The following is a 45783-nucleotide window of genomic DNA, read 5'->3' on the forward strand; positions in this document are numbered from 1 at the left end:
AATGGGTCTCCTACGGCAAGGGCTATTCCGAGCAGCGCTTCTCGCCGATCAACCAGATCAACACCGGCAACGTCGGCCAGTTGGGGCTCGCCTGGTACGCCCAGTTCGACACCGACCGCGGCCAGGAGGCGACGCCGCTGGTGGTCGACGGCGTGCTCTACACCACCACCGCCTGGTCCAAGGTCTACGCCTTCGACGCCGCGACCGGGAAGCTGCTGTGGGGCTACGACCCGAAGGTCGACGGCCGCAAGGGCTTCGACGCCTGCTGCGACGTGGTCAACCGCGGCGTCGCGGTCTGGAAGGGCAAGGTCTACGTCGGCACCATGGACGCCCGGCTGGTCGCGCTCGACGCAAAGGACGGCCACGTGGTCTGGCAGACCCAGGTGGGCGATCCGGCCAAGCCCTTCACCATCACCCAGGCGCCGCGCGTGGTGAAGGACAAGGTGCTGATCGGCGAATCCGGGGCCGAGTACGGCGTGCGCGGCTACATCACGGCCTATGACGCGGCGACCGGCAAGAAGGTCTGGCGCTTCTACACGCTTCCGAACCCCACGGGCGCACCCGACGGCGAAGCCTCGGACAAGGCGCTGAAGGAGAAGGCGCTCGCCACCTGGCCGAACGGGGCCTGGAAACAGGTGGGCGGCGGGGGCACGGTGTGGGACGCCGTCGTCTACGATCCGCAGCTCGACCTCATCTACTTCGGCGTCGACAACGGCACGCCCTGGGACCAGGAGCAGCGCTCCGGCGGCCGCGGCGACAACCTTTTCCTCTCCTCGATCATCGCGGTGAAGGCCGATACCGGCGAGTACGTCTGGCACTACCAGGTGAACCCCGGCGAGAGCTGGGACTATTCCGCCGTGCAGCCGATGATCCTGGCCGACCTCACGATCGGCGGGCAGGTCCGCAAGGTGCTGATGCAGGCGCCGAAGAACGGCTTCTTCTATGTGCTCGACCGCACCAACGGGAAGCTGCTCTCGGCCAAGAACTACGTGCCGGTGACCTGGGCCAAGGGCATCGACCTGGCCACCGGCCGGCCGATCGAGAATCCCCAGGCGCGCTACAAGCAGAACGTCGACCTGCAGCAGCCGGGGCCCCTGGGCGGCCACAACTGGCATCCCATGTCCTTCGACCCGCAGACCGGCCTCGTCTACATCCCCGCCCAGGCCGATCCCTTCGCCTACCAGGGGGCGACGAACTTCGGCTACAAGCCCGGCGGCTGGAACCTCGGCATCAATCTCCTGGCCAACGCCGGGCCGATGACCGCCGAACAGGCGAAGGCCGTCGCGGCCTCCTACAAGGGCTATCTGGTCGCCTGGGATCCGGTGACCCAGAAGGCGGCCTGGACCGTCGAGCACCCCTACTTCTGGAACGCCGGCGTGCTCTCCACCGGCGGCGGTCTGGTCTTCCAGGGCGCGGCAGAGGGCCAGTTCTACGCCTACGACGCGAAGACCGGGAAACAGCTCTGGTCCTACCCGACCGGCAACGGCGTGATCGCCCCGCCGATGAGCTATGAGCTGAACGGAGTGCAGTACGTGGCCCTGATGGTGGGCGCAGGCGGCGGCGGCCAGGTCTCCGCGCCCTCGCTGCTGCCGACCCGGCCCCGGCTCCCCGGGCGGCTGCTGGTCTTCAAGCTCGGCGGCAAGGCGAGCGTCCCGCCGTTCACGATCGTCCAGCCGCCGCCGCTCGACCTCTCCAAGGTCACCACCACCGGCGACAAGACCCACGGCTATGTGGTGTTCAACGACAACTGCCAGGTCTGCCACGGCGCCAACGCCACCGGCTCCTGGCTGCCGGACCTGAAGCGTTCGATCATGATCACCACGCCGGACGACTTCAATTCGGTCGTGCTGCAGGGGGTCAAGGCCCACAACGGCATGGTCAGCTTCGCCAAGTTCCTCTCGCCCAAGGACGTCGAGGACGTGCGCGCCTTCCTGATCAGCCAGGCCAAGGGCGAGCCGCTGCCGACCCCGGCCGCGCAGGCCAAGACCGCCGCCGGGGCGCGGTAGCCGGGCGCATGCGGCGGCGCGATCTTCTGGCGGGACTGGCCGGCTCGGCGGCGAGCCTCCGCGCCCGGGCTGCGCCGGACCGCGCCGCGGCCCTGCAGCCCGCGCTCGACTACGCCCAGGGCCAGAAGACCACCGGCTTCCTGGTGATTCGCGATCGCCAGGTGCTGGCGGAGCGCAACTGGCCAGCCCCCTCTGATCCCCGGTTCCAGGCGATGCTCTATGGCCGCGACGCCCGCGGCGCGCTCCTGGAGGATGTCGCCTCGCAGCAGAAAAGCTTCGTCTCGGTGCTCGTGGCGGTGGCGGTCGACAAGGGCCTTATCGACGTGGCGCGGACGGTGACCTCCTACATCGGCCCCGGCTGGTCGAAGGCGTCGCCGGAACAGGAGTCGGCGATCCGCCTGATCGACGTGCTCACCATGAGCACCGGCCTGACACCGAGGTTCGCCTACGCCGCCCCGCCAGGAACGGTCTTTCTCTACAACACGCCCGTCTACGCAGTGACCAAGACGGTGCTCGCCGCCGCGGCCCGCATGTCCCTCGAGGCGCTCACCCGGGACTGGTTGACGGCTCCGCTCGGCATGGCCGACACCGCGTGGCGTCAGCGGCCGGCCTCGATGGCCGCGGTGGGCAATCCGACCGGCCTCGTCACCACGCCGCGCGACGTCGCCAGGTTCGGCCAGCTGATCCTCGACGGCGGCCGCTCGGCAAGCGGCCGGCGGGTGGTCTCCGAGGCTGGCCTGAAGGCGATGTTCGCCCGCTCGGCGACCAATCCGGCCTATGGCCGGCTCTGGTGGCTGAACGGCAGCCGCTACACGATCCGCCCGCCGGCCCGGCGGATAGACGGGTCGCTCATCCCCGCCGCGCCCGCTGACCTGGTCGCGGCGCTCGGCGCGCTCGACCGCAAGCTCTACGTCGTGCCGAGCCGCCGGCTCATCGTCGTGCGCATGGGCGAAGCCGCGCCGGACAAAGATTTCGACCAGCAGCTCTGGCTCCGGCTCGCGCCCGCCCTGGGCTAAGCCAGCACCGCCTCGAACTGCTCGGCGATCCAGTCGGCCTGGGCCTCGGTGAGGATCAGCGGCGGGGCGATGCGGATGGTGTGCTCGTGGGTCTCCTTGGCGAGCAGGCCGCGGCCCTGCAGCGCCTCGCAGATGCGCCGCGCGCCGCCGGCGTTGGGGTGGAGCTCGAGGGCGATCATCAGGCCGCGGCCTCGGACCTCCTTCACCGCGGGCGCAGCGACCGCCGCCAGGCTGGCCTGCAGCCTTGCCCCAACGCAGGCGGCGTTCTCGATCATGCCCTCCTCGGTGAGCGCCTTCAGCGCCGCCCGCGCCACCGCGCAGGCCAGGGGATTGCCGCCGAACGTCGAGCCGTGCTCGCCGGGCCTCAACACGCTCATCACCTGCGAGTTCGAGAGCACCGCCGAGACCGGATAGAAGCCGCCTGACAACGCCTTGCCGATCAGCGTCAGGTCGGCCTCGATCCCTTCGTGCTCCTCGGCGAGCAACCTGCCAGTGCGGCCTAGCCCGGTCTGGATCTCGTCCAGGATCAGGATCACGTCGTGCTGGGTGCAGAGCTCGCGGGCGCGTTTCAGGTAGCCGGCCGGCGGGATGATCACGCCGGCCTCGCCCTGGATCGGCTCGACCAGGAACGCCACGGTGTTGGGCGTGATCGCCGCCTCCAGCGCGGCGGCGTCGCCGAACGGGACCACCTTGAACCCCGGCGCGAAGGGGCCGAATCCGTCGCGCGAGGCGGGATCGGTGGAGAAGCCCACGATGGCGATCGTGCGGCCGTGGAAGTTGCCGTCGCAGACGATGATCTCCGCCTGGCCGTGCGGCACGCCCTTCACCTGATAGCCCCACTTGCGCGCCACCTTGAGGGCGGTCTCCACCGCCTCGGCGCCGGAGTTCATCGGCAGCACCTTGTGGCTGCGCGTGAGCGCGCAGAGCTCCTCGTAGAAGGCCGCCAGCTGGTCGTTGCGGAAGGCCCGCGAGGTGAGCGTGAGCCGCCCCGCCTGCTCGACCATGGCGGCCAGGATCCTGGGATGACAGTGACCCTGGTTCACCGCCGAATAGGCCGAGAGGCAGTCGAGGTAGCGGCGGCCCTCCACGTCCCAGACATAGACGCCCTCGCCCCGGGTCAGCACGACGTCGAGGGGCTTGTAGTTCTTGGCGCCGTACTCGGCTTCCAGGGCGATGTAGCTGGCGCTGAGCGAGCGCTCGAAGGCGATGTCGTTCATCGGTTCACTCCGCGGCGAGGATGGCGCGCTCCGGCCGGCTTTTCCGGTCGAGGCGCAGGGTCATGCAGTAGGCGGCGCCCCCCGACAGGATGAAGGGCGCAAGATCGACCTCGCGCAGGCCGTAGCCGCGGCCCGTGAGCTTCGCCGCCAGGCTCGTCGGCGCGCGGGCCATGACGATCTGGCGATCCAGGTTGACGGCGTTGACGCAGAAGGCCCCGGCCTCCTCGTCGGCAGCTTCGATGCGGGCGGCCTCCGGGACGCGTGCGTGGATCGCAGCGAGCGCATCGGAGGTGAACGCCGGCGGGTAGTAGAGCACCTCGCCGCCGGCGAGCGGGCAGAAGCAGGTGTCGAGGTGGTAGTAGCGGTCGGACGCCAACTCGAGGCCGACGACCTCATGGCCGAATGTCCGCTCGATCGCCACGAGCGAGCTCTCGGACGAGCGCGGCCCGAAGCCGGCCCAGAACAGTCCGCGCTCGGCGTCCCAGATCGCATCGCCCGCGCCTTCCTGGAAAATGCCCTCCGGCAGGTCGATCACCGCGCGCAGCACCCCGCGGCGCTTGAGCCGGCAGAACACCTCGCGGAACACGGCCTCCTCGCCCTGCCGCTCGGGATGGCGGAAGCGGGCGAGCAGCGCCCGGCCGTCCAGCACCACCGCCGCATTGGCCGGGAACACCAGGTCCGGCAGGCCGCGCACGGCGCCAACGGTCTCGACCTGGCCGCCGAGCTCGACGAGCGCCCGGCGCAGAGCGGAGGAGGCGGCCCTGGCTTCGGCGAGGCGCTCGCCGGCATGCGCCTTCCAAGCTTCTGGGCGCATCCATGGATTGATCCGGTAGCTGACCTCGAAGGCGGCCGGATCGGTCATCAGGAACAGCGGCCGATCGGACATGGCCAATCCTCAATCGCGAAGCATCTGCGCTTAGAATCGCGCTCGCCAGCGCTAGCGAAAAGGACTCAAGCTGCTAAGTTATGTGCATTGGTCTGGCATTTCGTCATAAGTCCCTGGCGTTTCGATGGATGATCTCGACCGCAAGCTCCTGGCCCGCCTGCGCGCCAACGCTCGTGAGCCGGCCGTCGCGCTGGCCAAGGCGCTGAGCGTCTCCCGCGGCACCGTCCAGAACCGCATCGCCCGCATGCAGGCCGACGGCGTCATCCAGGGCTTCACGGTGCGCACCCGGCCGGACGTGGAGGCGAACCGCATCCGGGCGATCATGACCATCGCCATCGAGGGCGAACGCTCGCGGGCCGTGGTCAGGGCTCTGCAAGGGCTTCCGGAGGTGACGGCGATCCATACCACCAACGGACGCTGGGACCTGATCGCCGAGCTGGACTGCGGCGCGCTCGGCGAGTTCAGCCGCACGCTCGATCAGATCCGCACCATCGACGGCATCGCCTCGACCGAGACGTCGCTGCTGCTGGCCAGCGTCTAGCGCTTGGCCTGCCACTCGCGCATGGCGGCGAGGTCGCGGCGGCCGCCCGCCAGATAGCGCATGTCGGAGCCGACGGTGACCAGGTCGAAGCCGCGCGCCAGCATGGTCTGGGAATAGGCCGCGCTGTTGGTGTGCACGCCGGCCCGGATTCCGGCCTTGCGGCAGGCGGCGAGGATCCTGTCGAACGCCTCCAGCCGCATCGGATCGTCGGAATCCTGCGTCGGCAGGCCGCCCAGCGCGAGCGACAGGTCCGCGGGGCCGATATAGATGCCCGAGAGTCCCGGGGTCGCGGCGATCTCCTCGACATTCGCGAGGCCGCGCCCCGTCTCGATCATCGCGAAGGCCAACATCTCGGCGTTGGCGTGCTCGGCGTAGTCGACGCCGCCGTAGAGCGAGGCCCGCGCCGGCCCGAAGCTGCGGTAGCCGTCCGGCGGATAACGGCAGGCCCCGACGAAGGCCTCGGCCTCGGCGCGGTCGTTGATCATCGGGCAGATGATCCCGTAGGCGCCGGCGTCCAGCGCCCTCATGATCTCGCCCGGCACGTTCCAGGCGACGCGCACGATCGGCACGGCCTCGGTGTTGCCGATGGCCTGCAGCATGGCCATCATCTCGGCGTAGCCGATCAGGCCGTGCTGGGTGTCGATGGTGACGGCGTCCCAGCCCTGACGGGCCATGATCTCGGCGGTGAAGGCGTCGCCGATCGAGCACCAGCCGTTCAGCGCGCCGCGGCCCTCGCTCCAGATCTGCTTCAGCCGGTTTGCGCGCATCGCCTGATCCTCCTCCGCCGCTGAGGCATAGCCGCATCGGACGGGTTATGCCTTGCCATTTTTCAAACGCTTGTTAGTCACGTGCCCCGACGACAGGCGGACGCGAGCGAGGACGAGCTTAGATGGCCGACGACCGAGTTTCAGTAGAGGCCAAGGCCGCCCAACGCGAGACCTACGACGACCGGCCGATCCACGCCGAGCCGGGCGAGTTGCCGCCCGAGGTGCAGGCGCCGCTCGCCCCGTTCAAGGGCGCCGAGCCGCCGGCCCCGCAGTGGTTCAGGGACGCCATCGCCCACGCCCCCGAGCGCCGGTTCGTGGAGAGCCTGGGCAGTCGGCTCGAGGTGCTGACCTGGGGCGAGGCGGGAAATCCGGGGCTGCTGTTCGTGCACGGCAATTCGGCGCACGCCGACTGGTGGAGCTTCATCGCGCCGTTCTTCATGGAGGACTATCGCGTCGCCTCCATGTCGCTGGCCGGCATGGGCGCCTCCGACTGGCGCGAGCGCTATTCGTTCGCCGATTTCGCCGAGGACGCCGAGAACGTCGCCCGCGCGACCGGTCTCTACGAGGGCGGCGACAAGCCGATCTACATCGGCCACTCCTTCGGCGGCGGCCAGGTGTTCCATACCGCGGTGCAGTTCCCCGAGCGGATGCGCGCCGCGATCCTGGTCGACACCGGCTTCGGGGGCCCGCCCCCCGAGGAGATCGCCCGGCGTCAGAAGGAGGCTCAGCGGGTCGCCAACATCCCGACGCCCGACCGCGGCGGACGGGCCTATCCGAGCCTGGAGGCCGCGCTCGCCCGCTTCCGCCTGATGCCGCCGCAGCCGGCCGGCAACCTGTTCATCGCCGACTACATCGCCCGCCGCTCGCTGAAGCCGACGCCGATGCCCGACGGCTCCGGCGAGGGCTGGACCTGGCGATTCGATCCGCACATGTGGGCCAAGCTCGACCGCAGCGCCATGAGCCCGCCGAGCAGCGACGGGCCCAAGATCACCACGCCCATGGCGCATATCCACGGCGACTCCTCGCGGGTCATGGAGCGCAAGAAGGCGGGCCAGCCCTCGCCGTTCCCGCCCGGCATGATCGAGGTCGAGATCCCCAACTCGCACCACCACATCATGATCGACCAGCCGCTGGCGCTGGTGGCCGCGATCCGCGCGCTTTTGGCCGCATGGCCGCACTGACCCGCGGCCCTTGAGCGGCGGGGCGACCTCGTGTAAGGGCCCCCTGCCTCCCGAGTTATTGCACTGCAGCAGAGAGTAGGATTCCCATGGCCGGAGCGGCTTCCGAACAGCATCAGTCCCACGGCGCGATGGACATCGCCGAGCAGGCGGCGACCTTCGCCATGTTCAACAGCATGACCAAATGGGGCTCGCTGTTCGTCGCCACGCTGCTGCTCTTCCTGACGCTCTGGTTCTGCACCGGCGCGGGCTTCGGCGGCGCCGCGGTCACCGCCATCATCGTGGTCGCGCTCGGCGTCGCCCTGCTGCGGTCCCGGCGGCAAGCCGAAGCGGCGCACTGACCGCGTTCGCCTTCTCCCCGTTCGGGAGAAGGTGGCCTGCGATGCAGGCCGGTTGAGGGTCTCTCCGGCCTGACTGCGAAGCAGCACTTCCATCATCCGATTCTCGCGTCGGCAGCGTCAGCTTACGTGCGACCCCTCATCCGTCGGGCTCCGCCCGACACCTTCCGCCGCAAGGGGAGAAGGATGCTGCGTGGGGGCTTCAGCGGTTTGCTTGCCAGACCCTGAGTCGCCCCCCTATGGTCCGCCCGCCTCAAGCCTGCGTCGGGGGATTCGCGTACCGTGCCCGTCATCGCCGTCACCAAGGAGCGCCGGCCGGGCGAGAGCCGCGTGGCCGCGGTCCCGGAGACGGTGAAGAAGCTGATCGGAGCGGGGTTCTCGGTGATCGTGGAGGCGGGCGCCGGCGCCTCGGCCTCCTATCCGGACGCGGACTACAAAGCGGCCGGCGCAACCCTCGCCAAGACCGCCAAGGAGGCGCTCGCCAAGTCGGACATCCTGCTCAAGGTCCGCGCGCCGGAGGCCACGGAAATCGCGGCCCTGAAGGCGGGCGCGATCGTCGTGGCCCTGCTCGATCCCCATCAGGACCGGCGGCGCCTCGAGGCGCTGGCCAAGGCGGGCGCGACGGCGTTCGCCATGGAGTTCGTGCCTCGCATCACCCGCGCCCAGGTGATGGACGCGCTCTCCTCGCAGGCCAACCTCGCCGGCTACCGTGCGGTGGTCGAGGCGGCCGAGGCCTACGGCAAGGCCTTCCCGATGATGATGACCGCGGCCGGCACCATTCCGCCCGCCAAGGTCTTCGTGATGGGCGCGGGCGTGGCCGGCCTACAGGCGATCGCCACCGCGCGCCGGCTGGGCGCCGTGGTCACCGCCACCGACGTCCGCCCCGCCGCCAAGGAGCAGGTGGAAAGCCTGGGCGCGAAGTTCGTCGCCGTCGAGGACGAGGAGTTCAAGGAAGCCGAGACCGCCGCCGGCTACGCGAAGGAGATGAGCAAGGAATACCAGGCCAAGCAGGCCGCGCTCGTCTCCGACCACATCAAGAAGCAGGACATCGTGGTCACCACCGCCCTGATCCCGGGCCGACCCGCGCCGAAGCTGGTCTCCGCCGAGCAGGTCGCCTCGATGAAGCCGGGCTCGGTGATCGTCGACATCGCCGTCGAGCAGGGCGGCAACGTGCAAGGCTCCAAACCCGATCACATCGTCGATGCGAAGGGCGTCAAGATCGTGGGCTACGCCAACCTGCCGGCCCGCATCGCCTATGACGCTTCGGCGCTCTACGCCCGCAACGTGGCCGCCTTCGCGGGCCTGCTGCTCGACAAGGACGGCAAGCTCGCGCCCGACTTCGATGACGAGATCCTCAAGGCCGCGCTCGTGACCCGCGGCGGCAAGATCGCCCACCCCGCATTGCAGAGCTGACTGATGGACGTCGATCCCACCGTCTTCCGCCTGGCGATCTTCGTCCTGGCGATCTTCGTCGGCTACTACGTGGTCTGGAGCGTGACGCCGGCGCTGCACACGCCGCTGATGGCGGTCACCAACGCCATCTCCTCGGTGATCATCGTGGGCGCGCTGGTGGCCGCCGCGGCGCACGGCTCGGGCGGGGAGCTCACCCGCAACGTGCTGATCTCCAAGGGTGCGGGAGCGGTCGCGGCGGGTTTCGCCGCCGTCAACATCTTCGGCGGCTTCCTGGTCACCCAGCGGATGCTGGCCATGTACCGCAGGAAGACGCCCGCGCCGAACGCCGAGGCGGCGAAGTGAACGCCAACCTCGCGGCCATTCTCTACCTCGTCTCCGGCGTCCTCTTCATCCTGGCGCTCCGCGGGCTATCCAGCCCGGAGTCCAGCCGCGCGGGCAACCGCAACGGCATGATCGGCATGGCGATCGCCGTCGGCGTCACGCTGGCGACGCTGTGGGGGCAGGGCACGCTGGACGCGCTCACGCTCGGCCTGATTGCGGCAGGCGTGCTGATCGGCGGCTCGATCGGCGCCGTCATCGCCCGCCGCGTGGCGATGACCTCCATGCCGCAGCTTGTGGCCGCCTTCCACTCGCTGGTCGGCATGGCCGCCTGCCTGGTGGCGGTGGCGGCGATCCACACGCCGAGCGCCTACGGCATCGCGCTTCCCGACGGGACGGTGCAGCTGAAGTCCGTGATCGAGCTATCGATCGGCCTGGCCATCGGCGCGGTCACCTTCACCGGCTCGGTGATCGCCTTCGCCAAGCTCAACGGCAACATGAGCGGGGCGCCGATCCTGCTGCCCGGCCGCCACCTGATCAACGTCCTGATCGGGATCGGGATCGTCAGCCTGATCGCGGTGCTGGTGGTGAGCGGCGGCTCGGCGCTCTGGGCCTTCTGGGGGATCTTCGGCCTCAGCCTGCTGATCGGCGTCACCCTGATCATCCCGATCGGCGGGGCCGACATGCCGGTGGTGGTCTCGATGCTGAACAGCTACTCCGGCTGGGCGGCGGCGGCGCTCGGCTTCACGCTGGAGAACATCACCCTCGTCATCACCGGCGCCCTGGTCGGCTCCTCCGGCGCGATCCTCAGCTACATCATGTGCAAGGGGATGAACCGCAGCTTCATCTCGGTGATTCTGGGCGGCTTCGGGGGCGAGGACGCCGCGGCCGGCCCCGGCCGGACCGAGACGCGGCCGGTGAAGCAGGGCTCGGCCGAGGACGCCGCCTTCATCATGAAGAACGCCTCGAAGGTGATTATCGTCCCGGGCTACGGCATGGCGGTCGCCCAGGCCCAGCACGTGCTGCGCGAGATGGCCGACAAGCTGAAGGCCGAAGGCGTCGAGGTGAAGTACGCCATCCACCCGGTCGCGGGCCGCATGCCCGGCCACATGAACGTGCTGCTCGCCGAGGCCAACGTCCCCTACGACGAGGTGTTCGAGCTGGAGGACATCAACTCCGAGTTCGCCACCGCCGATGTCGCCTTCGTGATCGGCGCCAACGACGTCACCAATCCCGCGGCCAAGACCGATCCGCAGAGCCCGATCTACGGCATGCCGATCCTCGACGTGGAGAAGGCTCGCACGGTGCTGTTCGTGAAGCGCGGCCTGGGCTCGGGCTACGCCGGCGTCGAGAACGAGCTCTTCTTCCGCGACAACACCATGATGCTGTTCGGCGACGCCAAGAAGATGGTCGAAGGCATACTCAAGGCGCTGTAGCTGTTCGCACCCTCATTTCCTAAGCAAGTTCCGTAATTTACTCCGTTCTGTCGGGATTCCGACGGAGCTGGGCGGATTCCCGCGGGGCCTGCCAAGATTTCGCCCAGAAGCGCCGCCACCTAGGCCGCCGGTTTGGGAGACGCCGACGCTTCGCCGCCCGGTCGGGGGCGGGCGAGCGCGGGGCTCGGCTCGAGCTGGGAGAGACCCTGCCTTGAGCGAGACGAGCTTGCCGCCGCGCGGCGCGAGAGCGCGCATCGACGGCGCGATCGGCGGCGCGCTGGCGCTGATCGCCATCTCCATGGCCCACGCGGCGCTGCCCGGCGGCGGCCTGCAGCCGACCCGGCCCGCAAGGCTTTCGCCACCGCTCGCGGCGGCTCGCGCCTCCGCATCCCGGCCCGCGCCGCCGCCGGCGCTGATCGTCTTCCGCCCGCCGCTGCCCGACGGCGAGATCGGCTCGCCGTTCGGCCTGCGCCAGCTGCCCTGGGAGGACAAACCCCGCCTGCACGCCGGCCTGGACATGGAGGCGCCGCAGCCGGAGGCGGTACTCGCCTCGGCCGACGGCGTGGTCACAAGAGTCGGCCAGGATCCCGGTTACGGCCGGTTCGTGGAGCTGACCCACGCCGAGGGCCTGACCACCCTCTACGGCCATATGGAGAGCTTCGCCCCGGAGATCCGCCCCGGCGCGGCGGTCAAGGCCGGCAGTCCGGTCGGCCGGATCGGCTCGACCGGCGTCTCCACCGGCGTCCACCTGCACTTCGAGGTGCATGACCGCGACGGGCGGCCGCTCAATCCGGAGCTGTTCCTCGGCCGCGCCTTCGCCACCGCCGCCGAGCTGCCGCTGAGGGCCGCGCGCCGCATCCCGCGCCGCGTGCGCGTGGCCTTCGTCTCGCGCATCCCGCGGATCAAGCAGGCGCAGATGCAGGACCGCGCCGAGCGCGCGCAGGCCCTGCAGCAGCTCGCCGCGCTGAAGGTGAGCGGCGGCCGCGTGCGTAGCGTCATCATCCCCTCGCCGCAGCCCGTACCGGCGCAGCCGCCGGCCGACGGCCGGCCTCCTGATTTCTGCGATCGGGCGGCGCGGAAGCCCTTTCCGCCGGCCCGTCCTTGTGGTCTCAAGCGCGCCCAAGAGATCGCGCCATGAAATACAAGCAGCTCGGCCGCACGGGCCTCTTCGTCTCCGAGATATGCCTGGGGACCATGACCTTCGGCGGCTCCGAACAGGCCGGCATGTGGCGCGCGATCGGCGCCCTGCAGCAGGGCGAGGTGGACGCCATCGTCGGGCGCGCGCTGGAGGCCGGGGTCAACTTCGTCGACACTGCCGACGTCTACTCCTTCGGCGAGTCCGAGCGGCTCCTGGGCCAGGCGCTCAAGAACACAGGCGCTGCCCGCAAGGACGTGGTGATCGCCACCAAGGTCTATGGCGAGATGGGGCCCCGGCCCAACGACCGCGGCGCCTCGCGCGGCCACATCCTGGACAGCGTCGGCCGCAGCCTCGAGCGGCTGCAGACCGACCACATCGACCTCTACCAGATCCACGCCAACGACCCGGTCACCCCGATCGAGGAGACGCTGGGCGCGCTCGACGATATCGTTCGCCAGGGCCTGGTCCGCTACATCGGCGTCTCCAACTGGCAGGCCTGGAAGATCGCCAAGGCGCTGGGCGTCAGCGCGTCCCACGGCCTTGCCCGCTTCGAGACGCTGCAAGCCTATTATTCGATCGCCGGCCGCGACCTGGAGCGCGAGCTCGCGCCGATGTTGGCCTCCGAAGGTCTCGGCCTGATGGTCTGGTCTCCGTTGGCCGGCGGCCTGCTCTCCGGCAAGTTCGGCCCCGGCTCCAACAATCCGGAGGGGGCCCGGCGCACCAACTTCGACTTCCCTCCGGTCGACAAGGACCGCGCCTGGGCCTGCGTCGAGGTGATGCGCGAGATCGCCCAGGCGAAGGACGCCTCGGTCGCGCGCGTGGCGCTGGCCTGGATCCTGGCCAAGCCGTTCGTGATGAGCGTGATCATCGGAGCCAAGAGCCTCGAGCAGCTCGACGACAACCTGGCGGCCGCCGACCTAGTGCTCTCGCCCGAGGAGATGGCGCGTCTCGACCAGGTGAGCGAGCTGCCGGCGGAATATCCCGGCTGGATGCTGGCCCGCCAGGGCGCGGCGCGCACGCCGAAGCCGTTCCAGAAGGCGAGCTGAACCATCCGGGCGGCCCCGCCAAGCTTACCCCCGGACGTCCGCGGCGCGTACGTCGATCTCGGCGGCCGGCGGCTGCGCGTGGTGCGCGCCGGGCCGGCCGGCGGCGAGCCGCTGGTCGTGCTCGAGCACGGCGCCTTCGGCTGCGCGGCCGACTGGGCGGTGGTGCAGGATCGCCTGGCCGCCAAGGGCTTCCGCAGCCTGGCCTATGACCGCGCCGGCCTCGGCCTCTCCGATCCCGGCCCCCTGCCGCGCGACGGGCGCGCGATCACGGCCGACCTCGCCGCCCTCCTCGGTGCGCTGGGCGAGCCCGGGCCCTACGTGCTGGTCGGCCACTCCATGGGCGGCCTGATGGTCCGCCTGTTCGCCATCACCCACCCGCAGCGCGTCACGGGCGTCGTTCTAGTGGATGCGGTGGTTCCGGAGATCATGCAGATGCGCGGCGGACCGGCCGCCGTGCGCGCCTTCTGGCGGCTCTTGCGCCTCGCCCGGGTAGGCGCGCGGCTCGGGATCATGCGCCCGGTCTCGAGGCTCACCCACAACCTGATCGGCCTTGACCGCGAGGCCGCCGCCGAGAAGCGCCGCATCCACGGCTCGGCCAGCCACGCCCACGGCTCGACCGAGGAGGTGGCCGCCTGGCCCACCACCTCCGAGATGGCCGCCGAGGCCGAGTTCCCGGCCCGGATGCCTATCGCGGTGATCACCGCCGGGGCCGAGCACGCCGCGCCGACGCTCAAGGCCCTGCAAGCGCTCCCCGCCATGGCCTCGCGCCGCGGCTACGTCGAGCATGTGGCCGGCGCCCGCCACGCGAGCCTCCTGGGCCTGCGCTTCGCCGATCCGATCGTCCGCGGCGTCGAGCACGTGGTCGGAGGCTAGGGCTCGCGCTCGACCAGGCCGCACGCCGCTTCGAGCCGCCCGAGCGCAAGGGGGCGGCCGGCGATCACGGTCACCCGCCCGCCCTCGATGGCGGCCGGCAGGGCGGCCCGCGCCTTCGGCGCGAAAATCGCCAGGCGCGCCCGCTCGGCGGCCGGCAGCCGCGCCGCCAGCCTGGCCAGCGGCCGCACCTCGATGTCGCGCTCGGCGGCGATCTCGAAGCGTCCGTCCCAGACTCGGGTCTCGCCTGAGCGGAGGTGGATCGGCGCGAGCGCGCCGCGCGCCGCCTCGCCCGGCTCGCGCAGCACGCGCACCTCATCGGCGTCGGCCTCGATCCGGGCGCCGGCGAGCGTCGCGGCCACTGGGGCGTGGGCGGCAAGCCGCGCGAGCAGGCGCTGCGTGCGCGCCGCTGCCGGCGGGCGGACCGTGCCGGCTGCGCAGAGGCAGGCGGCGCCCAGGAAGGCCTGCGCCTGCGCCCTCGGCGCGAGCCTCAGCGCATCGCGCGAAACGGCGAGGACGCCCGCCTCGTCCATGGCGCAGAGGGCGGCGAGCGGGTTGGGCTCGGGCGGGGGCGCGGCCGGCGTCGCCGGCGCGGGGGTCGGCGCGGCGGCGCGGGCCCGGGCGCGGGCGTAGCGCAGGTCCGCATTGGCCGGGTCCTCGACCCAGCTCTCGCCTTGCGCGACGAGCCAGGCGCGCAGCGCGGCGCGCCGCACATTCAGCAGCGGCCGCAGCAGGAAAACGCCACGGCCTTCCGGCCAGGCGGGCGAGGGCGCCCACTCGCGCGGCTCAGGGGTGGTCGAACCAGCCCCTCGCATCGCCCGGGCCTCCAGCACGTCGTCGGCGGTGTGCCCCATCAGGATCACGCTCGCGCCCGCCGCTCGGGCGGCCTCGGCCAGCAGGCGGTGACGGGCGGTTCGCGCGGCGGCCGGCAGGCCGCTCCGGGGCTTCTCGCCGGTCCAGCCCAGCGCCTGGAACGCCAGGCCGAGGCGTGCCGCCCGGCGTGCGCAGGCCTCGGTCCAGGCGGCGCTCTGCGGCTGCAGGCGATGGTCGACGCTCAGCACCAGCAAGCTGCGGCCCGCGCGATCGGCCCAGGCCTTCGCAAGCAGCAGCAGGGCGACGGAATCGCCGCCGCCCGAGAGCGCCAGGGCCAACGGATGGGAGCGCGCCGTTCGCAGCCGCGCGTCCAGCACCGGGAAGACCCCGGCCTGGAGGTCGCCCGCCTCGCCGTTCGCCTCGGCTAGCCGCACTTGGCCTGGGCGCGGACCGCCGCGGCCCGGGCCTTCACCGGCGCCGTCGCCTTCGGGTATTTCCGCGGCAGCTCGGCCAGGGTCTCGCAGGCGTCGGTGGTCTTCCTCAGCGCATTGAGCTCGCGGGCGAGCTCCACCAGGGCGTCGGGCGCCCAGGCGGTCTTCGGCCAGCCGCGGATCGCCCCGATGAAGGCGGTCGCAGCCTCGGCGTGCGCGCCGCGCACCTGCAGCGTCTTGCCCCACCAGTAGCGGGCCTCGGGCGCCCGCGGCGCGTCGGGGTAGGCTCCGACGTAGTCGCGGAAGGCCGCTTCGGCGGCGTCATAGCTGCCCGCCAGCATCAGCTGCCGGGCCTGGGCGAAGGCTTCCGTCGGGCTGGCGGCGGGCGGCGGCGCCGGTCCCGCCTCGGCGGCCGCGCCGGTCGGGGGCGGCGGCGCCTGCGGCGCGGCCTGGGCCGCGTCCACCTTCTGCTCGAGCGCGCTCAGCTTGTCGGAGAGCGCCTTGATGTCGCCGCGCAGGGCCGCGTTCTCGCGCTTGGTCTCGTCCAGCTGGTGGGCCGTGGTCTCGAGCGAGCCGTTGACCCTGGTGAGCGTCTGCTCAAGGTCGGCGAGCCTGCCGCTCAGCTCCGAGAGCCGGGCGTCCGTGTCCGCCGGCTCGACCACCACCGGCTGCCTGGTGTCGCGGGCGCGGAAGACGATGCTCCTGAGCTCGCCCACCACCTTCTCCATGTTGTCCAGCCGCCGGGCGTCGCGCTTGGAGAGGCTTTCGTCGACCGGCGTCTGGGCGGCCACGGCTCCCGCGCAGAGCGCGAGCCCCAGGGCGGCTGACAGCGCGAGGCGTCGCTTTCGCATCAACGGGCGGCCGCGCCGCCGGTGATCGCGGTATGGGCGTTGCGGTTGTGCTGGTCGGCCTCGTCGCCGGAGCCGGGATCGATCGGCTTCTCCTTGCCGTAGGAGATTGTGGTGATGCGGCCGGAGGCGACGCCGTGGGCCACCAGGTAGTCGCGCACCGCATTGGCCCGCCGCGCGCCGAGCGCCAGATTGTACTCCCGCGTGCCGCGTTCGTCGCAGTTTCCCTCGATGCGCACGGTGACGGCGGGATATTTCGAAAGCCACGCCGACTGGGCGTCGAGGATCGGCTGCGCGTCCGGACGGATCTGGAACTTGTCGAAGTCGAAGTAGACCCGGTCGCCGACGTTGATCACGAAGTCCTGCTCGGAGCCGGGGAGCGCCGCTTGGCTCACCGGGGCCGGCGGCGGCGCGGTCTCGCCGCGAGGGGCGGGCGCGGCGGCCGGCGGCCGGGTCGTCGGATAGGCCGGCTTCGGGTGCGAGGCGCAGGCCGCCATCGAGGCGGCGGCGGTCGCGACGAGCGCGAGGCGCAGGGCGGTCTTGCGGTCTGGGATCGAAACCATGGCGAAGACGTCTCCTTTTCGACGGGACATTAGGGGCGGGGTCGGGCGAGGCAAACCTATTGCAGCAGGGGTGACCAGGCGGGGTCGGACCCGCCGAGCGGATAGGGGACGGGCTGGAGGATGCGGCCGGTGACGTCCACCGTCCAAAGCCGCGAGGCGCCGTTTGCGGCTTCGCGGGCGAACATCAGCACCCGGCCGTTGGGCGCCCAGGTCGGCCCCTCGTCGAGGTAGCTGGAGGTCAGGATCCGTTCGTCCGAGCCGTCCGGCTTCATCACCCCGATGTGGAACTCGCCGCCGGTCTGCTTGGTGAAGGCGATGTACTCGCCGGTGGGACTCCAGACCGGGGTCGTGTAGCGGCCGTCGCCGAACGAGATGCGATGCGGATTCGAGCCGTCGGCGCCCATCACGTAGAGCTGCGGGCTGCCGGAGCGGTCGGAGTTGAAGACGATGCTGCGTCCGTCCGGCGAGAACGACGGCGAGGTGTCGATCGCGGGATCGGAGGTCAGTCGCACGCTCGACCGATTGTGCAGGTCCATGACGTAAACGTCGCTGTTGCCGGCATGCTCGACGGAGAAGGCGACCTTCGATCCGTCGGGCGAGAAGCGCGGCGCGAACACCATGCCGGGGAACTGGCCGAGGCTCTCGCGGCGGCCGGTCTCCAGGTTGAACAGGTAGACCGACGAGCCCTGCGGCCGCAGCGCCATGTAGGTGATCTCCTGCGAGGTGGAGGAGAACCGGGGCGTCATCACGATGAACGAGCCGTCGGTCAGGTAGCTGGGATTGGCGCCGTCCTGGTCCATGATCGCCAGCCGCTTGACCTTGGCGCCGCGCCCGCCGCTCTCGGCGACGAACACCACGCGGGTGTCGAAATAGCCCTTCTCGCCGGTCAGCCGCTCGTAGACGGCGTCGGAGATCTTGTGGGCGATCCGGCGCCAGTTGTCGGGCGTCGAGGTGAACTCCAGGCCGAGCAGCTGCTGCTCGGCGTTCACGTCCCACAGCCGGAAGGCGACCCTCAGCTGTCCGCCCTGCTGCGTCACCTGGCCGTTGAGCAGCGCCTGGGCGTTGATCTGCTTCCAGAGCGGGAAGCGGGGCTGCACCGCCGGATCGAGGTCGTGCTCGACGAAGCTCGACGGGTCGAGCGGCCGAAACAGGCCCGAGCGCTGCAGGTTCGCCGAGATGACGCCGGCGATATCCGGGCCCTGCGGCCCGCCGAACGGCGGGATCGCGATCGGCAGCGGCTGGACATCGCCGCGGTTGACGTTGACCTCGATCTCCGCACGGGCGGGCGCGGCGACAACGACGAGGGCGAAGACTGCGATGAGGGCTAGCGCGAGTCGCATCGACCCTATGGCTATGCTCCGGAAAAAGGATCGTGTCACGAGCAAGCGTCCTGCGCGATGAAATTGACCTTGACGCGCTCTCCATAGAAGTCGCGCGGCAGGTTGCGGAACGGGGCGGCGGCGTAGACGGCGCTCACGGCGCGGGTCGCGGCCACCTGGGCGACGCCGCCCTGGCCGCGCACGATCTGCGGACTGGGCTGGCCCACCACGCCGCCGCCGGCGTCGAGCTGGAAGGTGACGGCGACGATCACGTCGCGGCCGCCCTGCACCTCGCAGTTGGGATTCCAGCGCCGCTGCAGCTCGGCGACCAGGCCGTTGAGCGCGGCGGCCGAATGGCCCTGGCCCGCCCCGACGGCGGCGCGCGCCTGCAGCGCGGTTTCCGGCCGCGCCGCACCCTTCGCGGCCGAGGAGGGCTTCGGCTGCGACTTCGCCACGGAGCGGGAGAGGCTGGCCGCCAGCGCGTCGAGGTCGAGGCTCTTTTCCGGCTTGGCCGGTTTCTCGGCCTTGGTCGGTGCGGGCGTCGGCTCGGGCTTGGGCGCCGGCTTGGGCTCCGGCTGCGGCGGCGGAGCGGCCTGGGGCGGCGCCTGGGGCTGCGGCTGTTCGGTCTGCGCAGCCTGCTCCTGCGGCGCCTGCTCGGCGGCGCGCAGATCGGTGACGTCGGCGTTGGCGACGATGGTCACCGGCACGGCCGAACCGATCTTCAGCTCGTGGGTGAAGCGCCAGGAGATGAGCAACGCCGCCAGCACCAGGCCGTGCAGCGCCAGCGAGCCTACGAAGGCGGGATTGACCTCCGCCCGCCTCACGGCGCCCCGGGCTCCTGGACCGCGGTCTGGTCGGCCGGGTTCGCCCCCGATGAAGGCCCGCCGGTGTCGGTGATCAGGTTGATCGAGCTGAACCCGGAGGCGGAGAGCGCCGCCATCACCTGCGCCACCGTTTCATAGGAGGCGCGGCCGTCGGCCCGCACGTAGATCGGCCGCTTGGGATTGTCGCCGACGGTCTCCTTCAGCCTGGGGCTGAGCTGGCCGAAGGCGACCTGGTCGTTCTGCACGAAGATCGTCCCGTCCGCCCGGATCGAGATGCTGACCGGCTTGGACTCATTCTGCATCGCGCCGGCCTCGGTCTTCGGCAGCTCCAGAGGAACGCCCGCCGTGAGGAGCGGCGCCGAGATCATGAAGATGATCAAGAGCACCAGCATCACGTCGACCAAGGGCGTGACGTTGATCTCCGAGAGCGTGCCGCGGCGCCCGCGCCCGTACCGCCTGCGGCTGCGCCGGCCGCCGCCGGAAGCCGCGAAGGCGTCGTTGGCGGACAGCCCCATGCCTCAGACCCTCTCCGCCAGCCGACGCTGGATCGCCGTCGAGAGGTCGTCGGCGAAACCTTCCAGGCGCGCCGCGTACTTGCCGGCCTTGGTCGAGAAGGCGTTGAAGGCGATGTAGGCCGGGATCGCTGCGATCAGGCCGATGGCGGTCGCGAACAGCGCCTCGGCGATCGCCGGGGCGACCACCGCCAGGTTGGTGTTCTTCTGGATCGCGATCGACTGGAAGGCGTGCATGATCCCCCAGACCGTGCCGAACAGGCCGATGAACGGCGAGGCGGTCGCCACGATCGCCAGGAGGCCGAGGCCCTCCTCCACCCGCTGGCTCTCGCGGGCGATGATGGTGTCGAGCACCCGATCGATCCGCTGGATCAGGAAGGCCGCCTGCGCGCCTTCGGCCACGCCCTTGGTGCGGGCGTCGCGCCATTCGCGCAGCGCGCTCTGCAGCATGCGCGGCAGGGCGTGGCGGGCCCGGTCGCCCGCCTCTGCGGCCACCTCCTCCAGGCTGCGGCCGGAGCCCACCGCGTCCTCGAACCGGTCGGCCTCGCGGTTGAGCGCGCCGAACCGGAAGGCCTTGTCGAGGATCACCGTCCACGACCACAGCGAGGCGATGGCGAGCCCCGCCATGACCAGCTTCACGACCCAGTCGGCGTTCACGATCTGGTGGACGAGCGAGAAGGATGCGGGGCTGACGGCGGCAGGATCCATTTGCGCGGACGATGTTGCGGAAAGCTTTGGGGGTTCGGTTTAACCGAACCGGTGGCGAACTTAAGGCGAAGGCTCTGCAAACAGCGGCTGCAGCGCGGTCACGAGGCCGGACGGCGGGCGCCTGGCGCGCCCATCCAGGCCGATGCAGGCGGCCTCGACCCTCGCCGCGGCGATGAGCTCGCCGCCGCGCAGGATCCGCTGCCCGATCAGCAGCCTGGGACCTTTCACCGCATCGTAGGTGGTGCGGACCAGCAGCGCGTCGTCGATGCGCGCGGCGCGGCGGAAGTCGACCTCGATGCGCGTCACTGTGAAGGCCGCCGGATCGGGAAGCTCCAGGAGCGCCTGGTGGCTGACGCCCGCCAGCCGCAGGAAGTCCGATCGGCCGCGCTCGAAGTAGCGCAGGTAGTTGGCGTGATAGACCACGCCGGTGAAGTCGGTGTCCTCGTAGTAGATGCGCACCGGCAGCACATGCTCGCGCCCTTCCAGCCAGCCGGAGGATGGATCGGTGCTCGTTGGGTCCATCAAATGCCGCTCGTCCCGGCGAAGGCCGGAATCCAGGTGAAGCCCGCGAGACTCACGGGGAGGAATCTAGGTCCCGGCCTCCGCCGGGGTGAACGGAGATAGCATTATTCGTCCTCGAACAGCTCCGCCTGGCCGGGCTTCGGCGGCGCTGGCGGGGCGGCGAGGCCCAGGTGCGCGTAGGCCCGGGCGGCCGCCATGCGGCCGCGCGGCGTGCGCTGGATGAAGCCCTGCTGTAGCAGGAACGGCTCGATCACGTCCTCGACCGCATCGCGCGCCTCGGCGATCGCGTAGGCCAGCGTCTCCACCCCCGCCGGCCCGCCGCCGTAGTTTTCGATCAGCGCGCGCAGGTACTTGCGGTCCAGCGCGTCGAGGCCCTGCTCGTCGACCTCGAGGCGGGCGAGCGCCGCGGCCGCGACCCGGCGCTCGATCAGCGCCGCCCCGACGGCGGCGGCGAAGTCGCGCACGCGGCGCAGCAGCCGCCCGGCCACGCGCGGCGTGCCGCGCGAGCGCCGCGCGATCTCGGCCGCGCCGTCCACGTTCAGCGCCACCCCGAGCTTGCCGGCCGCGCCGGTCAGCACCGTCTGCAGCTCCTCGGGGCTGTAGAACTCGAGCCGCAGGGGGATGCCGAAGCGGTCGCGGAGCGGCGTCGCCAGCAGTCCTGCCCGGGTCGTGGCGGCCACCAGGGTGAAGGGCGCCAGGTCGATGCGGATCGAACGCGCCGAGGGGCCCTCACCGATAATCAGGTCGAGAACGTGGTCCTCCATGGCCGGATAGAGGATCTCCTCGACGTTGGCCGCCAGCCGGTGGATCTCGTCGATGAACAGCACGTCGCGCGGTTCGAGGTTGGTGAGGATCGCCGCCAGGTCGCCGGCCTTGGCGAGCACCGGCCCGGAGGTGGCGCGGAAGTTCACCCCGAGCTCGCGGGCGACGATCTGGGCCAGCGTCGTCTTGCCGAGCCCGGGCGGCCCCATCAGCAGCACGTGGTCCAGCGCCTCGCCGCGCGCCCGCGCGGCCTCGATGAACACCCGCAGATTCGCCTTGGTCTGCGCCTGGCCGACGAACTCGGCGAGCGTCTGCGGCCGGAGCGCCCGGTCCTGCGGCTCGAACGGCTCGGGTTCCGGAGAGACCAGGCGGGTCATGCTGTCATCGCCCCAGCTCCTGCAGCGCGGCCTTGATCAGCGCCGGCGCGGCAGCCTGGTCGCCGAGCCGTCCTGCGGCCTGCTCCACGACCCGCCGCGCGGCCGGCTCGGCGACGCCCAGCCCGATCAGCGCCGCGACGGCTTCGCCGGAGACGGACGGCGCGCGCGCTGGGCCGATCTGCGCGTGGAAGGCCGCCACCGGCCCGTCGGTGATCGGCTTGTCCTTCAGCTCGGTGGCGATCCGCTGGGCGAGCTTCGGCCCGACGCCCTGGGCGCGGGCGATGGCCGCCTTGTCCTCGCGCGCCGCCGCCGCGGCGAGCTCGGCCGGCGGCAGCACGTCCAGCACCGCCAGCGCCGCCTTGGGCCCGACGCCCTGGATCGACTGCAGCAGCACGAAGGCGCGCCGCTCCTCGCGGCTGAGGAAGCCGTACAGCTTCATGCCGGTCTGCTCGCCCCATTGGGTCTCGACATGCAGCACCGCCTCGCCGCCGATCTCCGGGAGGCGCGAGAGGGTGCGCGACCCGCAGCGCACGACATAGCCAACCCCCGCCACGTCGATCAGGGCGTCCTCCTCGGCCGTCTCGGCCACGATCCCGCGCAGGCGTCCGATCATCCGCGACTCACGTTCAGCATCTGTTCCAGCATGCCGTAATCCGCGATGAATCGCTTGATCAATCGTGAAGGCGGGACCCGGCGCATCCGCCGCAACCTGGAGGGTGTATCGCGACGGCCCGATATGGGGCTTAACTCGGCGAGGGTCGGATCGCGCGGGGAGCGGCATGGCGGAGCCTCTGGTCGAGCGGCGACCGCCGCATCCCCTGGCCTGGCTGGTGCTCTACCTGCCCTACGGCATCAGCAACGGCTACGTGACCGTCACCCTGGCCTGGCTGCTGAGCCACGCCGGCGCGAGCGTCGCTGCGGTGGCGGGCCTGGCCGGCTGGCGCTCGTTCCCAACACCTGGAAGGTGCTCTGGGCGCCGGTCGTCGACGTCTCGCTGACCGCCAAGCGCTGGTTCCTGATCGCCAATGCGGCGACGGCGGCGACCCTGTTCGCCTTCGGCTTCCTGCCGCTCTCCGTGGCGATGATCCCGACCTTCGGGACGCTGGTGCTCGTCAACAGCATCGCCGCCACCCTCACCGCCATCGCCACCAATCGGATGATGGCCTACGACACGACCGATGCCGACAAGGGCCGGGCGGGCGGCTGGAGCCAGGCGGGCAACCTGGGCGGCGTGGGCCTGGGCGGCGGCGCCGGCCTGTGGATCGCCCAGCACAGCGGCGCGCCCTGGCCGGCCGCCGCCGTTCTCGCCGCAGCCTGCCTCGCGTCAGGCGCGGCGCTGCTGTTCTTGCGCGATCCGCCACGTCCTGCGGCCAGGCCGAGCTACGCCAGCGTCCTGATCTCCACCGGACGCGACGTGCTGAGCCTGGCGCAACGGCGGATCGGCCTGCTCGCCGCCTTCCTCATGCTGCTGCCGATCGGTTCGGGGGCGGCGCAGAACCTCTGGGCGGCGGTCGCCAAGGACTGGCGCGCCGACGCCGACCAGGTGGCGCTGGTCGGGGGCGTGCTTTCCGGCCTGGCCGCCATCGCAGGCTGCATCGCGGGCGGCTACGTCTGCGACCGGATGGACCGCAAGCGGGCCTATCTCCTGTTCGGCGCCGTGATGGCCGCGGAGTCGCTGGTGATGGCGCTGGGCCCACGGACGCCGCTGGCGTTCATGGTCATGGCGACGCTCTACAACGGGATCTGCGGGCTCGCCTACGGCGCCTATTCGGCGGTGGTGCTGGAGTCGATCGGCCAGGGCGCGGCGGCGACCAAGTTCAATCTCATCTCGTCGATCTCCAACGTGCCGCTGCTGATGGTGACGCTGATCGACGGCTGGGCCCAGAGCCGCTGGGGCTCGGGCGGCATGCTGATCGGCGAGACGCTTCTGGGGCTGGGCGGCATCGCGCTCTACGCCGCGGTCGCCTGGTCGACGCGCGGCCTGACCTGGGCCCGCGTGCTCGGCCGTCCCGCCGCCAGCGCCGGCTAGGCCGCGCCGCGCAGGGCGCGGCCCCTGCGCGCATGGGCGTGGGCGATCGCCACGGCCAGGGCGTCGGCGGCGTCGGCGGTTGTCTCGCCGGCGCTCGGCAGCAGCCGGCGGATCATGAACCCCACCTGCGCCTTGTCGGCGCCGCCCGTGCCGACCACCGCCTTCTTGACCACCGTGGCGGCGTACTCGGCGACCGGCAGGCCGGCGCGGGCCGGGGCGATCAGGCAGGCCGCCCGCGCGTGCCCGAGCTTCAGAGTGGACGACGCATTGGTGTTGACGAAGGTCTCCTCGACGGCCGCCTCGTCCGGCGCGTGGGTCTCGATGATCGCGCAGATCGCCTCGAACAGCGCGAGCAGCCGCTCCGCGAACGGCGCCGCCTCGTCCGGCCGGATCACCCCGTGCGCCACATGCGACAGCCGCGCGCCCTCGACGGTCACCACGCCCCAGCCGGTGCGGCGAAGTCCCGGATCGAGGCCGAGGATGCGGACGGGGCGAATCGCGCTCATGCGAGGCAAAGCATGCGGCCCGCAATCCTTAAGGGCACGCGAAAACCCGCTGCGCCCCCGAGCGCGGTCTCTGGACACCGCCGTCGCGCGGCGGCTAGCTGGCGAGCATGACGACTCTCTCCGAACGTCCGAACACCGCGCTCGTCATCGTCGACGTGCAGAACCGCGTCATGGCCCTCTCGCACAATTCCGAGGCGGTGGTCGCGAACATCGCCAGCCTGGTCGACAAGGCGCGGCGCGAGGGCGTCCCGGTCGTCTGGGTCCAGCATGCGAGCGAGGAGCTCCCGGCGGGCAGCGAGGCCTGGCGCATCGTCCCCGAACTCGCGCCCGATCCGGCCGAGCCGCTGGTCGGAAAGGCCTACGGCGACGCGTTCGAGGAAACCAGCCTGGAAGAGGTGCTGGCCGGCCTGGGCGTCGGCCGCATCTTCGTCGCCGGCGCCCAGACCGACGCCTGCATCCGCTCCACCCTGCACGGCGCCCTGGTGCGCGGCTACGACGTGCTCCTGGTCCGCGACGCCCACACCACCGAGGACCTCTCCCGGTGGGGCGCGCCGCCGCCGGACCAGGTGATCGCCCACACCAATCTCTACTGGGCCTACCAGACGGCGCCCGGCCGCACCGCCGGGGCGGTCAAAACCGCTGAGCTCGACTTCGCGGCCGCCTAGCCGCGCCAGAAGCGGAAGGCGCGGAAGCCTTGCTCGATCGCCTCGGGCGGGACGCCCAGCGCCGCGGCCAGCGCGCCGCCGGTCCCGAACAGCAACCGCCCGCCCATCGGCGAGAGGAAGATCAGCAGGAACAGGCCGACCATCACCAGCCCCTCGGCCCGGCGGATGGCGGGCGTCCAGCCGGCCGGCAGGAACGGTCGGATCGCGCCGAACCCGTCGAGGCCCGGGATCGGCAGCAGGTTGAGGATCAGCCCGGTCGCCTGCAAGAAGGCCAGGAACGCGAGCGCCGCCGCCAGCGCGTCGCGGCCTTCGATCCTAAGCAGGATCCGGGTCGCGGCGGCCAGAACGAGGAGCACGACCAGGGTCGCCGCCGGCCCCGCCAGCGCCGCGGCCGCGCGCCAGAAAGGTGCGCGCATCAGGTCGTTGCGCAGATAGACCGCGCCGCCCGGGAAGCCGATGCCGCCCAGCGCCAGGAAGATCACCGGCAGCACCACGCTGGTGCCCAGGTCGCCGTAGCGGCGCGGATCGAACGCCAGGTAGCCCTTCGGCCTGACCGTCCAGTCGCCGCCCAGATAGGCGGTCGCCGCATGGCTGAACTCGTGCGCCATCACCGATAGCACCCAGCCCAGCATCACGAAGGCGAAGGTCACCGGTCCGGTAGCGACGCCCCTCACGAGCGCCCAGCCGGCGGCGACGAAGCCGGCGAGAAGGGCCAGTCCCACCAGGTTGTTGGGCGGTTTCGGCGGCCTGGCGGATGCCTGCGGGGCGGTCTCCGCGGCCTGCGGGGTGGGCGGGACCGCGGTCCCCTGCGGCTCAGCCAACGATCGTCCGCTCCTCGCCCCACCAGAGCGGCGACTTCGGCAGGTCGATGAAGGTGCGTTCGTCCTCCAGCAGGATGCGGCCGGCCTCGCGCGCTTCGGGGCGTTCGCTGTTGGCGGCCAGCGCCTCCAGGCTGTCGAACCACAGCTCGGCCACGCCGTCGAACTCCTCAGGCGCCGCGCGGCTGGCGCGCAGGCCCTGGCTGGTCTCGGGCGGCAACGAGTGCAGCTGCACGTAGCGGCGGATCTGCAGCGTCTGGGCGTGATGCGCCACGAGCGGGGCGTGGTGGTTGAACCAGTAGTCCTGGAACGCCTCGCGGGTGAGGTGCGGCAGCCGCACCAGGCAGAAGGTCAGCTTGATCATGGCTCGCGCGTCCTGCGGGGCTTCTTCTTGGCGCCTTTTCGCGGGCTCGTCGCCCCGATCGCGAGGCTGTCGAACGCCGCCTCCACGACCTGCGGCGTCACCTCGTCCGGCGTGCGGTCGAACTGGGCGATGAAGCCCAGCGCCATGGCTTGGGCGGCCAGCACGAGCGACCGCGCCGGGATCTCGAGCTCGTGGCCGAACAGCGCCTCGAGCTGGGCCTCCCCCGCGTCGAAGATCTGCTTGTAGAGCGCCGCCTGCCGCGCCTTCAGCTCCGGATCCCTGCGGATGTAGAGCTGCAGCTCGCCGTTGAACTCCGCAAAGCGCTGGGCCGGTGCGAACTGCGCCAACAGCGTCTCGGCGACCACGTGCTGGTCGCGCAGCGGCACGCCGGGGCGGAACGGCGGCTGCAGGCTGAGCCGCCGTCGCCCCGCGGCTTCCCAGACCAGCTCGGCCTTGGAGCGGAAGTTGGAATAGATCGCCCCTTTGGTGACCCCGGCGCGGGCGGCGATCTCGTCGAGGCTCGCGCCCTCGAAACCCTTCTCGGCGATCACCGCGAGGGTGGCGTCGATCAGCGCCTCGCGGGTGCGCTGGCGCTTGCTGCTGACAGGGGACTTGACCACGCGGACAGAATATACCATCGGTATAATATACTGAGAGTATATTTTGGGGGCTCCGGTGAAGGTCGATCCCGTCATGCGGCGCGATGCCGCCTACTTCCTGGCCGGCCCGGCGCTGCTGTGCCTCCTCATCGCGGCGCTGTTCCATCTCCACCCCTGGCCGGTCGCCCTGCAGGCGCAGGCGGAGAACTTCAGCTGGCTGATCACCGGCTGGTGGCTGGCGGTAGGCGTCATCGCCATCGCGCTCTCCAGCCGCATCAGCTGCCCGCCGGCCCCGCCGCTATCCGACGGCCCGGGCTGGCGGCGCGTCGTCGTCTGGGGCCTGGGCATCGGCCTGATCCAGGGCCTGGAGGGCGTCGCCAAGACCGCGACTCCGATGTTCGGCGCGCGCTACGAGGCGCTCGACCGCGCGGCGGGGTTCACCTGGGGCAACGTCGGCCTGCCCTGGTCGATCCCGCACTACTTCCACGCCTCGGTGCTCAGCGAGTGCTTCTTCCGTTTCGGCGTCATCGTGATTCCGGTCTGGCTGCTCAGCACGCTTCTGCTCAAGGGCCGGTTCCAGGGCGTGCTGTTCTGGACCTTCGCCGCGCTCGGCGCGCTGATCGAGCCGTTTGAGCAGACCGTGCTCATCAAGCACATGACCTTCGCCGGCATGACCGCCGTCGACATCGAAGGCTCGATCGAGGGGATCCTCTGGCAACTGATCTACGCCTGGACCTTCCGCCGCTTCGGCTGGCCGGCGCCGATCCTGGCGCGCTTCGGCTGGTATCTCGTCTATCGCGTGTTCGCCGGCTACTTCTTCCGGCCCGGCTCGACCATGTACCCCGGCCCGCACTGAGCCGCGGTCAGGCGCCCGCCGCCACCCGCCGCGCGGTGAGGATCGGCACCGGATGGGCCAGGATCTCACCCATCATCACTCCGGTCCCCTTCTTGGGGTCGGTTGGGGCGACCAGGATCTTGCGGACCACGTCCATGCCCTCGACCACCTTGCCGAACGCGGCGTAGCCGGGCTTGCCCTTCGGATCATCCTTGTCGGCGTCGAGGTAGGTCTGGTCGCCGACGCAGATCGTGAAGTTGGCCTGCGCGGTGCCGGGCGCGTTGCGGGCCATGGAGATCGTCCCATCGGTGTGGGAGAGGCCGGTCTTGGCGGTGCTCTCGTGGGCGATCGGCGGGAACAGCTTCTTGGGCTGGCCCTGCAGCCCGCCTTCGACGATGCCGTAGTCGTCGCCCGTCGCGCCCTTCGGCCGCGAGGCTCGGAAGAAGCTCGCGCCGTCGAGGCGCTTGGCATCCACGTAATGCAGGAAGTTCCTCACCGTGATCGGCGCCTTGTCGGCGTAGAGCTCGAGGACGATGTCGCCGTCGGGCGTATGCAGCCGCACCCGCGGGTCGGCGCTCTGGGCCAGGGCGGGGAGGGCGACGAGGGCCGCGGCGAGCGCGATCAGCGCGAGCTTGGTGAGCTGGGTCATCCGGCCAGCTTAGAGCCTTCTGCCCCTGCGGGAGAAGCAGCCGTCCCCTAGGCGCCGAGCAGCCTCTCGATCTCGGCGATCGCGGTGGCGACCCGCGCGTGCTCGTCGCCGAACACCGCATCCCAGGCGAGCTGCAGGAAGGGGCCGGGCTGGCCGGCCCGGTCCTTGTCGTGCTCGGCCTTCCAGGCTCGCAGCCGCGCCAGCACCTCGCGCATCGTCCCGTGGTCGATGTCCGGAGCCGCCCGGTTCGCCCGCCACCAGTCCAGATCGCCCGCCAGGTCCCTCACGCGCTTTCCCCTCAACGGCACGCCACCTGAGTGTCGGTTTGGCCGTTCGAGCGCAAGCCCGCCGGCGTGACCACCACGGTCTGCCGGGTCTCGGCGCAGCTGCGGCGCGTGCGCCCCGCGGCGGTGATCTCCGCGACCTCGTCGGCCAGCACCGCGGCGCTGCGGCCATCCGGCGCGATCCGCACGCTGCGAATGGCGCTCGTCTCCCGGTGCCGGGATCCGGCGAAGAACCGCTCGGCCTGGGCGCGGGCCTGGGCGAGCGTGCTCGTCCCATAGGGCACCACGCGGCCGTCCTTGGCGCGCGCCTGGTCGGCGAAGCGCGCGTCGGCCGTGAAGAGGCCGAAGAAGCCTGCCGCATCGCTCGCGTTCCAGGCCCGCTCCTGCCTGGCCGCGAAGGCCCTGACCTGAGCCTCGCTCAGCCGGGCGGGCGCGGCGTGGGCCAGGATCGGGCAGGCGCAGGCGATGACGAGGGGCAGGCGACGCATGCCGCGACCTTATCGCCCAACAGCCGTTCTCAAGAAGCGCCCTGCGTCGTAAGAGGCGAGCCATGGCGAACAAGGTGATGAAGTCGGCCGAGGAGGCGCTGCAAGGCGTGCTCTTCGACGGCATGACGATCATGGCCGGCGGCTTCGGCCTCTGCGGCATCCCGGAGAACCTGATCGCGGCGATCCGCGCGGCGGGCGTCAAGGATCTGACCGTGGTCTCCAACAATTGCGGGGTCGACGACTTCGGCCTGGGTGTCCTGCTGGCCGGCGGTCAGATCCGGAAGATGATCTCCAGCTACGTGGGCGAGAACAAGCTGTTCGAGCAGCTCTATCTGGCGGGCAAGCTGGAGCTGGAGTTCAATCCGCAGGGGACGCTCGCCGAGCGGATCCGCGCCGGGGGCGCGGGCATCCCGGCGTTCTACACGCGGACCGGCGTCGGCACCCTGGTCGCCGAGGGCAAGGAGGTCCGCGAGTTCGACGGCGCGCTCTACGTGATGGAGCGAGCGCTCACCGCCGACCTCGCCATCGTCAAGGCCTGGAAGGGCGATCGGGCGGGCAACCTCGTCTATCGGAAGACGGCGCGGAACTTCAATCCGATGATGGCCACCGCCGGCAAGGTGACCGTGGCCGAGGTGGAGGCGCTGGTCGAGCCGGGCGCGCTCGATCCCAACGCGATCCACACGCCGGGCATCTATGTCGACCGCATCCTCGCGGGCCCGGTCTACGAAAAGCGCATCGAGCGCGCCACCACGCGCCCCCGCGAAAGCGTCGGCGCCGCGGCCGGCGAGGAGGTCTGACGATGGCCTGGACCCGCGACCAGATGGCGGCGCGCGCCGCGGCCGAGCTCAAGGACGGCTTCTACGTGAACCTCGGCATCGGCATCCCGACCCTGGTCGCCAACTACATCCCGCCGGGCGTCTCGGTGACGCTGCAGAGCGAGAACGGCATGCTCGGCATGGGCCCCTTCCCCTACGAGGGCGAGGCCGACCCCGACCTGATCAACGCCGGCAAGCAGACCATCACCGAGCTTCCCTCGTCGGCCTATTTCTCGTCGGCCGACAGCTTCGCCATGATCCGCGGCGGCCACATCGACCTCTCCATCCTGGGGGCCATGCAGGTGACCGGGTCGGGCGACCTCGCCAACTGGATGGTGCCCGGAAAGGTGGTCAAGGGCATGGGCGGGGCGATGGACCTGGTGGCCGGCGTCAAGCGCGTCGTGGTGGTGATGGAGCACGTCGAGAAGTCCGGCGCGCCCAAGATCGTGAACGCCTGTTCGCTGCCGCTCACCGGCCAGGCCGTCGTCGATCTGGTGGTCACCGACCTCGGCGTGTTCGAGGTGAACCGCGGCAGGACCCCGCTCACGCTGATCGAGCTCGCCCCCGGCGTCAGCCTCGACGAGGTGCGCAGCAAGACCGAGCCCAGGTTCGAAGTCTCGGAAAGGGCGGCGGCGTGACTTCCGCACCCGTGGACGGGAAGGAAGGGGAGCTTGCCTCCATTTCGGCCGAAGCTGCGTATAATGTCCGAAAGCATCGGAACCTGAGCGCCATGAACACACGTCTGTTTTCCGCCGTCGCCGCCGCAACCCTGCTGGCGGCCTCCGCCGCCCCGGCCGCCACCGCGTTGAAGACCGCGGTCTTCGCCGGCGGCTGCTTCTGGTCGGCCGAGCACGATATCGAGGGCACGCCGGGCGTGGTGAGGGTCGTGGTGGGCTACGCCGGCGGCGTCCGTCCGCACCCGACCTACGAGAACCACGAGGGGTACCTGGAATCCATCAAGGTCACCTATGACCCCTCGAAGATCAGCTACCCGCAGCTGGTCAACGCCTTCTTCCACCACATCGACCCCACCGACCCCGGCGGCCAGATCTGCGACCGCGGGCCGACCTACCGCACGGCGGTGTTCGCCACGGACGCGGCGGAGAAGCAGCAGGCCGAGGCGGTGAAGGCCCAGGTCGCGCGGGTGCTGCACAAGCCGGTCGCCACCGAGATCCGCGGGCCGACCACCTTCTGGATGGGCGAAGGCTACCACCAGGACTACGCGCGCAAGAACCCGGTCGCCTACATGACCTATCGCGTCGGCTGCGGCCGCGACGCCCAGCTGAAGGCCGTCTGGGGCGGGATCAGGACGGCTTCGGCAGCCCGCTGACCGGATCGCGCGGGCGGGGGACATAACCCTCGCCGATGAACAGGTCGATCCGCCGCTGGTGCTTGCGGTCGAGGCCGATGTGGTCGATCTCGCGCCAGGTCACGGCTGCGAAGTCGGCCAGCATCTCGCGGCGGTGGAAGCCCTCGTAGATCACCCCCAGCACGCGGCCGCCGAGCGCCGGCGTCAGGGGCGCGCTCATCTCCGCCTGGTTCTGCGGCGCCGCGGTCAGCAGCCAGTAGGTGAGCGGCGGCGCGCCCGGGCGGCCGAAGTAGTCGCGTCCGTAGTAGGCCAGCGTGTCGTAGAGGAACCGGTCGTTGACCGCGACCGCGGTAAGCCCGCCGTTGGCCTGCACGGCCTGCGCCCGGTCGATCACCAGCCGGGTCGTCTCCGACCAGCCGCGCACCCGCTTCAGGCTGTTGGAGGCTCCCATGGCGTCGGCGGCGCGCGGCTGCACCAGGGCGAGGATGACGAACGCCGCCAGCGCCGCCTGCGTCGCGACCGCCGCGCTCAGCCAACGCCGGGCCCGCCAGCGGACCAGCCAGGCGGCGACCAGCACCGCGCCGGGCAGGTAGCTCGCGCCCGACCAGTTGGCGTTGGCGCGGCTCAGGAACGCCTGGCCCGCGACGATCAGGATCGGCGGCAGGATGAAGCACAGCAGCATGAGGTCGGACTTGGCCAGCGCTCGGCGCCGCGCGGCCAGCCCGAGGCCCGCGATCAGCGCGCCGAACGGGACCGGCCCGAACACCGCGAACTGGCTGGCCAGGAACGCCAGCGGGCCGAGGGGATTGACCCCGCGCTGCCCCCAGGCGGCGTTGGCGGCGGTGTGGTGCAAGGTGGCGAACCCATGGCTCGCGTTCCAGGCAAGGTTCGGGGCGAGCACCAGGGCGAAGACGACGAGGGCGATGACCGCCGCGCCCGGCGCCCAGGCCCGCCGCGCCTCGCGGCTCAGGATCAGGTGCAGGGCGACACCGATCACCGCATAGACCGCGGCGTACTTCGAGAGGAAGGCGAGGCCAAGGGCTGCCCCCAATCCTGCCGCCCAGGCGAGCCGGGCGCCGCCCGCGGCGGTCTGCAGCTCCGCATAGGCGACCAGCGTCAGGCCCAGGAAGAACAGCAGCGGCGCGTCGGTCGCCATCACCGCCGAGGAGATCTGCACCGCCGGCATCAGGGCGTAGAGGCCGGCCGCTGCGAACGCCGCGCCGCCGCCGTAGAGCCGTCGGCCAAGTGCGAACACCGCCAGCGTCGCCCCCGCCTGGAACAGCGGCGCGGCCAGCCGCACCCAGGCCTCGGCGTCGCCGCCGACCGCCGTCGTGGCCCAGATCGCCCAGGCGATCATCGGCGGCTTGGAGTAGTAGCCGAAATCGAGCGTGCGCGACCAAAGCCAGTACTGGGCCTCGTCCGGATAGAGCTCCAGCGGCGTGCGGAACAGCGCCACCACCCTCGCGAGCGTCAGGCCGGCGGTGAGCAGCAGGGCTGCGCTCCAGTCGGAATCCGGTCGCGTGAGGGAGGCCGCGCGCGCCATGTAGCTCCTTCGAATCCGCTCCGGACCCTAGTCGGCGACGGCGGTCTGTAAAGGCGCCGGCGCCACACTCACGGCCGAGCTGCGCGGCGGGTTGTCATCCGTAGCAGAAGCGTCATCAATTCCGCGCTATACGGCAATCAGGACTCAGGCGGTCCGGGAGATGGTCGCCTGTGGGGAGATGGGAAGGGGGGTTCTATGAGGAAGGAATTGACTCGCGCGCTTTGCGCGTCGACGGCGCTTGCCACGGGCCTGCTGCTGGCCGGAAGCGCGCTTGCGCAGTCCACGGCGACCCAGGTGCAGGAACTGGTGGTCACCGGCGCGCGCCAGGCGCCCAGCATGAACGGCCTGGCCACCCAGGTGCAGGTGGCCAAGGACGAGGCCGTCGTCAGCCAGCAGTTCATCCAGACGCAGATCGGCAGCCAGAACTTCGCGCAGTTCATCAACTTCCTGCCCGGCGTCGCCTACTCGTCGGAAGACCCGACGGGCATCCTGTCGGGTGACTTCCGGATGCACGGCCTGGACTGCAACCACCTGTCCGTGACCATCGACGGCAGCCCGGTCAACGACACCGGCAACTACGCCTGCTTCCCGGGCGAATACCTTGTGGGCGAGCTCACCGACCACGTCACCGTCGACATCGGCGCGACCGACGTGGACAGCCCGACCGCCTCGGCCGTCGGGGGCCAGGTGAACATCATCTCCAAGACGCCGACCAACACCTTCGGCGTCATCGGCTCGGTGGCGGGCGGCAGCTTTCGCTACAACCGCGAATACGGCGAGTTGGAGACCGGCGCCTTCGGGCCTTGGGGCACCAAGGCCTACATCTCCGGCAACTACGCGCGCGCCGACAAGTACAAGGGCGAGGGCCCGATCATCCGCCGCGGCCTCGACGGGCGCGTCTACCAGCCGCTCGGCGACAAGGGCTTCCTGAGCCTGGCCGCCAACTGGGCGTCCAATCGGCCGATCTTCTACTTCAGCGCGGCGCGCTCCGACCTGGCGAAATTCGGCAAGGACTTCGATTACAACCCGGTGTGGATCCCGCAGACCGCGCGGCCGGGCGTGGTCGACACGCCGCCCTCGGTGCCGACCGGCGCGGCGGCCATCGCCGCCGGGCTTCCCGCCAACGCCGGCCAGGCGGGCGGCGAGACCAACTACTGGGCTCTGCACCCCAACCCCGTGGACTTCGGCCAGATCCGCGGCTCGTCGCTCTATCACATCACCGACAAGCTCACCTTCACCTTCGACCCGTCCTGGTTCTACACGCTGGCCAACGGCGGCGGCGCCCAGAATATCCGCGAGACGGACGTGCGGCTCGCCGGCAACCGGCTGATCGTGAATCCGAACGGATCGATCACCAGCCCCGGCCAGGACCTGAACCGCGACGGCGACACGCTGGACACGGTGACGCTCTTCACGCCCAACAACACCAAGACCCACCGCTGGGTGCTCACGAGCTCCCTTCTCTGGGATATCGACGACAACAACCACTTGCAGCTCGCCTACACCTACGACTACGGCCGCCACCGTCAGACCGGCGAATTCACCTTCGTGGACCTGGCGACGGGCCAGCCGTTCGACCAGTTCGGCGCGAAGGAGGACCGCGGCCCGCCGATCCTCGGCCTGGACGGCAGCCAGCTACGCGGCCGCGACCGCTTCTCGATCGCTGAGCTGAACCAGTTCGCGCTGAACTATATCGGCAAGTTCTTCGACGACCGCCTGCACGTGAACGTGGGCGTCCGCGATCCGCACTTCACGCGCCAGCTCAACAACTTCTGCTACACCTTCAACGGGACGACCGTCACCTGCACCACGGTCGATCCGGCGCTGGTCGAGGCATCGCTGGCGCTCGCCACGGCTCAGCACAACACCGGCGCGACGGCTGCGAACACGCCCAGCCTCAACTCCCTGATGGGCTCGACGGTGAGCATCAACCCGGCGACGGGCCTGCCGAACTTCCGGCTGCCGTTCCATGAGACATTCCGGTTCAACAAGGTGCTGCCGAACGCCGGCGTGACCTACCGGATCGCCGAAGCCCACCTGCTCTACGCGAGCTACTCGCAGGGCTTCTCGGCGCCCAAGACCGACGACCTCTACACCAGCTCGCCCGAGCTGGTGACGCCCGAGACCAGCACGACCTACTCGGCCGGCTACCGCTATCAGGCCCGCAACCTGACCGCCTCGGTCAACCTCTACGACACCCTCTACGACAACCGCATCGTCCAGTCGTTCGACCCCAATGACCCGACGCTTTCCGTCGACCGCAACGTCGGCAAGGTGACGATCTACGGCGTCGACTTCGAAGCCGGCTGGCAGCCCATCGACCACCTGACCCTCTACGGATCGGCGTCCTTCGTTCACAGCGAGATCAAGGACAACATCGTCGTGGTGGTCAGCGGCAAGACCGGCTTCCTGCCGACCGCCGGCAAGCAGTTCGTGATGACGCCGGAGCGGGAGTTCGGCGGCCGGGTTCAGTACGAGATCGGCGAACTGACCGTGGGCTTCCAGGGCAAGTACATGAGCTCGCGCTTCATCTCCGACACCAACGACGATCGCGTCCCGGGCTACGCCAAGTTCGACCTGGACGCGCGCTACGACCTGCCGACCTACCGCGGCGTCAAGACGTCGCTGCAGCTGAACGTCGATAACCTGTTCGACCGCTTCTACATCAGCCGCTCGACGACGGTGAACACGGCCCACCCGATCACCATCGACCTGGCGCAGGGCGGCACGGCCACCTTCAATCCCGGCACGCCGTTCCTCTCGGTCGGGGCGCCGCGGACGGTCTATGTGACGCTGCGAGCCGAGTTCTAGGCGCGAGGGCTTCGGCGCCCGATCGGCCAAGGGCGGCTCGGCGACGGGCCGCCCTGTTCGCTGGTGGCTTGACGCACGCCCGGCCCCAGCCCATCTGCGCGCGTCTTTTTGCGACGAGGGGCGCGTGAGCATCGCCGTACCTGCCGAGTGGGCGCCGCACCGGGCCATGTGGCTGGGCTTCCCGAGCCATGCCGAGCTGTGGGAGGCCGACTTCGCGGCCGCCCAGGCGGAGGTGGCCGCGCTGGCCCGCGCGCTCGCCGGCCCCGGCGGCGAGCGGGTCCGGCTGATGACCGGCCATCCGGATGGCGAGGCGGCGGCCCGCGCGCTGCTGGGCGAGGTCTCGGGCGTGGAGATCGTCTCGGGGCGGTTCGGCGACATCTGGCTGCGCGACACCGGACCGATCTTCGCCAAGGCCTCCGACGGGGCGCTCGCCGCCCAGGGGTTCCGCTTCAACGGCTGGGGCGGCAAGTACGACCTCGCGCACGACGACGAGGTCGCCGGCCAGATCGCCGCGGCGGCGGGCGTTGCGCTTGTGCGCCATGATTTCGTTCTCGAAGGCGGCGCGCTCGACCACGATGGGGCGGGGACGGCGCTCACCACCGCCCAGTGCCTCACCAATCCGAACCGCAACCGCGGCTGGACGCCCGCCGCGGCCGAGGCGGCGCTCGGTCAGGCGTTGGGCGCCAGGAAGGTGCTCTGGCTCGGCGACGGCCTGCTGGGCGACCACACCGACGGCCACGTAGACAACCTCGCCCGCTTCGTCGCGCCTGGCGTGGTGGCCTGCCCGATCGCCTGGGGGCGCGGCGATCCCAACGCCGGCGCCTACGACGACGCCGCGCGCCGGCTCTCGCAGATGAGCGACGCGGCCGGTCGCCCGCTCTCCCTCGCGCGGATCCCGTCGCCGGGCTACGTGGAGAGCGAGGACGGCAGGCCGGTCCCGGCCTCGCACATGAACTTCCTGATCGCCAATCGGGCGGTGATCGTGCCCATCTACGAGGAGCAGCCGGGGGAGTTCGCCATCCAAGCGCTCGAACACCTGTTCCCTGACCGTACGGTGATCGGCCTGCCGTCGAAGGCGATCCTGACCGGCGGCGGCTCGTTCCACTGCATCACCCAGCAGGAGCCGGCCTGATGGCGCGCACGATCAGGGTCGCGGCGATCCAGGCCGCCTACGGCCAGGACACGGCCGCCAACATCGCCAAGACCGCCGAGCTCGTCCGCGAGGCGGCCGGGCAGGGCGCGCAAGTCGTGCTGCCGCCCGAGCTGTTCCAGGGCCCCTACTTCTGCGTCGCCCAGGAGGAGCGCTGGTTCCGCGAGGCCCACCCCTGGCGAGAGCACCCTTGCGTCACCGCCCTCGCGCCGCTCGCCCAGGAACTCGGAGTCGCGATCCCGATCTCGATCTTCGAGCGGGAGGGGCCGCACTATTTCAACAGCGTGGTCATGGCCGACGCCGACGGCGGGCTCCTGGGCGTCTACCGCAAGAGCCACATCCCCGACGGCCCGGGCTACATGGAGAAGTATTACTTCCGGCCGGGAGACACGGGCTTCAAGGTCTGGCCGACCCGCCACGGCCGCCTCGGCGTCGGCATCTGCTGGGACCAGTGGTACCCGGAGGCCGCCCGCGCCATGACCCTGATGGGGGCCGAAGTCCTCCTCTATCCCACCGCCATCGGCTCGGAGCCGCACGACCCTACGCTCGACACGGCCGCCCCCTGGCGGCGCGCCATGCAGGGCCACGCCGTCGCCAATGTGATCCCGGTGGTGGGCGCGAACCGCACGGGCTTCGAGCCCTGGGCCGGCTATCCGAACGGCGGCCAGCTGTTCTACGGCTCGTCGTTCATCGCCGACCACCGCGGCGACCTGGTCGCGGCGTTCGGGCGCGAGGACGATGGCGTGATCACGGCCGAGTTCGACCTCGACTTCCTGGCCACGCACCGCGCCGCCTGGGGCTTCTTCCGCGACCGCCGCCCCGACCTCTACGGCGCCCTCACCCAGGGTCGGCCGACTTAAGCCCGCTCCCCCTGCGCTACGCAGGGAGAGAGGGGATGGCTCACTTCTTCGACTTGCCGAGCTCGCGCCAGCTGCGCTCCTCGACCTTGACCCCGTGCTTCTTGGCGGCGGCCTTGATGCGCTTCCAGGCCTCGTCGCGCTCGGAGTCGCTGACGCCCTTCACCTGGTCGAACCGGGCGATGGCGTTGCGCACGTGGCTGGCGTCCTCCAGCGGCTCCTTGCGCTCCTTCGGGAAGGCGTATTCCCGGCTCGGGACTTTGTCTCGCTCTGACTCGTTGAGCTTGCTCATGGCGCGGACCTTTCGCATGCGCCGCGATGCGGGCGGCGTCCGTGCAACGGCCGGCCGGGGCTCAAGGTTCGCCTCGCTTGTCGCTCAATCGCGCCCGCCCGCCCGGGACTTGCCCAGCAACGTCGCCAGGTTCTCCACGGCCTGGATCAGCGCCAGCAGGTGCTTGCCGCGCAGCTCGTCGATCTTCTCGTGCAGCAGCTCGATCTCGAGCTCGGCCTCACATTGAGCCGAGGACCGTCTTGCCGTTCTTGATCACCGTCGCGCCGCGGTCGAGCACGCGCGCCTCGAACGAGACCACCTCGCCGTCCTTCCAGAAGTCGACCGTGACGACGTCGCCCGGGAACACCGGGGCGGAGAACCGCGCCTGGTGGCTCAGGATCCTGTCGGCGTCGTAGTCGACGATCTCCTGCAGCACCGCGCGGCAGGTGATCCCGTAGGTGCACAGTCCATGCAGGATCGGCCGCGGGAAGCCGGCGCGCTTGGCGAACTCCGGGTCGGAATGCAGCGGGTTGCGGTCGCCGTTCAGGCGGTAGATCAGCGCCTGGTCGGGCCGGGTCTCGAACGGCACGGAAAGGTCAGGCTTGCGGGCGGGGACCTCGTGCGGCTCGGGCGCGCCCTCCGAGGGTCCGCCGAACCCGCCGTCTCCCCGTGCGAACGTCGACCCCGTGAGGGTGGCGATCTTCTCGCCGGCCTCGTCGGTCCAGACCGTCTCGTTGACCACCACCGCGCCCTTGTCCTTGCCCTTGTCGTAGGCGCCGACGGTGCGGCTGTGGGCGGTGAAGCTGCCGGAGGCGGGCAGCGGCTTGTGCAGCTCCACCTTCTGCTCGCCGTGCACCACCATAACCCGGTTGAGCTCGCTCACTCGATGTCCCGGCTTCTGCTGCGCGGCCTGGGCGGCGGCGCGCCGCGCGCCCGCCGCCAGCACGGTGGCGGCGGTCGGCACCACCTTCAGCCCCTTCTCATAGACGAACGGCAGTTCGCGCTCGTCCATGGGATCGCGCCCCATGCCGATGCCCAGCGCATAAAGCATCACGTCCTTGTCGCCATACGCAAAGGTCCTGGGCTCGGTCTTCTGCTCCAGGATGTCGGGGTAATAGATCGGCATCGGAAATCCTCCCGTGGCGCTCGCGGGCGCGCTTCAATCCGGCGATTGAAGCCTCTGCGCGCGGGAGCGGCAAGGGCCGCTTGCCGAGGGTTCCCGCTGACGCGATGCTCGTCAGGTCGGTAGAGGGAGTCGCCGAGACATGCTGGCTCAGTGGGAGCTCGTCCTGCGCCTCGTCCTGGCGGCCGCGCTCGGCGGCGCAATCGGCTGGGAGCGGGAGCGGCTGCTCTGGGCGGCGGGCCTGCGCACGCACATGCTGGTGAGCCTCGGCGCCTGCCTGGCGATGATCGTCTCGGCCTACGCCTTCCAGGACGTGCTGGGCGCGCACGTGGTCCTCGATCCGTCCCGGGTCGCCGCCCAGGTCGTTTCCGGCATCGGCTTCCTCGGGGCCGGGATGATCATCTTCCGCAACGAGGCGGTGAAGGGGCTGACCACCGCGGCCAGCGTCTGGGCGGTGGCCGGCGTCGGGCTGGCGGCGGGCTCGGGCCTCTACACGGCCGCCGTCGCCGCGACGCTGATCATGCTGGTGATCCTGGCCGGGCTGAAGCCGATCGAGGAGCAGTACCGGGCCACCCACGCCTCCCTCGACCTGCGCATCCTGGGCCGCCGCGGCGAGCTTTCCGCCGGGGTCGTGGAGGGCGCGCTGGGGCCGCGTTCGAGCAGAATCAAGCGCCTGGTGCTGCAGCCCAGCGAAGGCGGCGACGAGGACGAGATCAGGCTCGTGCTGTCGCGGGTCTCGCCCAAGGACACCGCCGAACTGATCCGTTCGATCGAGAATGCGCCGGCCGTGCTTTCCGTGGAGGAGGCGAGATCGGGCTGATCCCGGGCGGTACAGGACCCAGTCTCACCGCATCCATGCTTCCGTTTCAGCGTCGTTGGCCAGCACCTCTCGAATCCTGACGCCCGGGATCACGACCGGTGCGTCCTGCCAACAATCTTTGACCCCGCGTTCCAGTCTCCCATGCCACTCCAGGAGGGGTCCGCCGAACGTCCGTTCGCGGCCGAGCGGCGAGGCGCCTCAATTGCCGCCCGGCGGCCGATCGGCTAGAAGCCGGCGACTTCGCGCCCGGGCGGCCCAAGCGCCCGCGTCGGCATCTCTCTATCCCGAAGGTTCTCCATGGCCACCACCGCCCAGCAAGCCCCCGGTCTCGGCGACATTTCCGGCACGGTCCTGTTCTACCAGAAGCCCGAGCCGCTCAATCCGGAGCTGCACGGCAAGCTCGGCGTCAAGACCATCGAGGCGCCGTTCCGCTTCGCCAAGTCCGGCCATGCGGTGCCGCTCACGGTGGGCGAGTTCCCGCTGGCGGCGCTGTCCGGGCCGATCATCTTCGTCGGCGACGACAAGATGCCGATCGCGGTCATGGGCCTGAACGCGGGCGACAACATGTTCGTGCAGGAGAACGGCCTGTTCGAGCCGGGCGTCTACATCCCGGCCTACGTCCGCCGCTATCCGTTCGTATTCGCCACCGACGACGCCCAGGATCGCATGGTGCTGTGCATCGACCGCGCCGCGGAGTTCATCGTCGAGGGCGGCGAGATGCCGTTCTTCGAAGCCGACAACCAGCCCAGCGAGTACACCAAGCGCTGCATGGAGTTCTGCAACAACTTCGAGACCGAGCGGCGGCGGACGGTCGCCTTCGTGCAGATCCTGAAGGACCTCGACCTGTTCGAGACCAAGACCGCCACCTTCACCCCCACCAATCCGGACGGCACGCCGGCCGAGACGCAGAAGATCGCCGAGTACTTCGGGGTCTCGGAGGAGAAGCTCAACAAGCTGCCGCCCGAGAAGTTCATCGAGCTGCGCGACAACGGCGCGCTTGGCCAGATCTATGCGCACCTGATGTCGCTGGTCGGCTGGGATCGGCTGGTGGCGCTGGCCATGGCCCGCGCCCCCGCCCCACCGCAGGCCGCCAACGCCTAGAGCCCAATTTTGGACGTCATGGCCGGGCTAGTCCCGGCCATCCATGAGCATCGCGGATGCACGATGTGGGCAGCCTGCTCCGCCTGCTCACCGAGCCCGGTGTTCATGGGTTCCCGGGACAACCCCGGGGAGGACGGCTGAGAGGAATGGATTGAGGGCCCCCGCCAATCTCGATCGTCGGTCGGTCACGAAAGCCGTCGCGGCGGCGCTTCTGTGCTGCGTGGCCTCCCCCGCCCAGGCCGAGCGGTATTCGCCCGCCGCCCTGCAGGTGCTGGCCAAGGCGCGGGCGGCGAGCGGCGGCGGCGGCTGGAACCTGCTGCGCGGCTGGCACGAGGCGGGCCAGGACGGCGGCCTGCGCTACGAGGCCTGGCTCGATCCGGTGCGCTACGGCATGCGCGTCGAGACCCACGAGCCGGCCGGCCTGCACGTCCACGGCTTCAACGGCGGCGGCGACTGGCAGATCTATCCCGACGGGCGGGTGACCGGCGTCGACGACCGTCCGACCGTGGCGGCCGCGCGCACCGAGGCCTTCTTCCGCGTCCACGCCTATTTCTACACCGGCCGCTTCGACGCCAAGGCCGATGCGCTGGGCGTGCGGCGCGGCTCCGGCGGCGCCTTCGACGTGCTGCGCATACAGCCGGTCGGCGGCGAGCCCCGCGAGCTGTGGTTCGATCGCCGCACGCATCTGCTCGCCCGCATGGTCGACCGCAGCGGCCCGCGGCCGGTGAGCTTCACCTATTCCGAATACCGCAAGGTGGGGCCGGTGCGCGTGCCTTTCCGCGTCCGCACCGAGGACGGCGATCCGGCCCACGCCCGGGAGCGGGTGGTCGAATCCCTGAGCTTCACGCCGGCCGACCGGACCATGTTCAGCCTTCCCCGGCCGCACGCGGCTCAGTAGAGCAGGATCTCGCGCCGTTCCTCCAGCCATGCCGCCTCGTCGGGCTGGGCGAGCGCGTCGAGGTCGCCGGGTTCGGCGGCCGGATCGTCGACCCATTCGCGCAAGCCCGGTCCGCCGTTGATCACGTCGATCGCCAGCTTCTCCAGCTCGTACTCGTAGGGGAAGTCGCGCCACAGCGGATAATCCAGATAGAGCCGCCGGATCGCCTTGAAGGCCAGCGCCTGCGCCCGCCAGGGCCGGAAGCGGGCGTGGTCGTAGACCGGCCCCTCGGTGTGGATCTGCACGCCCGCGCAAAGCTGCTTCACGTGCTTGTGGAAGGTGGGCTCGAACCAGCAGTCACGAAGCGCGCAGCCCGCCAGCCACCCGGGCGCGAGCCGCCGCATCTCGGCGATCACGGCGCGGGCGTCGATGTCCGGCGCCCCGAACAGCTCCAGCGGGCGCGTCGTGCCGCGGCCTTCGGAGAGCGTCGTCCCCTCCAGCATCACCGTCCCGGCGTAGGCCCGCGCCATCCAGAGGTTGGGGGCGTTGGGGGAGGGGTTGACCCACACCCGCTCGCCGAGCGGCCAGCCGTAGCCGGGGCCTTCGTCCGGCCGCCACCCCTGCATCTCGATCACCCGATAGTCGACATCCAGGTTGAAGTGGCGGACGAACCAGCGGCCGAGCTCGCCAAGCGTCAGGCCATGGCGCATCGGTAGCGGCCCGGCGCCCACGAAGCTCTCCCACCCGGGCCTGAGCGTCAGCCCCTCCGCGGGGCGGCCCACGGGGTTCGGCCGGTCCAGCACCCAGACCGACTTGCCGTGCTGGGCGGCGGCCTCCAGGACGTAGAGCAGGGTGGTCACGAAGGTGTAGATGCGGCAGCCCAGGTCCTGCAGATCGAGCAGCACCACGTCGAAGGTGTGCATCGCCTGCCCGGTCGGGCGGCGCACCTCCCCGTAGAGGCTGAACACCGGCACGCCGTGCATCGGATCGTCGAAGTCCGGGCTCTCGACCATGTTGTCCTGCTTGTCGCCGCGCAGCCCGTGCTGCGGGCCGAAGGCGGCGGTCATCTTCATGCCCGGCAGCGCCGCCAGCGCGTCCAGGGAATGCGTCAGGTCCCCGGTGACCGAGGCGGGATGGGCCACCAGGGCCACGCGCCGCCCCTCCAGCGGCTTCCGGAGCTCGGGCTCGGCGATCAGCCGGTCGATGCCGAATTTCATGGCCGCTCCGTTACGGGAAGTTGGCGCGCGAAGCCAATCGCGTGGTGGAAGTCGGGCCGCCGGCCGGGATGCGCCAGGGCCCAATAGGAGGTGCGCCCACCGACCTCCTGGATGACGGCGCTGAGCCCCAGCCGCCAGGGCGCCTCGGCGGGCAGATCGGCCGCGCCCAGGTCGACGCCGGCCTCCAGCTCCAGCCGCTCGCCCGTGCGGCGCAGCGCGATCCCGGGCCGGACGACGTCCCGCGCCGGCCGCATGCCCGCGCGGTAGCCGTCGAAGCGGTACGCCGCCCACGCCGAGGACGGCGCGACGTTGAGCTCGTAGTAGCCCTCGCCGTCGGCGCTGCGCACGAAGGCTTCGAAGCAGGTCGTCTTCCAGAGCTCGTCGGTCCGCTCGGGCGCAGCCGGCGGCGGGACGAGCAGGCCGCCGGTCACGCCCTCGAGAAGGTAGCGCAACGACAGCACCCCGGAGGCCGACCGCTCGGCCGCGACCTCGATCGACGCCACGGCCTCGCAGGGAAAGCCCGGATGCCGGATCAGTTCGGCCCGCATGCGCGCCTCAACGGGCGAACACGCCGCGGGTCAGGCAGGAGAAAACCAGCCGCCCCGCCTCGTCCAGGAGGTCGTGCTGGCAGATCACGATGCCCTTGTCCTTGCCGACCGGATCCTTGGCCATCACCGTCATCCGCCCGCGCAGCAACTCGCCCACCGGCGGGTTCCTCACCCAGCGCAGCGCATCGACCCCCAGCCGCTTGGTCTGCGGCCAGTCGGTGTGCGCCACCGCGTCCAGCTTGGCCCAGATCGCGTAGACCATGGCGTCCGGCGCACCGCGCTCGGCCGCCCAACCGGGCGTGAAGGCCGCGATGAAGGCGTCCAGCGCCTTGGCCTCGACGGCCATCGCCCCCAGCGAGACAACCTGTCCGATCTCGATGTCGTCGAAGCGGGCGGGCACGGGCGAGTCTCCAGGAGGGGGGGCGATTCGCCGATGATGGCGGGGGGCGGCCCCTTGCGTCGAGCCTTGCTTTGCGCGTGCGCCGCGGAGAGGCCATATAGCCGCGGAATCATCCGCGGGGGCGGAGTTTGAGGTGACGATGCGCTGGCTTGCCGCCATGCTGTCCGTCCTGGCGTTCTGCGGCGTCGCGCGCGCCGCGCCCGTCAACACCGGCCACCTCACGGCCGAAATCGTCGCCCAGACCCAGGGCGTCGCCCCAGGCCGGACCACCTATGTGGCGCTCCGCCAGCAGATCCAGCCCGGCTGGCACACCTATTGGAAGAACGCCGGCGATTCCGGCCAGGCCACGATGATCGCCTGGACGCTGCCGGCCGGCTGGACGGCGGGCCCGTTCGTCTGGCCGACCCCGAAGCGCCTGCCGGTCGGCCCGCTGATGAACTACGGCTACGAGGGCGAGGTGCTGCTGCCTGTCCCGGTGAGCGCCCCGGCCGACGCCAGGCCCGGCCAGACCGTCCTGCTCAAGGCCAAGGCCTCCTTCCTGGTTTGCAGGGAGATCTGCGTCCCCGAGGACGCCAACCTGCAGATCGCCCTGCCGGTCACGCCGGCGCCCGCGCCGACCGACCCGGCCTGGGGCGGCCCGATCGGCAAGGTGCTGGCGGCGGCGCCGAAGCCTGCCGGCCTCACCGCCGCCTTCCAGCGAAAGGGCGCGAACCTGGCGCTGGCGGTGGTCGGCGCTCCGCTCAGGGGCGGCGACGTCCACGACGTCTACTTTTATCCGGACGACTCCACCGTCATCGATCATGCCAAGCCGCAGGGCCTCGACCGCGGCCCCAACGGCCTGACGCTCACGCTCAGCCCCGGCTACGCCTTCCAGGGCGGCGCGGCGCCCAAGGCGATCGCCGGCGTCCTCGCCGTCGACGGCAAGGCCTACCAGCTCTCCGCTGCGCCCGGGCCGCTGCCGGCCGGCGCCGGCGGACTCGGACCGCCGCTGCCGAAGGCGGCGCTGGACGGCGGCCTGACGCTGATCCCGGCCGCCCTGTTCGCCTTCCTCGGCGGCCTGATCCTCAACCTGATGCCCTGCGTCTTCCCGGTGCTGGCCATGAAGGCCGCCTCGCTCGCCGCCCACGGAGGCCGCGATCAGGCGCTGGCCCGCCGCCACGGCCTGGCGTTCGGAGCCGGCGTCCTGGTCACCTTCCTCGCCTTGGCGCTGGCCCTCATCGGGTTGAAGGCCGCGGGCGCGGAGGTCGGCTGGGGCTTCCAGCTGCAGTCGCCGCCGATCGTGGCGGCGCTGGCGCTGCTGATGCTCGCCGTCGCCCTCGACCTCTCCGGCGTGTTCGAGGTCGGGACCTCGCTGCAGGGGGCCGGCGCGGGCCTCGCCGCCCGCAGCGGGCTGGTGGGCGACGTGTTCACCGGCGCGCTCGCGGTGATCGTGGCGGCGCCCTGCACGGCGCCCTTCATGGGCGCGGCGGTGGGCTGGGCGCTCACCCAGTCGGCCGCGGCCGCCCTCGTCGTCTTCCTGGCGCTGGGCGCAGGCTTCGCCCTGCCGTTCGTGCTGATCGCCTTCGCGCCCGGCCTGCTCGCGCGTCTGCCGCGGCCCGGGCCCTGGATGGGGGCGTTCCGCAAGCTGCTGGCCTTCCCGATGTACGGCGCCGCCGCATGGCTCGCCTGGGTGCTGACGCTGCAGGCCGGCGCCTCGGCGCTCGCCCGCATCCTCGCCGCCGCCATCGTCCTGGCCTTCGCCGCCTGGCTCGCCGGCGCCGCCCAGAAGCGCGCCGCCGCCGGCGCGCGGCCGCTGGCGCTCGGCGCGGGCGCCGGTGTGCTCGGCGCAGCCGCCCTGGCCGCCGCGGTGTGGCCC

Annotated in this window: 51 protein-coding genes; 25 read left to right on the forward strand and 26 right to left on the reverse strand. The window is 71.0% G+C overall.

The features are described 5' to 3' along the window. Together Q0W60_RS08015 and Q0W60_RS08020 are read left to right on the forward strand one after the other, a co-directional pair. A partial coding sequence (locus Q0W60_RS08015; RefSeq protein WP_297694342.1) for a PQQ-dependent dehydrogenase, methanol/ethanol family occupies nt 1–2006 on the forward strand: 2006 nt, incomplete at its 5' end. Between the two features lie 8 nt (nt 2007–2014). Further along, nucleotides 2015–3022: a serine hydrolase gene (locus Q0W60_RS08020; RefSeq protein ID WP_297694344.1), complete on the forward strand. Its 1008-nt coding sequence runs from the start codon at nt 2015–2017 to the stop codon at nt 3020–3022. Here Q0W60_RS08020 and rocD read toward each other — a convergent pair. Both rocD and Q0W60_RS08030 read right to left on the reverse strand, forming a co-directional pair. Then, nucleotides 3019–4239, reverse strand: a complete 1221-nt coding sequence (gene rocD, locus Q0W60_RS08025) for an ornithine--oxo-acid transaminase (RefSeq protein ID WP_297694346.1) — start codon at nt 4237–4239, stop codon at nt 3019–3021. The two genes, Q0W60_RS08020 and rocD, sit on opposite strands and share 4 nt — an antisense overlap. Nucleotides 4240–4243: 4 nt before the next feature. After that, nucleotides 4244–5125, reverse strand: coding sequence for an arginine deiminase-related protein (locus Q0W60_RS08030; RefSeq protein ID WP_297694348.1), 882 nt, complete (start codon nt 5123–5125; stop codon nt 4244–4246). Nucleotides 5126–5249: 124 nt separating this feature from the next. On the opposite strand from Q0W60_RS08030, the gene Q0W60_RS08035 reads away from it, so the two are divergent. Beyond that, nucleotides 5250–5666: an Lrp/AsnC family transcriptional regulator gene (locus Q0W60_RS08035; RefSeq protein WP_297694350.1), complete on the forward strand. Its 417-nt coding sequence runs from the start codon at nt 5250–5252 to the stop codon at nt 5664–5666. Here Q0W60_RS08035 and Q0W60_RS08040 read toward each other — a convergent pair. After that, a complete protein-coding gene (locus tag Q0W60_RS08040; RefSeq protein ID WP_297694351.1) occupies nt 5663–6433 on the reverse strand; it encodes an aldolase/citrate lyase family protein in 771 nt (256 codons plus the stop codon). The genes Q0W60_RS08035 and Q0W60_RS08040 overlap by 4 nt on opposite strands. A gap of 122 nt (nt 6434–6555) precedes the next feature. Between Q0W60_RS08040 and Q0W60_RS08045 the strand changes: the two genes are divergently transcribed. The 8 genes from Q0W60_RS08045 (at nt 6556) to Q0W60_RS08080 (ending at nt 14173) form a co-directional block, all read left to right on the forward strand. Further along, nucleotides 6556–7614: an alpha/beta hydrolase gene (locus tag Q0W60_RS08045; RefSeq protein ID WP_297694352.1), complete on the forward strand. Its 1059-nt coding sequence runs from the start codon at nt 6556–6558 to the stop codon at nt 7612–7614. An 86-nt stretch (nt 7615–7700) separates the two neighbouring features. Beyond that, a complete protein-coding gene (locus Q0W60_RS08050; RefSeq protein WP_297694354.1) occupies nt 7701–7952 on the forward strand; it encodes an aa3-type cytochrome c oxidase subunit IV in 252 nt (83 codons plus the stop codon). A 279-nt stretch (nt 7953–8231) separates the two neighbouring features. After that, nucleotides 8232–9362, forward strand: coding sequence for a Re/Si-specific NAD(P)(+) transhydrogenase subunit alpha (locus tag Q0W60_RS08055; protein ID WP_297694356.1), 1131 nt, complete (start codon nt 8232–8234; stop codon nt 9360–9362). Further along, nucleotides 9363–9704: an NAD(P) transhydrogenase subunit alpha gene (locus tag Q0W60_RS08060; RefSeq protein WP_297694436.1), complete on the forward strand. Its 342-nt coding sequence runs from the start codon at nt 9363–9365 to the stop codon at nt 9702–9704. Then, entirely contained in the window at nt 9701–11116 is a 1416-nt protein-coding gene (locus Q0W60_RS08065; protein WP_297694358.1) for an NAD(P)(+) transhydrogenase (Re/Si-specific) subunit beta, read from the forward strand. The genes Q0W60_RS08060 and Q0W60_RS08065 overlap by 4 nt, the downstream gene beginning before the upstream one ends. 211 nt (nt 11117–11327) lie before the next feature. After that, nucleotides 11328–12254 (forward strand): M23 family metallopeptidase, encoded by a 927-nt coding sequence (locus tag Q0W60_RS08070; RefSeq protein WP_297694359.1) that lies wholly within the window; start codon nt 11328–11330, stop codon nt 12252–12254. Next, entirely contained in the window at nt 12251–13300 is a 1050-nt protein-coding gene (locus Q0W60_RS08075; RefSeq protein WP_297694361.1) for an aldo/keto reductase, read from the forward strand. The genes Q0W60_RS08070 and Q0W60_RS08075 overlap by 4 nt, the downstream gene beginning before the upstream one ends. Nucleotides 13301–13378: 78 nt before the next feature. After that, nucleotides 13379–14173, forward strand: coding sequence for an alpha/beta fold hydrolase (locus Q0W60_RS08080; protein WP_297694363.1), 795 nt, complete (start codon nt 13379–13381; stop codon nt 14171–14173). Here Q0W60_RS08080 and tilS read toward each other — a convergent pair. The 10 genes from tilS to ruvA all read right to left on the reverse strand — a co-directional run bounded on the left by tilS (nt 14170) and on the right by ruvA (nt 22462). After that, complete coding sequence (gene tilS, locus Q0W60_RS08085) at nt 14170–15417, reverse strand: tRNA lysidine(34) synthetase TilS (RefSeq protein WP_297694365.1); 1248 nt, start codon at nt 15415–15417, stop codon at nt 14170–14172. The genes Q0W60_RS08080 and tilS overlap by 4 nt on opposite strands. After that, nucleotides 15408–16265, reverse strand: coding sequence for a tol-pal system protein YbgF (gene ybgF / locus Q0W60_RS08090; protein ID WP_297694367.1), 858 nt, complete (start codon nt 16263–16265; stop codon nt 15408–15410). Before ybgF ends, tilS begins: the two co-directional genes overlap by 10 nt. Continuing rightward, nucleotides 16265–16825 carry a peptidoglycan-associated lipoprotein Pal gene (gene pal, locus Q0W60_RS08095; RefSeq protein ID WP_297694369.1) on the reverse strand — a complete coding sequence of 187 codons (561 nt, stop codon included), beginning with the start codon at nt 16823–16825 and terminating at the stop codon, nt 16265–16267. Before pal ends, ybgF begins: the two co-directional genes overlap by 1 nt. A gap of 56 nt (nt 16826–16881) precedes the next feature. Beyond that, a complete protein-coding gene (gene tolB, locus Q0W60_RS08100) occupies nt 16882–18165 on the reverse strand; it encodes a Tol-Pal system beta propeller repeat protein TolB (RefSeq protein WP_297694371.1) in 1284 nt (427 codons plus the stop codon). Nucleotides 18166–18200: 35 nt separating this feature from the next. After that, complete coding sequence (locus tag Q0W60_RS08105) at nt 18201–18968, reverse strand: energy transducer TonB (protein WP_297694372.1); 768 nt, start codon at nt 18966–18968, stop codon at nt 18201–18203. Further along, entirely contained in the window at nt 18965–19483 is a 519-nt protein-coding gene (locus Q0W60_RS08110) for a biopolymer transporter ExbD (RefSeq protein WP_297694375.1), read from the reverse strand. Before Q0W60_RS08110 ends, Q0W60_RS08105 begins: the two co-directional genes overlap by 4 nt. A gap of 3 nt (nt 19484–19486) precedes the next feature. Further along, nucleotides 19487–20188 carry a protein TolQ gene (tolQ, locus tag Q0W60_RS08115; RefSeq protein ID WP_297694377.1) on the reverse strand — a complete coding sequence of 234 codons (702 nt, stop codon included), beginning with the start codon at nt 20186–20188 and terminating at the stop codon, nt 19487–19489. 60 nt (nt 20189–20248) lie between these two features. Continuing rightward, entirely contained in the window at nt 20249–20710 is a 462-nt protein-coding gene (locus Q0W60_RS08120) for a YbgC/FadM family acyl-CoA thioesterase (protein ID WP_297694379.1), read from the reverse strand. 104 nt (nt 20711–20814) lie between these two features. Beyond that, nucleotides 20815–21849, reverse strand: coding sequence for a Holliday junction branch migration DNA helicase RuvB (gene ruvB, locus Q0W60_RS08125; RefSeq protein WP_297694381.1), 1035 nt, complete (start codon nt 21847–21849; stop codon nt 20815–20817). A 4-nt stretch (nt 21850–21853) separates the two neighbouring features. Beyond that, nucleotides 21854–22462, reverse strand: a complete 609-nt coding sequence (gene ruvA, locus Q0W60_RS08130) for a Holliday junction branch migration protein RuvA (protein WP_297694383.1) — start codon at nt 22460–22462, stop codon at nt 21854–21856. A gap of 166 nt (nt 22463–22628) precedes the next feature. Here ruvA and Q0W60_RS08135 point away from each other — a divergent pair, with 166 nt between their 5' ends. Next, on the forward strand, nt 22629–22847 hold the full coding sequence (locus Q0W60_RS08135; RefSeq protein ID WP_297694385.1) for a hypothetical protein: 219 nt from the start codon (nt 22629–22631) through the stop codon (nt 22845–22847). Further along, complete coding sequence (locus Q0W60_RS08140) at nt 22814–23878, forward strand: MFS transporter (RefSeq protein ID WP_297694387.1); 1065 nt, start codon at nt 22814–22816, stop codon at nt 23876–23878. Before Q0W60_RS08135 ends, Q0W60_RS08140 begins: the two co-directional genes overlap by 34 nt. Here Q0W60_RS08140 and ruvC read toward each other — a convergent pair. After that, nucleotides 23875–24384: a crossover junction endodeoxyribonuclease RuvC gene (ruvC, locus tag Q0W60_RS08145; protein WP_297694388.1), complete on the reverse strand. Its 510-nt coding sequence runs from the start codon at nt 24382–24384 to the stop codon at nt 23875–23877. The genes Q0W60_RS08140 and ruvC overlap by 4 nt on opposite strands. Nucleotides 24385–24491: 107 nt before the next feature. On the opposite strand from ruvC, the gene Q0W60_RS08150 reads away from it, so the two are divergent. Further along, nucleotides 24492–25049: an isochorismatase family protein gene (locus tag Q0W60_RS08150; protein WP_297694390.1), complete on the forward strand. Its 558-nt coding sequence runs from the start codon at nt 24492–24494 to the stop codon at nt 25047–25049. On the opposite strand, the gene Q0W60_RS08155 is transcribed toward Q0W60_RS08150, so the two are convergent. Genes Q0W60_RS08155 through Q0W60_RS08165 form a run of 3 tightly spaced genes read right to left on the reverse strand, consistent with a single transcriptional unit; the run spans nt 25046 to nt 26869 of the window. After that, on the reverse strand, nt 25046–25870 hold the full coding sequence (locus Q0W60_RS08155; protein ID WP_297694392.1) for a site-2 protease family protein: 825 nt from the start codon (nt 25868–25870) through the stop codon (nt 25046–25048). The genes Q0W60_RS08150 and Q0W60_RS08155 overlap by 4 nt on opposite strands. Then, nucleotides 25863–26231, reverse strand: coding sequence for an EthD domain-containing protein (locus Q0W60_RS08160; RefSeq protein WP_297694394.1), 369 nt, complete (start codon nt 26229–26231; stop codon nt 25863–25865). Before Q0W60_RS08160 ends, Q0W60_RS08155 begins: the two co-directional genes overlap by 8 nt. After that, nucleotides 26228–26869, reverse strand: a complete 642-nt coding sequence (locus Q0W60_RS08165) for a TetR/AcrR family transcriptional regulator (protein ID WP_297694395.1) — start codon at nt 26867–26869, stop codon at nt 26228–26230. The genes Q0W60_RS08160 and Q0W60_RS08165 overlap by 4 nt, the downstream gene beginning before the upstream one ends. A 37-nt stretch (nt 26870–26906) precedes the next feature. On the opposite strand from Q0W60_RS08165, the gene Q0W60_RS08170 reads away from it, so the two are divergent. Further along, complete coding sequence (locus Q0W60_RS08170) at nt 26907–27686, forward strand: hypothetical protein (RefSeq protein ID WP_297694397.1); 780 nt, start codon at nt 26907–26909, stop codon at nt 27684–27686. A 7-nt stretch (nt 27687–27693) separates the two neighbouring features. Here Q0W60_RS08170 and Q0W60_RS08175 read toward each other — a convergent pair whose 3' ends face one another. From Q0W60_RS08175 to Q0W60_RS08185, 3 genes are read right to left on the reverse strand one after another with little or no spacing between them, the layout of a single operon-like run. Then, nucleotides 27694–28314: a peptidylprolyl isomerase gene (locus Q0W60_RS08175; protein WP_297694399.1), complete on the reverse strand. Its 621-nt coding sequence runs from the start codon at nt 28312–28314 to the stop codon at nt 27694–27696. 47 nt (nt 28315–28361) lie between these two features. Then, on the reverse strand, nt 28362–28601 hold the full coding sequence (locus tag Q0W60_RS08180) for a hypothetical protein (RefSeq protein WP_297694400.1): 240 nt from the start codon (nt 28599–28601) through the stop codon (nt 28362–28364). Between the two features lie 11 nt (nt 28602–28612). Continuing rightward, nucleotides 28613–29086, reverse strand: a complete 474-nt coding sequence (locus tag Q0W60_RS08185; protein WP_297694402.1) for a DUF4440 domain-containing protein — start codon at nt 29084–29086, stop codon at nt 28613–28615. A gap of 62 nt (nt 29087–29148) precedes the next feature. Between Q0W60_RS08185 and Q0W60_RS08190 the strand changes: the two genes are divergently transcribed. The 3 genes from Q0W60_RS08190 to msrA all read left to right on the forward strand — a co-directional run bounded on the left by Q0W60_RS08190 (nt 29149) and on the right by msrA (nt 31231). Beyond that, a complete protein-coding gene (locus Q0W60_RS08190; RefSeq protein WP_297694404.1) occupies nt 29149–29883 on the forward strand; it encodes a CoA transferase subunit A in 735 nt (244 codons plus the stop codon). A gap of 2 nt (nt 29884–29885) precedes the next feature. Further along, the gene (locus tag Q0W60_RS08195; RefSeq protein WP_297694406.1) at nt 29886–30539 is read left to right on the forward strand and encodes a 3-oxoacid CoA-transferase subunit B; all 654 of its coding nucleotides are present in this window, start codon (nt 29886–29888) and stop codon (nt 30537–30539) included. Nucleotides 30540–30631: 92 nt separating this feature from the next. Beyond that, the gene (msrA, locus tag Q0W60_RS08200) at nt 30632–31231 is read left to right on the forward strand and encodes a peptide-methionine (S)-S-oxide reductase MsrA (RefSeq protein ID WP_297694408.1); all 600 of its coding nucleotides are present in this window, start codon (nt 30632–30634) and stop codon (nt 31229–31231) included. On the opposite strand, the gene Q0W60_RS08205 is transcribed toward msrA, so the two are convergent. After that, nucleotides 31206–32753: a glycosyltransferase family 39 protein gene (locus Q0W60_RS08205; protein ID WP_297694410.1), complete on the reverse strand. Its 1548-nt coding sequence runs from the start codon at nt 32751–32753 to the stop codon at nt 31206–31208. The two genes, msrA and Q0W60_RS08205, sit on opposite strands and share 26 nt — an antisense overlap. A 207-nt stretch (nt 32754–32960) precedes the next feature. Between Q0W60_RS08205 and Q0W60_RS08210 the strand changes: the two genes are divergently transcribed. The 3 genes from Q0W60_RS08210 (at nt 32961) to aguB (ending at nt 37574) form a co-directional block, all read left to right on the forward strand. Continuing rightward, nucleotides 32961–35564, forward strand: a complete 2604-nt coding sequence (locus Q0W60_RS08210) for a TonB-dependent receptor (protein ID WP_297694412.1) — start codon at nt 32961–32963, stop codon at nt 35562–35564. A gap of 124 nt (nt 35565–35688) precedes the next feature. Continuing rightward, the gene (locus tag Q0W60_RS08215) at nt 35689–36696 is read left to right on the forward strand and encodes an agmatine deiminase family protein (RefSeq protein WP_297694414.1); all 1008 of its coding nucleotides are present in this window, start codon (nt 35689–35691) and stop codon (nt 36694–36696) included. Then, nucleotides 36696–37574, forward strand: a complete 879-nt coding sequence (aguB, locus tag Q0W60_RS08220) for an N-carbamoylputrescine amidase (protein WP_297694416.1) — start codon at nt 36696–36698, stop codon at nt 37572–37574. Before Q0W60_RS08215 ends, aguB begins: the two co-directional genes overlap by 1 nt. Nucleotides 37575–37614: 40 nt before the next feature. Here the strand turns inward: aguB and Q0W60_RS08225 are convergent, their stop codons facing one another. Further along, nucleotides 37615–37863, reverse strand: a complete 249-nt coding sequence (locus tag Q0W60_RS08225) for a DUF6582 domain-containing protein (protein ID WP_297694418.1) — start codon at nt 37861–37863, stop codon at nt 37615–37617. Between the two features lie 217 nt (nt 37864–38080). Further along, entirely contained in the window at nt 38081–38968 is an 888-nt protein-coding gene (locus tag Q0W60_RS08230; protein WP_297694420.1) for a MaoC/PaaZ C-terminal domain-containing protein, read from the reverse strand. 139 nt (nt 38969–39107) lie between these two features. Between Q0W60_RS08230 and Q0W60_RS08235 the strand changes: the two genes are divergently transcribed. The 3 genes from Q0W60_RS08235 to Q0W60_RS08245 all read left to right on the forward strand — a co-directional run bounded on the left by Q0W60_RS08235 (nt 39108) and on the right by Q0W60_RS08245 (nt 41784). Then, entirely contained in the window at nt 39108–39785 is a 678-nt protein-coding gene (locus tag Q0W60_RS08235) for an MgtC/SapB family protein (RefSeq protein WP_297694422.1), read from the forward strand. Between the two features lie 297 nt (nt 39786–40082). After that, nucleotides 40083–40886, forward strand: coding sequence for a SapC family protein (locus Q0W60_RS08240; protein ID WP_297694424.1), 804 nt, complete (start codon nt 40083–40085; stop codon nt 40884–40886). 151 nt (nt 40887–41037) lie between these two features. Beyond that, nucleotides 41038–41784 (forward strand): hypothetical protein, encoded by a 747-nt coding sequence (locus tag Q0W60_RS08245; RefSeq protein WP_297694426.1) that lies wholly within the window; start codon nt 41038–41040, stop codon nt 41782–41784. On the opposite strand, the gene Q0W60_RS08250 is transcribed toward Q0W60_RS08245, so the two are convergent. Genes Q0W60_RS08250 through Q0W60_RS08260 form a run of 3 tightly spaced genes read right to left on the reverse strand, consistent with a single transcriptional unit; the run spans nt 41778 to nt 43928 of the window. After that, nucleotides 41778–42980 carry a DUF1343 domain-containing protein gene (locus Q0W60_RS08250; protein WP_297694428.1) on the reverse strand — a complete coding sequence of 401 codons (1203 nt, stop codon included), beginning with the start codon at nt 42978–42980 and terminating at the stop codon, nt 41778–41780. The two genes, Q0W60_RS08245 and Q0W60_RS08250, sit on opposite strands and share 7 nt — an antisense overlap. Then, nucleotides 42977–43528, reverse strand: coding sequence for a DOMON-like domain-containing protein (locus Q0W60_RS08255; protein ID WP_297694430.1), 552 nt, complete (start codon nt 43526–43528; stop codon nt 42977–42979). The genes Q0W60_RS08250 and Q0W60_RS08255 overlap by 4 nt, the downstream gene beginning before the upstream one ends. Nucleotides 43529–43535: 7 nt before the next feature. After that, nucleotides 43536–43928, reverse strand: coding sequence for an acyl dehydratase (locus Q0W60_RS08260; protein WP_297694432.1), 393 nt, complete (start codon nt 43926–43928; stop codon nt 43536–43538). 139 nt (nt 43929–44067) lie between these two features. On the opposite strand from Q0W60_RS08260, the gene Q0W60_RS08265 reads away from it, so the two are divergent. After that, nucleotides 44068–45783, forward strand: a 1716-nt coding sequence (locus Q0W60_RS08265) for a protein-disulfide reductase DsbD domain-containing protein (protein ID WP_297694434.1), incomplete at its 3' end; no start/stop codon positions are given.

Source organism: Phenylobacterium sp. (assembly GCF_025934275.1).
Taxonomy (GTDB): domain Bacteria; phylum Pseudomonadota; class Alphaproteobacteria; order Caulobacterales; family Caulobacteraceae; genus Phenylobacterium.

Bases quoted from the DNA above. Each gene is read 5' to 3' on its own strand.
- Q0W60_RS08165 (WP_297694395.1), bottom strand. From the start codon at position 26,869: ATGGTATATTCTGTCCGCGTGGTCAAGTCCCCTGTCAGCAGCAAGCGC.
- ruvA (WP_297694383.1), bottom strand. From the start codon at position 22,462: ATGATCGGACGCCTGCGCGGGATCGTGGCCGAGACGGCCGAGGAGGAC.
- ruvC (WP_297694388.1), bottom strand. From the start codon at position 24,384: ATGAGCGCGATTCGCCCCGTCCGCATCCTCGGCCTCGATCCGGGACTT.
- Q0W60_RS08075 (WP_297694361.1), top strand. From the start codon at position 12,251: ATGAAATACAAGCAGCTCGGCCGCACGGGCCTCTTCGTCTCCGAGATA.
- Q0W60_RS08255 (WP_297694430.1), bottom strand. From the start codon at position 43,528: ATGCGGGCCGAACTGATCCGGCATCCGGGCTTTCCCTGCGAGGCCGTG.
- Q0W60_RS08240 (WP_297694424.1), top strand. From the start codon at position 40,083: ATGGCCACCACCGCCCAGCAAGCCCCCGGTCTCGGCGACATTTCCGGC.
- Q0W60_RS08160 (WP_297694394.1), bottom strand. From the start codon at position 26,231: ATGATCAAGCTGACCTTCTGCCTGGTGCGGCTGCCGCACCTCACCCGC.
- Q0W60_RS08185 (WP_297694402.1), bottom strand. From the start codon at position 29,086: ATGCGTCGCCTGCCCCTCGTCATCGCCTGCGCCTGCCCGATCCTGGCC.
- ruvB (WP_297694381.1), bottom strand. From the start codon at position 21,849: ATGACCCGCCTGGTCTCTCCGGAACCCGAGCCGTTCGAGCCGCAGGAC.
- Q0W60_RS08135 (WP_297694385.1), top strand. From the start codon at position 22,629: ATGGCGGAGCCTCTGGTCGAGCGGCGACCGCCGCATCCCCTGGCCTGG.
- Q0W60_RS08040 (WP_297694351.1), bottom strand. From the start codon at position 6,433: ATGCGCGCAAACCGGCTGAAGCAGATCTGGAGCGAGGGCCGCGGCGCG.
- Q0W60_RS08175 (WP_297694399.1), bottom strand. From the start codon at position 28,314: ATGACCCAGCTCACCAAGCTCGCGCTGATCGCGCTCGCCGCGGCCCTC.
- ybgF (WP_297694367.1), bottom strand. From the start codon at position 16,265: ATGCGAAAGCGACGCCTCGCGCTGTCAGCCGCCCTGGGGCTCGCGCTC.
- pal (WP_297694369.1), bottom strand. From the start codon at position 16,825: ATGGTTTCGATCCCAGACCGCAAGACCGCCCTGCGCCTCGCGCTCGTC.
- aguB (WP_297694416.1), top strand. From the start codon at position 36,696: ATGGCGCGCACGATCAGGGTCGCGGCGATCCAGGCCGCCTACGGCCAG.
- tolQ (WP_297694377.1), bottom strand. From the start codon at position 20,188: ATGGATCCTGCCGCCGTCAGCCCCGCATCCTTCTCGCTCGTCCACCAG.
- rocD (WP_297694346.1), bottom strand. From the start codon at position 4,239: ATGAACGACATCGCCTTCGAGCGCTCGCTCAGCGCCAGCTACATCGCC.
- Q0W60_RS08195 (WP_297694406.1), top strand. From the start codon at position 29,886: ATGGCCTGGACCCGCGACCAGATGGCGGCGCGCGCCGCGGCCGAGCTC.
- Q0W60_RS08120 (WP_297694379.1), bottom strand. From the start codon at position 20,710: ATGGACCCAACGAGCACCGATCCATCCTCCGGCTGGCTGGAAGGGCGC.
- Q0W60_RS08230 (WP_297694420.1), bottom strand. From the start codon at position 38,968: ATGCCGATCTATTACCCCGACATCCTGGAGCAGAAGACCGAGCCCAGG.
- Q0W60_RS08250 (WP_297694428.1), bottom strand. From the start codon at position 42,980: ATGAAATTCGGCATCGACCGGCTGATCGCCGAGCCCGAGCTCCGGAAG.
- Q0W60_RS08030 (WP_297694348.1), bottom strand. From the start codon at position 5,125: ATGTCCGATCGGCCGCTGTTCCTGATGACCGATCCGGCCGCCTTCGAG.
- Q0W60_RS08050 (WP_297694354.1), top strand. From the start codon at position 7,701: ATGGCCGGAGCGGCTTCCGAACAGCATCAGTCCCACGGCGCGATGGAC.
- Q0W60_RS08150 (WP_297694390.1), top strand. From the start codon at position 24,492: ATGACGACTCTCTCCGAACGTCCGAACACCGCGCTCGTCATCGTCGAC.
- Q0W60_RS08225 (WP_297694418.1), bottom strand. From the start codon at position 37,863: ATGAGCAAGCTCAACGAGTCAGAGCGAGACAAAGTCCCGAGCCGGGAA.
- Q0W60_RS08235 (WP_297694422.1), top strand. From the start codon at position 39,108: ATGCTGGCTCAGTGGGAGCTCGTCCTGCGCCTCGTCCTGGCGGCCGCG.
- Q0W60_RS08205 (WP_297694410.1), bottom strand. From the start codon at position 32,753: ATGGCGCGCGCGGCCTCCCTCACGCGACCGGATTCCGACTGGAGCGCA.
- Q0W60_RS08190 (WP_297694404.1), top strand. From the start codon at position 29,149: ATGGCGAACAAGGTGATGAAGTCGGCCGAGGAGGCGCTGCAAGGCGTG.
- msrA (WP_297694408.1), top strand. From the start codon at position 30,632: ATGAACACACGTCTGTTTTCCGCCGTCGCCGCCGCAACCCTGCTGGCG.
- Q0W60_RS08020 (WP_297694344.1), top strand. From the start codon at position 2,015: ATGCGGCGGCGCGATCTTCTGGCGGGACTGGCCGGCTCGGCGGCGAGC.
- Q0W60_RS08035 (WP_297694350.1), top strand. From the start codon at position 5,250: ATGGATGATCTCGACCGCAAGCTCCTGGCCCGCCTGCGCGCCAACGCT.
- tolB (WP_297694371.1), bottom strand. From the start codon at position 18,165: ATGCGACTCGCGCTAGCCCTCATCGCAGTCTTCGCCCTCGTCGTTGTC.
- Q0W60_RS08110 (WP_297694375.1), bottom strand. From the start codon at position 19,483: ATGGGGCTGTCCGCCAACGACGCCTTCGCGGCTTCCGGCGGCGGCCGG.
- Q0W60_RS08045 (WP_297694352.1), top strand. From the start codon at position 6,556: ATGGCCGACGACCGAGTTTCAGTAGAGGCCAAGGCCGCCCAACGCGAG.